The sequence below is a fragment of the Levilactobacillus tongjiangensis genome (assembly GCF_003946345.1).
GTDB classification, from domain to species: Bacteria; Bacillota; Bacilli; order Lactobacillales; family Lactobacillaceae; genus Levilactobacillus; species Levilactobacillus tongjiangensis.
This window is the reverse complement of sequence record NZ_RHNY01000002.1, coordinates 115,344-173,014: the sequence shown is the minus strand read 5'-3', so window position 1 is coordinate 173,014 and position 57,671 is coordinate 115,344. Positions and strand designations below refer to the sequence as shown.

Sequence of the window (57,671 nt, the reverse complement as noted above, 5' to 3'; positions counted from 1 at the left end):
GTTAGGCTTAATCGGGGTCAACGGTTCCGGTAAGTCGACGCTCTCAAACATCATTTCCGGAATTATTCCCCAAACAACTGGGGAGGTCGAAGTTCGAGGCGACACCTCAATCATCGCCATTGGTGCAGGCCTGCGGGGTAACTTAACGGGGCTGGAAAATATTCGCTTGAAGGCCTTGATGCAAGGACTTACCAACCCAGAGATCGATGCCTTGATGGATGATATCGTGTCCTTTGCGGATATTGGTGATTTTCTGTATCAGCCTGTTAAGAGCTACTCTTCAGGGATGAAGTCCCGGCTGGGGTTCTCCATCGCCGTGCACGTTAACCCAGACATTTTAATCATTGATGAAGCGTTGTCCGTTGGGGATGATACCTTCTACCAAAAGTGTGTGGACAAGATTGCTGAATTCAAGGATGAAGGGAAGACCATTGTCTTTGTCAGTCACTCCTTGAAGCAAATTGAAATCTTGTGTGACCGGGTTGCCTGGATCCACTATGGAACATTGAAGGAATTGGGGGCCACGAAGGACGTCGTAAAGCACTACCGCGAGTTTACGAAGTGGTTCAAGGGTCAGACTAAGGCTGAGAAGAAGCACTTCCAGCGTCAAATGAAGGCCAATCAGAAGTCCTTTGACATTGATGCTTATCAGCAACAAGTTACTGAAGAGCGGCAACAGGCAGAGCCTAACGATAGCAACGTTGCTGCCGAGGTGAAGAAGAGCTTCTATGGATCCGTTATCAGCGAAAAGATGAGCTGGGGCAATCGTATTCTGACGTTAGCCGTGGGGGTCCTGTTCGTTCTGACGTGTCTGGTCAACGTTTCGGGTCATTCGCTGGGGGATGTCTTGCAGCACCCAAGTAATATTGTGCATCCAGAGACGGTTCTACATGATGCCAACAAGACGTCAGCCGTTAAGTAGAATTAGAAAATAATAAGAAAACAGATAGATTTTTATCATTTATCGTGTTATCTTTAAGTTACCATTTATTTACCCCTTTATTAGATTTCCCAATGAATCGAATAGAGGTTTATCTCTCATTTGGTGAAGAACTAAATGGTGAGGCCGGGATCGTGTGCCCGGCCTCTTTTTTATGCAATTTTCAGACCACTAGGGAGTGGGTAAGGAAAATAAATTCTTTTCAACCGTCGCAAACGTTGGCATAGCCCACCTTTTAATAAAAAAATCGGTAAAAGCTATAATTATTTTCAGAAAGCAGTTGACAGCGCTTACAAATGTCGGTATATTATACACGTAAGGTATTAATAATTACCTTCTAATCAATTCTCTTTCTCTCTTATGCCGACCACTGCCATTCCCTGGTAGTGGTTTTGTTTTGTTTAAAATCACGGTATAATAGGAAATTGTGCGGAGGTGAGTAGTGATGAAAAGTCACGAAGTATTTACATTAATCGAGGAAATTACCCGACTGGACGGTAGTAAGTATATGGAAGTCAGCAATATGGTTCAAAATGGTCGGGCGGAATTAGCCGTAGAACGAGGATTGATCAAGCAAGTTCGCATTCTTCAGTTGAACATTGCCCATACGCCTCACGTCCAAGCCTATGAAGACTATGTTAATGAGCATTACACCATGCCAGAGGAGGATTTTAAAACTTTTCAGGAGTGGGAAAAACCAGCAGAAGTTCAAGATGAAGTTCAAGCTATTCTGCACGAAAATCATATTGGTTAGAAAAAATCTCATAAAAATTTCATAATTCACTTGTTTTACCCCTGAATGCGTGTTATAACTAATTCATAGCAATTCTTGCTCCGTAGTTCAGCGGTAGAATAATTGACTGTTAATCAAGAGGTCGCTGGTTCGATCCCAGCCGGAGCAGTCGCTAAGTAGGTTCAGGATAAATAATCCTGAACTTTTTTTGTACAATTGATTGGCAAATTCATTTAGCAGACGATAAGTCAAAAGTTATCCCAACCCGTACTTTTTTTAATAAATGGGGCGCAAAAATGTGGTACTCAACTAGTAATCGTGCTACTATGAAAGCGGATTCACATAACTACATATTTTAACTTTTTGGAGGGAGTTATACTTATGAAAAAATCCTTAACTATTTTGAGTGCCTTGTTAATGTTGTCAGGTGCGGGTGCTGGTATTCCTTTGAGTCAGGTAGTTACGCCAACGCCAACTGCGCAAGCTGCTAGTCTGAATGCGGCTAAACTCGCAAACGGAAAGTATAGTGTGGCTTACAGTATTTTCAAGACGGGAACCAGTACGCCTTCTGATGCGGCCGCTTACTTTAATTTGAAGGCAAATGTGGTTGCCAAAAACAAGAAGACGTCAGTGGCCTTGAAGACCACAGCAGCGGCTAACCAAATGATTCAATCAATTACACTGGGTGGCAAACAGGCGAAGGTGACCAAGTCTTCGACCGGGAACGTTTATACGTTCAGTAATGTTAATTTGAAAAAGAGTCAGACCATTGGTTTTTCTTTGAGCATTCCCAACATGCCGCAAATTATGAAGGAATCCGCCACGCTTAAGTTTAAGACGAGTTCGTTAGCGGCAACGACTAAGGTGAAGTTAAGTACGAAGAAGATTAAGGCTAAGGCTAAGAAAGTTACTGGGACCACGACTAAGGGTGCTAAAGTCACCGTTAAGCATGGTACTAAGACTTTAGGTAAAGTGACAAGTAAAAAGAAGGCTTACACGGTCAAACTGAAGAAGGCCGTTAAGAAGAGCTGGAAGTTAAAGGTTACTGCTTCTAAGGCCGGCTACAGGACCGTAACGAAGACCGTTACCGTTAAGTAAGTGAAAAAATCACTGCCAGGTCGGTAGTGATTTTTTGCGTATTCAAATAAAGAAATGGGGGAGCAATAATGCAACGATTTAGACGATTTCTACAAGTCGTAGGATTACTGATGCTGGGTATCGTTGCGGTGAGTTTCAGCCAATCACAAGGCGCCCATGCTGCGACGACCCTAGACGATGGCATCTATCAGGTACCTATGAAAATTATCAAATCCGATTCCAGTGACACTTCATCAGCTAATGCCTTCTTTGGTGGAATGGCTGTAGTTCGCGTGCAGCATGGTCAGTATACTGTGATGATCACGTCGAACGGTGAACAGTATATCAAGTCAATGAAGGTCGCTGGGACAACGTTGACTTTAGCGAAGACGCTCGATAGCCAAGCGATTTATCAATTTAGCTTGGCCAAGCCAGTCAGTCCATTGACAACTTCTTTTAATTTGACAACGCCAATGGGAGCAATGAAGGAGTCAGCTCGGATGACGCTTGACTGGAAACAGGCCAAATCGGTTTCAACGGACGCCACAGCAGCTAATTTGTTAAGCCAAGCGGAGAAGTTGGTGAAAGCTACAGCTAGTTCGCGTAGTCATTCAGCAGTTTGTCAGCCGAAGGCGCCAACGACCAAGAGTACTACAGCAACTTCTGGCGTTTCTCAACCGGCAACCAAGTCAGCAGAATACTGGAAATATCAGGTGATCCAAGGCGATAAAATGAAGAAGTCTGATGCTGATCAGTACTATACAGACGTTGCCAAAGTGGTCCCAACCAAGAATGGCTATCAAGTTACATTAAACGTGAAGTACGCGAAGTCATTAAAATTGGGTTCGCGAGCAGTTGTACCAGAAGCCATTAACGGCCAGTCGCCGCAAAATATCAGCTATGGTCAGAGTGGTAGCAATTATACGATGTCTTATACCTTTACAATTTCAAGTCTACGGGACCTGACCAAGCGCCTGATTCCCGGTAAGATCCACGTGACGGTGCCCGCACTGAACATTAGTCAAACGTTTCCAGTGCGCTTTCGGTTTGCAGCGAGCGGTGCCGCCGACCTGGCGTCAGCAGCTAATGTAAGTGCGTTGCCCAAGAAGACGGTGGCAAAGTCCGCTGCGGCCCCGGCTGTTAACCACACGACTAGTGCAGCTAAGCTGCCAGAGACTGGTCACCAAAACAATTTACTGGCAACCCTAGTGGGGAGTGTTCTGTTGGGAACGCTAATTATCTGGGGAGGTAAGCGCCATGCGTAAATTTCTAAACTTGCTCCTGATTCTCTGGATGGTTGGCATTGGCGTTTACTGGGTTAAGCCAGCGACTGCGCACGCGCAAGCTATCAGCTATTCGGCACTGAAGTACGGTACCAATCAAACGTCAATGGCGAGTGGGTATTTTGTTCGCCCAGCCAAGGTGGCGGTTAAGAACCACGCGTACGTTGTAACCATGGACATCAAAACGGCCAAAAAATTGACCAGTTGGCCGGTCACGGTGACCTCAGTGAATGGACAAGCCCCGCAGAACGTTCAGAAGAAAAAGGACGCTGCTGGAAATTCCCATCTTTACTATTCATTTACGACCACGAGTCTGAAGTCCCGAATCAATGCGAAGCTATCGATCTATGTGCCCAAAGTTTATAAGGCTAAGCACAATATTTCGTTTAAGTTTCAAACAAAGGGGTTGCCGGCACTCAACACGTCGACCGCTAAAACAACGACGACGGCGCCGGCAACTACCAAAGCGGACTCAACATCTGCATCAGAAAAGACGTCAGCTAGTTCGGCCAGCACCACCAAACCGTCCGCAACGAGTTCTAAAGCCGCTACTAGTTCTACCACGAGTGCCAGTCATCGATCCAGGACTTCTTCTAAGGCCAAAAATCAGGAAGCGGACAGCGCCGCTAAAGTTCCCGCTCAAAAGACTCACTGGGGTGGCCTGATTGGTGGGATTGTGGCAATCGTTGTCCTGGTTGGTGGTGGTAGCTGGTGGTACTTCGGACGTCATTAGGAGGTCGGTCTCATATGCAAAATCCACGAAAAATTGGACTGATCACGTTGGCTGTTCTGGTTGTGTTGGGTATCGTTGGCGGTGGAATTGCGTGGCAAAAGCAACGGCAAAAGCAGGCTCAGCCACGCATCGTTGCCACCACCTACGCTATCGTTCAGATTGCAGATAAACTGAAGTTACCACTAGTTGGGGTACCAACGACTCAAAATAAATTACCGAAGCAGTATCAACACGTGACTAGAGTGGGGAATCCCATGAATCCTAGTGTAGAAAAAATCACGTCGTTAAAACCAACGGCGGTGTACTCGGTGACGACACTGGATGATCAGTTTGGGAAAGCCTTTAAAGAACAACATGTTACGCCGCATTTTCTCGATCTCACCAGCGTTGCTAATCTTGAGAAGACGTTAACACGGTTAGGGAAAAAATATGATCGACAATCAGCCGCTGCCAAGCAGGTGCGACTGATCAAGCAGGCCAAGCAACGGGCCCAACGGCGGGCTAAGCACCGGCAAGCGCCACGGGTACTCGTTTTGATGGGGTTACCCGGTGCCAATTATATGGTGGCGACCAATCATTCCTATGTAGGCGATTTAGTGCAATTAGCTGGCGGTCAAAATGTGTTTGCTCAGCCGAAACAGGAATACTTACAACCGAACGAAGAAGCCATTCAAAAGGCCAATCCACAGGTGATCTTGCGGTTGGAACACGCCATGCCAGCAATGGTGACCCAACAGTTTAAGCAGGAGTTCAAGCAAAATGGTATGTGGGCCAAGACCGCGGCGGTTAAACAACATCGCGTCTATGACTTACACGAACCGACGTTTGATGCCACGGCGAATATGAACGTTGTGGCAGCCTTGAATCAAGTCAGTCAGTGGCTGTATCCGAAGGAGGCAACCACATGAAAAAACACGCAGGTAGGTGGTATGGCGGGGTTCTGATTCTGTTGTGCATTACCATCTTGGTAGCTTTAATGGCGGGCACCACTTGGATCAGTTTGGGCCAGTTGGGAAGAACTGTGGGGGCGCCGGCCAGTCGCGATTTTACCACGGTCTTTTCCTTGCGGGTTCCCCGGATCTTAAGCAGTCTGATCTGTGGGGGGAGCCTGGCAGTTGCTGGTGCCCTTTTTCAAGCAGTTTTTCGCAACCCCATTGCTGACCCGAGTATCTTAGGAATCAGCTCAGCAGCGGACTTCTTCAAATTAGGTGGGGCGATGCTGATTCCCTGGTTACCTGGGCGTTCCTGGGTGATGGCCATTCTGGGTGGCTTGGTAGCGTTGATGATTTTAACCAGCGGTAAGGCTCTTAGTAATCCGTATCGCCTGATTATTGTCGGGGTGGCGTTAGATGCCACGTTCGTGGGCTTACAGCAGTTGTTGAGTAGTGGTGCCACCCAGGTCAGTCAGAGTACCTTCAATGCCATGACGTGGGCTGACACGACGATTCTGCTCATTCTAGGGGTCTCAGGACTCTTTGTGGCACTGATACTAGCACCCTGGGCTAATTACCTTAAATTACCCGATGATGCCCTTAGAAACGTTGGTATTCCCGTTAGCGTTCTTCGATGGAGCCTACTGCTGTTAGCCACCTACTTAGCGACCAGTGTGACGGCCATCGTGGGGACCATTCCCTTTGTCGGAATCGTGGTCCCCAACGTCGCACGGCGTCTCGTGGGACATGATTACCAAACGCTTCTGCCATTTTCGATGTTGGCTGGTGCTTGGTTGATGTTAGCTGCGGATACGCTGGGTCGGACGGTGATTGTGCCTAGTGAGATTTCTGCGGCAACGATGATGGCCATCATTGGTGGACCGTTTGTGATTATTCTCTTACAACGGGGGCGAGTTCTACATGGAATGTCAACACATTAGTTACCAATACCCCCAGCAATCAACGGGCTTGGTGGATCTATCTGGCCATTTTCCTGAGGGCCAGGTCACAACGATCATTGGACCTAACGGTGCGGGGAAGTCGACGTTACTCAACGTTTTGGCTCGGCGGTTACAACCCCAGCAAGGCAAGGTGTTGGTAGGCGGTAAGGATAGTTACGACTTATCTGATCGCCAATTTGCCCAGCAAGTGGCGCTAGTGACTCAGCAGCATGAATTATTTGATGAATTAACGGTCCGTGAAGTGGTGGCAACTGGCCGATTACCCTATCACGGTTTATTGTCTCAGGTACCCCCCGCAGAAGTGGACCCGTATCTTGAAGTCAATGGACTCACCAACCTGGCGGACGACTTGATTCAGAACCTCTCGGGGGGGCAACAGCAGCGGGTTTGGTTAGCCGCTGCGTTAGCCCAGGAACCGCGGGTACTCCTCTTGGATGAGCCGACGACTTACTTGGATGTGCACTATCAACAAGCGTTGATGGCTCAGCTCCGAGAATTGGCTTCGCGGGGGATGACAGTCATTCAGGTACTTCACGATATTAACCAGGCCTTCCGGATCAGTGATTGGCTGTGGCTATTGCAGGACGGTCAGTTGATTAAGTGCGGGACGCCAGCTGAATTAAGAACGGCGCCGTTGTTGGCGCAAACGTTTAAGACGGCAGTAGAAATCGTTGAGGTCCCAAAATTGGGTCCCTATATTGTGCAATTACCAGAGTGACCCCAAGCTACTGAGTTTGAAATAGCAGATATTTAGCAAATGATTTTAGATGATAACTCAGAGGGTGGTGAGTATTGGTGCTCATCATCTTTTTTTGCTTGTAATCATAAACTTGTTTCCAACAATCCCATACAGAAGGCGTCAATCGTAAGGGAGAGCAAATAATGCGCACCGTTTGGGCTATCGAAATTGGATAAACGTTAGTTGCCGAATTCAAATCGCGTTCAAGATTAGAATACATAAAAGAGGTCCAATTCAAAAGTGAATTGGACCTCTTAAGTTTCCTTCATCAATGCCAGTTGACAAAACAAAGAGCCATAAAAATCTAGTCCCTGATTGGGGGGTAGTTGAGCTATTCATGTCGGTCACACGAGTAATCGGTAACGGAGTACCACATAGGCTGAAGACCACATGTGGTCTTCAGCCTAATTTAGACGTGTATTAATGGACAACTAATCAATCGCTGATTTAATCTGTTCAATGCGTTCAAATAAAATACCGTCACGCAGACCGGCATTGGAGAAAGTAATCTGTTGTGAGTCTAGCAACCGCATCAGTAGGGCTACGGGAATCAACCCGCCAATAATGATGTCGGCCCGGTCCTTGGAGAGCCCAGGGACCTTCTTCCGTTCGGCTAGGTTGAGACCGAGTAGTTGGGTGAGGGTAGCGTACACGTCATCGGCACCGAGTTTATATCCGTGAACATCTTCAAAATTCAGGAAGTTTTTATTTCGCCGGTTGATCTTGGCTAACGTCCGGTTGGCGCCACCTAATCCAATGACGGGGAGGTTCTTCGCCTCGTTCAACCACCAGACATCGTTGAAGACGTTGTTCACGAAAGTCATCGCTGAAAACAGCGAGTCAGCCTGGACCTTGTCGCTTTCCAGGTAGGCCTGTGACAGGGTCACCGAACCCAGTGGAATTGAGACAACGTGTTTCATCTGTCTGTTTTGAACCAGAATGAGTTCAGAAGAAGCACCACCAGTGTCGACTAGCAAGCCGTTGATGATTGACAGCGTATGCACGACCCCTAGGTAGTCATAGCGGGCCTCGGTGGTCCCAGAGATGACGTCGAACGTGAGATCAAGTTCATCTTTGACCAGTTTCAAAAATTGTTTTTGATTGCTGGCCTGGCGAACGGCTGCCGTGGCAACCGCCTTGATTTGGGGCGCGTCTAATTCAGTGTAGATTTTTTTAAATTCACGTAAAGCTTCAAGTGTTCGGTCGATAGCTTCGGGTTGTAAGACTTGTTCGGCCCCCATGTTTTCTGAGAGGCGGACGTAGCGTTTGACTTGGTTGACGGTATTGGGGGTACCGGCTTCATCAATTTCACTAATGGTCATACGAACCGAGTTGGAGCCTAAGTCAATAACGACTAAATTTTCCATTTATTCAATACTCCGATCAATGGGGGATTTGGGTTGGTTCTTGGGACTGAGCATTGGCTTGAACTGGCGCGGCGCGTTCGTTTCTTTAGGTTGCCGGGTCGTGTTCGCGGCTGTTTTTTGCTCAGCTTGCTGCATGAATTCTTCTTGCGCATCCAGTGGTTCTAGACCCCGCCGGTCCACCCGGGTGAACGTTCGGTCAGGCGTCAGGACACGTGTCTTGACGTTATCATGCCAGAGCGTTGAGAAAATGTCAAAGACCCGTTGCCGCAGGTCATCCTTTAAAATTGGGAAGAGTAGTTCCACCCGCCGATTGAGGTTTCGTGTCATGAGGTCGGCACTGGACAGGTAAACTTGGGGATCGCCAGCGTTAGCAAAGCCATAAATCCGGCTGTGTTCTAGGAAGCGACCGACAATGGAGTGGACTTCAATATGTTCACTCAACTCGGGGATGCCCACGTTCAGACAGCAGATACCTCGGACGATGAGCTTGATTTGGACGCCCGCATTGGAGGCCTCATAGAGCTTGGCAATCATGGCGGAATCAGAGAGAGAGTTCATCTTCATTTCAATCCAGGCCGGTTGCCCACCCTTGACGTTGGCAATTTCCTGATCGATTTTAGATACGATGAAGTCGCGAATTCCATCAGGTGACATGTGAAGTTGATGGAAGTAAGGGGGTTCCGAATAGCCAGATAACATGTTGAAAATGTTGGAGGCGTCGATTCCCATATCAGTGTTGGTGGTCATGAGGCCTAAGTCAGTATAGAAGTGGGCGGTAACGTCGTTATAGTTCCCAGTACCCATGTGCATGTAACGTCGAATTCCATCAGGTTCCCGCCGAACGATCAAGGCCAACTTACAGTGGGTCTTCAACCCGATTAGCCCGTAGATAACGTGACAGCCCATCTTTTCCAGTTGTTGGGCCCAGTGGACGTTATTCTCTTCATCGAAACGTGCCTTGACTTCGACTAGAACGGTGACCTGTTTGCCATTTTGAGCGGCACTCCCGAGGTATTTAATAATTGGTGAGTTAGCCGAAACCCGGTACAGGGTCATTTTAATGGCCAGAACACCGTCGTCACAGGCAGCTTGGCGAATCAGTTCCGTTACGGCCGAGAAGGAGTCAAATGGGTGATGAACCAGGACATCGTGTTGCCGAATAGTCTTGAAAATGTCGTCATCGTGTTGGAGGCCAGGAACCTCAGCCGACTTAAAGGCGGGGTAGCTTTCTTCAGCATGACCACTGATCTGCTTGGTGAGCTTGCTGAGAAAAGTTAAATCGATAGGACCACCAATTTCGTAGACGGCATAGTCGTCGATCTTGATGGCAGCGGTTAGGCGTTTCCGCAGGGACTGGCTGATACCAGATTCGACTTCCAACCGAACAGCACTCCCATGCTCACGCTTCTTGAGTTGATGTTCAACTTCCTTTAACAGGTCGGACGTATCCTCTTCGGCCACGTCCAAGTCCATATCCCGGATTACCCGATAATTGGCAGCTTCCTTGACTTTATAGCCAATGAAGAGGTTTCCGATGAAGGTTTTGATAATGTCTTCTAATAGGATGAAATCATTGTCAGCACCAGGGAGCCGGACGGTACGGGGGAAGATTTCTGGCACTTGAACCGTTGCAAAGCGTCGGTCTTTCTTGTCACCGTTTTTGAAAAGGCGCATGGCGATATTTAAGGTGTTATTGCCAATGAACGGGAAGGGCCGGGAGCTGTCGACCGCCATGGGCGTCAGTGCTGGTGAAATTTCATCGTTGAAGTATTTTTCAATGAAGTGGGATTGCTGAGCGGATAAGTTGTCCGGCGTTAATAAGTGAACGTTCAAATTTGCTAGCGCGGGCAACAGCATCCGATTGAGGGTCGAGTATTGTTTGATCACCTGGTCGTGTGCCTTAGCGTTGACTGCTAGTAATTGATCCTCAGCAGTCATTCCGGAGGCGTCTGGCTTGGGGTAGTTAACGGCGGCCAGCTTAGACAGCGAGGCGACGCGGACCATGAAAAATTCATCAACGTTACTCTGTGTAATCCCTAAGAATCGGACCCGTTCGAGTAAGGGGTTCGCTTTGTCGCGAGCTTCTTCAAGGACCCGATCATTAAAGTCGAGCCAACTGAGTTCTCGATTGGTGTAGTACTTAGGTTTTGTAAAATCCAACGTCATTTGTGTAACCTCCTTTGTTTTAAGACGGGCTGTAAGCCAAAGACGTCCGTAAAGAATTCGGCCTTGAAATTAAAGGCCCACCGGATTAGGGAAAGTTCGTCATCGCTGTAGACGGTGATGATGACCTTATTGGTTCGCAGGGAAACTGAAATTTTTTGAATGGTTTGTTGGTGCGCATCATCTAGCGCATCGGCCAACCGCAACATGGCGGACAGCTTGGCCACGGTCAGTCGTTTTTCTGGACTCAACAAGCGGAAGTGGGCGAGGTCCTCACCCGGTGTGCGGGTACTGTGATAGCGGGATACCGCTGCGATGATTTGAATTTCTTCGGCGGAAAGCCCCAACATTTCCGATTGTTTAAGGACGTAGTCTGAGTGAAAATAATGCTCATGGGTGTCAATGAACCCGCCAATATCGTGGACAATGCTGGCAACCTGGAGCAGCAGTCGATCGCGAGTAGTGAGATGATGCAGTGGTCGCAGTTGATCGAAGAGGTGCAAGGCAAAGCGCCGAACGAGTTCCATATGTTTGGGTTCGACTCGGTAACGTCGGGCGAGATCGTCAGCCGCCGCCAGAATTTGGTTTTCAAAGTGATATTTGTGGTAGCCAGCCGCAATCGCCCGGTCAGTAGTTAACCCCTCCAGCACGTTCAGGTTGACTAGGTGGAGCTCTTTTGCATGAACCACGGTTAGGAGTTTCTTAATCAAGAGAACTACTGGGAGAATGATCTCAACGTTTTCTTCACTAAGGTGGAGCCGTTCCATTAAGAATTGATTGGAGGCCCCGGATACCTCGTGAGCAAACTTGGAAAATTCCTTGAGCGTCAGCGTGTAACTGACCTGTCCCCGGGGGATAAAGTAGGTATTGAGCGGGGCGGCGCCAATCAAAATGACCTCGTTGGGTGTTGTTTGCAGATTGTCTGGCAAGAAGCGATAAAAGTCATCGACCTTGCTATTAATGTAGTCGTCCAGGACATCGACAGGGTTAGGTGCAGTGGCCCGTAAGGTTTGGAGCACTTCTTTGATTCGAACTGGTCCAAGCTTCATGTTGTGTGAAGCAACTAGGGCATCGTCGGCGAAGAAGGACAGTGTGGTGCTACCAGAGTTCATCCCAATAATTGCAGCGTGGTCTTTGACTAAGTCGTGATATTGATCAAAGTGCAGGGCAATCGCTTCATTACGGACGAAGGACTCCTGTCCGAGTGATAGCCATTTGATGTGGAGACCAGTCCGGACGAAGAGTTGATCACGAATGAACTCAGCATTGGGTGCTGAAGAGAGGGCTTGCGAGCCCCACAGTTCATAGTGGGTGACGCCGTAGTCCTTAATGACTTGCATGAAGCCTCGTAAGGCCTCGGCGGCGTCCGCCACGTTTTTAAAGTTGATTTCTTCATGGTTGTAAATATTTTCCCCAATAGCGACAGTCGACTTGACCCGTTCCGTTTGGGTGCCGGTCTTTAAGTTCACGATCGACAGTTCGAGACTAGAAACATTTACAAGCATTGCGCCAAAATAATCGTCAGCCATAAAATCATCTACTTTCTGAGTTAGTTTTTAATCAGTGAATACCTGATTGTCCATGATGACCCGATCCAAGTGTTTTTCGGTTCGTTGGTTTTCAGGTGGAAGTTGCAGGTAATCGCCATACATACGCGTCAAAATGTTAGCATAGTCAGCCGGCACCTGAACCGTCAAATGCTCAAACGGAACGGCGGTTAGGTTGGTGACCTCCGCAACGGTGAGTACCTCTTTGGTATAGCTGTACTGAGAGGCCAAATTCTTAACCTGGGTCAGTTGTGATTGTGCTTGATACTGTGTCATAACGGCTTGCCGTTCGGCCTTGAGCGACTGGGCCTCAGCCAATTGGTCCGCGTTAAGTGGATTCTGTAATTTACGTAAGGGATTGTCGACCAGGTGATAGCGCAGTTGGAACAGTAACCGCGTATTTAAAATTTGAAATTTAGTGAGTTGTTCGCGCTGGTCAGCGAGGTCGTCTGGAATCCGGTCCAAAGGGAAGATGTCAATGAAGATGCCTTTGCGGGCGTTATTGACATTATTTTTCTCTTCGATGTAAGTGTTACGGTCTAGCAACTTAGCATAGCTGAGGGCGTAATTCTCATCACTCGCGGGTGTCTGGAGAAAATAGTGGGTTCCAGCCAAGGCGGCTGGCGCAGCTGCCAAGAGCCGGTCGTAATCGGCGCGCAGCAGGCCAACGTCCACATCGTCATCCCAGGGAATGAACCCCTGGTGGCGAATAGCGCCCAGAAGTGAACCGCCCATTAAAAAGTAAGGCAGATGTAGTTCGTCACAGAGCTGAATAAACTGTTCCAGATTACCCAGTTCAACTTGATGAATTCGATCGATCAATTGCGGCATAGAGGTGTCCTTTCGGGTACGAGATTGGTGATACGGGTTCTTGGCGGTTCGAAGCGGATTGCCTTATAAAATTATTTTTGATTTGGTCATCCTTGATGAAATCTTAAGAGGTTGGTTTTATAGAGTGGTCGTCATGATTCTGAGAGCTGGTATGGGAAGTAGATGGGGTGGTGGTCAGCAGTGTGGTTTTTACGCGGCTCAAAGTCGAGGTGAAAGACCGTACTATGGCTTTCACCGTCCCTCACAACCGACCACCGCCCGCGTCTACCGGAAGTTGTTACCAGCCCACGGAATTGTTAAGTTAGTTTAAAGGATAGGTGCTCTGGTGAACAATCTGGTTGTGGGTATCCTTAAAGATTACCGTAATCGTTTGGTTACCTTTGGGTTCGAACGTAGCCAAGCCGGTGACCGTCTGGCCGGGCTTTACTGGCATGACGGTACGATTGAGTTTGTTGTTATCCTGGGTTTGGCTGGTCGTAAATGCTAGGTTCCCAGTCCCCAATTTTTTGCCATTCTGGGTGGCACTGACCGCGGATTGCCACAGGTCACTAGGCACGACATCGCGCGTTCCGTTGTTGGTTACGGTATAATAGAGAACGAACAGATTCCGGTTAGCGGTGGCACTGGTGGTAATCTTGTCGGCAGTCAGTTTGAAGGCGACGTCTTTAATCGTGAAAGTCTGATTGGCAAAGGTTGCGGTCTTGGCTTGCTTGTGCGAGCTAGCCGAACTACTAGTGTGACTGGTGCTGGTTTTATGCGATTGACCGCTACTTTTAGTGGTGGCCGGTTCCTGTTGACTGGATGGTTTAGTGGCACCGGATTTGTTGACGGTACCGCAACCAGCTAGGAGCAACAGACTGCTAATTACTGTGATAAATTTTACGTGTGACATCATGCATTTTCCCCCTCGGTTTGCTTACCTATATTTTAGCATAGGTTGGTCCAGAGCACCGGTTATGTAGCGCGAAAAAGCTGGTATTTAGTGGGCGTAAATGCTAAGATAAAAATCGTATTTTGAGAAATGTAGGTGGGTAATTATGGTTGAGCAAGAACAACCTTTGTTGGACGCTTTTATCGACGTCTACATGAATTCACTCAAGTATTTGGACGAGTTCGTTTCGGAACCGGCTAAAGAGTTTCACTTGTCGTTTGAGCAATACTTGATTCTGCGGGACGTAACCCGTAATGAACACGTGACGCTGATGGACATTGCCAGTAAGCGGCAAGTGACCCGCAGCGCTATCTCACGGCAGATCAAAGTATTGTTGAAGCAAGGCTATCTACAGCAGCGACCAGATGAAAATGATCGGCGACGGCTGTACTTATTAGCAACGCCCGAGGGAGCCAAGGCTGAACGGGTTATCCGACAGCGAATCAATAAACGGTTTCAGGGATGGGTCGACGTTTACGGTGACGACCGTGCTCGGCAAATCTTGCAGTTTATTCAAGACTTTAGTCAAGTGACACGGATGAAAAAGTAGTGAACGGTTTAAGAGAGTAAACGCCACGGACTAACCGCGGTGGTAAGAAGGAGATTGAAGTCAATGAGCAAAAAGCGCATGAGTGATGAGGAAGCAAAGCGCTGGCGCAAGATTGTCTTCATGGATGATGGCCACGATGACAAGCGGGCGTCACGGCATCCACGGTCTTTTGTGTATGGTGAATCCACCCAACGCTCGTGGTGGGAACGACTAAGAGAACGTTTAAGCCGACGCTAACGAAAAATGGACCACACGACCCTAACTGAGTTAGGGAGTGTGGCCCATTTTTTTCGGACTAATTATTCAGTCACTGTAGGAACCGGTGAGAACTCCTTAACGAGCTCAACGTGAACATTTTCGCTACCACCCAATAGTTTGGCAACGGGACACCGCCGTTCAGCTAGATCAACCATTGCTTCAGCGGTTTCTTGATCAACGCCAGGCAGGCGAATCTGAGCGGTTACGTAAAATTGAAAACCACGCTGGTCCCGAGCCATTTCAACAATCGTGTGAACTTGCGAGGTGTGGGGCAGGTCACGACGTTTTTCAATTGCCTCCAACGTAGCATTGAGGCAGGTGCTGAGTGCCAAACCAATGAATTGTTCTGGATTTGCTCCCGGTTGGTCATTGAGTGGGGTGCTGGTCAGTACATCCAGGCCACCGGGAACGTAGGAGTGACTTTCAAGGCCGTCATCATTGATAGCAACGGTTCGGTACAGTGGTGGAAATTTTTTACGGTCAATGGCCAAAGAGGTCAACTTCTTTCCTTATATTTACCTCTAGATTACGCTGTTTTCAGGTAAAAAACAATGAATTCGCTGTATAAATGTAAGGGTTTTCTATAGAGCTAAACCACTGACTATTGACTGATTAAACTGTTGCACAAAGTTAAGGAATGGCTAGCGGTCAACCGGTTGCACGGCATACCTATACCAATCATATAATAAACCGTCAACGAATTATCCGTAAATGGATTTACAAGCTAATAGTAATAGCGTCATAGCGGGCAATGTAAGTAAACGGGTTTATGTAAATTTTTTGTATTTTTTATCCATTTGGGGTAGACCGGCTAAAATAATTTGTTATAATGTAGGGGACAAGTAAGAGAACACTGGCGATTAGAGTTTGGGGGGAGCCAAATGTTAACGGAAGAGCTGTCAAACGAGCGCAAGAAGTTTCAGATGATCAGTTGGCGAGCGCAACAGCACGGTGCCCAGGTAGTCGAACGTGAAATGATGACCCGGTTTACGGCTACGATTGCTGAACAGGAGGCTATTATTGCTGCTGCTCAACGTCGAGAAGTTTCTTCAGTTAGTTAGTCTAGTACAGGTACTAAGACCCACAGTACAGTCACAGAACGCACCCATGGTAGGCTTAGAACAATGAAGGTCGACGAGGGGGCAATAGGATGAAACATCCAGTGATGTATTATCTGTATTATCTTGGCGGAGGTTTATTTGTTGGGACGATGGCGCTGGTTATTTACCACATGATTCATCTGTGGCTGGCTGCTAGTCAAATGTAGAAAAGTGTTGGTCCCTGATTACTTTGGGATCAAAGCGTTAAATAACTTAAACAATCCCATCACCCGACATGCGGCAGGTGATGGGATTCTTGCTCTAAAAAAGACCATAAAAAAAGCTAGTTACGAATGGACGCAACCAGCAGAATAGAAGTATGTGTACGGCTTCAATGGTGTTAATAATGGCAAAATGTCAATTAACTCCTCCAACGATTGAAGTTCCGTGGCAGGCTCTCACCTGAATATGTACCTACATTATAACGTGGTGAGCAAGACCTGTAAACCGTAAAACACAAGATTCTTTTAAAAGATTAAGATTAGTAAAACGAAAAACGTCAGTAACGCCGGCATTCCTTGCAGCCAAAATATCTCCTTTTTAACGGTGAAGGCACCGAAAAGGGCCACAATTACGACAAAAATCATCAAAAGTGAGTTAATGATCAAACGTGGTTCGGTGGTTAGGACACGTTGACTGGCTAAAATTAAGAAGCCCAGCATCCCGTTGTAAATTCCCATATTACCTAAGGCTGCCTTCGCAGGGGCTTGTTTAACAAAGCTGAGGGGCATACCAAATACCTTAGCCTGTGTTTCAGGTTTCCCCCAGATTTCTAGGCACATGATGAATACGTGCTCGAGACCGATTAAATTAATTAAGATTGTACTGATTAAAATCATAATTATTGCCTTCTTTCTAGTGATTAGTTATAGTATAACTTAACGGTGTGGGTCATTACCCATTGAACGACAAAATGTTTAAAACTTTAAGCTAAATTTTAGTTTGGCGTGTAGAATAATTAAGTGAGGATGTTTTTGTCAGGGGAACTCAGTTCATTCACGGGGAGAACGGCAGAACGACAGACCTATTTGAAATTTTGAATGGAGGAATTACCCATGAGACTCCTAGACTTAACTGGCGAACAATTCGGCAGACTGACGGTTATTCGTCGTGACGGTACCGCTAAGAACGGCAACGCAACCTGGTTGTGTAAATGTTCTTGTGGCAATTTAGTGGCGGTGGACAGCTACCGCTTGCGCCATGGTATCACGGTTAGTTGCGGCTGTTATCGTCGTGACATTAGTAAGGAACGATTGACTAAGGATCCCCGGACCCGTAAGCAAATCGGCAATGCCATGAACCTCCCATTGGTGAATGGCTCCAACGTTGCTGCATTGACTAAGATCAGTTCCCGAAACATTTCCGGTGTTATCGGTGTGAGTTTTGATAAGCGTTCTGGTAAATGGGCCGCTCGCTTGTTCTACCACGGACGTTACATCTTAAACCAGACCTTTACCGACTTCTACGATGCCGTTGCGGCGCGTAAGCAGGCGGAACAACAACTGGCTAAAAGTGATGATGTTCAAATGAAAGCCTCCGTTGAAGGCTAATTCAGCGGATTAACCAGCAAATAATAGAAGCCAAGTGGTCGATCCTGCGGGGTCGGCTTTTTTGGTGGATTGATTGACGTTACCAGGACCACCCGGTATATTGAACGTAATCAGGTTTTAGAGAGGAAGAGGAAAGATGGATTATCGTGAAGAAGCGGATACATTGGGGACGGTTAAGGTCCCGGCTAAGGCTCTGTGGGGCCCCCAGACGGAGCGTAGTCGCCACAACTTTACGACGGGACCGTTAATGCCAATGGTCCTGATTCGCGCGTTATTGCAGCTTAAGCGGGCAGCTGCCATTGCCAACCGGGACTTGGGAGAGATTCAAATGGCCAAGGCCCAATTGATTATTCGGGCCACGGAGGACCTGTTAAATTTGTCTGATAGTCAACTGCAGCAGGACTTTCCGCTGCGGGTCTATCAGACGGGGTCCGGCACGCAGACGAATATGAACGTCAATGAAGTAATTGCCCACCAAACCGTGACGTACGATCCGACAAGCGGGGTTTTACCCAATGATGATGTGAATCGTGGTCAGAGTTCCAACGATACCTTTCCAACGGCGATGGCCGTGACGTCAACCGTGGCCGTTACTAAACTAGTTACACAGTTGGATACGTTGATAACGGAATTACAGACGAAGCAACAGGAATATTGGCAAGTAGTCAAGATTGGGCGGACACATTTGCAGGATGCCACGCCGTTAACCTTTGGTCAGGAAATCAGTGGGTGGGTCAGCACTTTGCAACATGATCGTGATTACCTAACCTCGTTAGCACCAACGCTGGGGGAATTACCAATCGGTGGGACGGCTGTTGGGACGGGATTAAATGCGGCTCCCGGATTTGCCGCCGCAGTAGCCGCCGAGCTGAGCCAAGCCTATCAGCAGACGTTTACTGCGGATACAAATAAATTTTTTGGATTAGCTGCTCATTCCGGCTTAACCGTCGTTCACGGGGCTATTCGAACGCTAGCCGGTGACCTATTGAAAATTGCCAACGACATTCGATTCTTGGCCAGTGGCCCGCGGGCTGGCTACAATGAATTAAACATTCCCGCCAACGAGCCGGGATCTTCAATCATGCCTGGCAAGGTCAATCCCACTCAAGCAGAAGCACTGACCATGGCGGCGACACGGGTGATGGGCAACGATGTGACGATCTCCATGGCAGCTTCCCAGGGGAATTTTGAATTGAACGTTTATAAACCAGTCATCATTGCCACTTTCTTGGAGTCGACGGACCTTTTGAGCGGGACGATTGCCAGTTTTACCACCAAATTGATTCATGGACTCACTGTTAATGCGGATCGGATGACCGAACTGGTTGATCAGTCCTTGATGACGGTGACGGCTCTCTCGCCCCACATTGGGTATCATGCTAGCGCTGAAATTGCCCAGCAGGCTGAGCGAGAGGGGACAACTTTACGAGCTGCTGCTATCCAGTCTGGGAAAGTGACGGCGGCTCAGTTTGATGAATGGGTCGATCCCTTAGCAATGACGAATAACAATCGAACTAGAAACTGATCGTTTAGGCAATCTAGTGGGTTCTTGTGCCTTACCGTTCGCCAAATTTGGACTGGAACGCGGTGGGAAGGACGGGACAAGCCAAAGGACGGTCTTGTCCCTCGCTTGAAGCCGCAAAGCACGTCTTCAAATCGCCATTTTCAAGAAAATCACTTGAAAATCCCACGGCTGAGTCCAAATTTGGTTCACTCCCGGCTACCCAGTGGCGCGCCAATAATATTGCGTAAGTGCTGTCATTCAGGCATTTAAGCTAGCTTAGTTTTCAAGAACCCGTTTAACCGAAGGTGGTCGGAGGTGGAGCCTGCTGTGTCGACGGTGTTAGCCGATTTTCGGCTTACAGCGTGGGACGTGTTTGGAGACTGGTGGTTTTCCAGGCTTCAAACCGAGCCGAAGGACCGCTTCTCAGACCGTAGGCGTTCCCCACAGCGGGCGGAATCTCTGAGTGCAGCAGGTGGCTGGGTGAGGCTAATTTTAAGTAAAAGAGTCAAATTTAATTGAATTTACAACGGATAGTGACCTGATTGGCGGTCACTATTTTTTTGCCGTTATTTTCAGGTATACTGCGATTACGTGTTTTTTTGAAAATAGGTGTTACCTTTTGCCAACTCGTTCGTTATCACTAGTGAAAGGGGGCAGACATGCGGTTACAGGCTTATGAACGGCTGGTCGGTGAACTAGCAGTTGAAATTCGAGGTTACCTGATCAACCGGGGCGCTGATCGAGAGATTGCGGCTGACGTGGTGCAGGATGTATTTGTTAAATTATTGGAAATGCAGTTAATTTTACCACCTGATAAATTACGACCGTATATGTATCGGGTGGCCTGGTCAACGTATCTGGACGGGTATCGTCGGCGCCAGCGTTACGCCGAAATTGTTCAAAACTACTTACGACCAATGCTGGAAACTGTTGGTAATATACCGATTGAGACCGGTTTGGCATTAGCTTTGACACGACTGTCCTCGCGGGAGATTTCCTTATTGTTGCTCCGCTATGAAGAGGCTTTATCCGTAGCGGAAGTGGCTGCGCGGTTGGGTGTGCGACCAGGGACGGTTAAGATGCGGTTACATCGTGTTCATCGCAAACTAGAAAAAGTAATGAGGAGTGATGGGGATTGAACGAAGGAAAGAAGTTTCGGCGGTTGGCACTACGGGTAAAAATCTTTCGTTGGATTGGTACGGTTATGATTGTCCTAGTTGTGTTGCTGTTGGTGGCCATCGGTAGTTATAAATTAACGCAAATGAAGGCAGCCAATGAATCTAATGCACAGATGAACTATCTAGAAATGGTTTCGCAAATTATGGCGCCTAATATCCAAACTAGTGAGTTGCGATTGAAGGATACCTCCCTGCTTGGGGGACAGGTTTTTAACCGACGATTCAAGGATGTCGAAGGGGTTCACGTTCCCTGGTCATCGCTCACGGCAACGTATTCCTGGTTGGACGGTTCTCATATATCGGGGAATATGAACGCTGTTGAATCCAATGGGACTAGTGGTGCTGTCTATGATCGGGAGACCCAGCAAAAAGTACCCGTGTTTTACAATCCACGTTTGAAAAAGGCGGCGGAGAAACCAGCTCACGATTTGCAAAGAATTGCGGATCAACGAAATGCTGTGGTTGAGATGGGGGTTACCTTCAAGGAACCACTGAGTTACGCTACCATTCAACAACGGCTGCCAAAAGGGGTCCATCCAGCCTGGTATTGGATTGGGGTGGAGAAGAAGGCCGACCCAACCTTTATGGATAATAATTTGTTTGGCTTGAATGTTCAAAACGCAGCCGGGACACTGAATGAGGATGATTATCGGGGTTTTCATCAAGGCTTAGTTTATGCCCATCAGCATGACCTGGGTTTGAGCTATGATGACGTTAATATTTTCAAGTTTGCTGATCAGTACGCTAAGCAATATCCTAAATTACGGACGGCCAAGTTTGCTGGCCTCATCGTTACGGGAAATAGCGAAGCGTTTAAGCCGTTGCTAAAAGCGACTTGGATCGCCAACAGTTCAGTTGGCATCTATCAGACCCGCACACCAGTAAAATGAGTATTCAATGAGAATTCCTTGACTTTTTACTCATCAAAGATTAATGTAAATGACAAGTTAGTTTTCAAGAATAGGTTTATGTCAGGATATTTCCTGGATAAACGGTGGGTAACCGCAATGGCGCCTTCAGTCGGGAAATTTGACTGAGGGTGCTTTTGACGTAAAAAGGAGTGTGGCGTATGTCAGAAAGTACGGACAAATTGAAAACGGCCGTGACAGCGGCTTTAGAAGAGGATCATCAACGTTTAGCGGATTATCTAAAGATTGAAACGGTATCCGCACAAAATAAAGGTATTGAGGAGACCGTTACCTTTCTAGAGTCAGCGTTTCAGGAGTTGGGTGCCGAAGTCTCGGTGTGGCGGGATGTACCTGGCAGTAATCCGTTTGTTTTTGCCACGCTACCAGCAGGGCCACGGGGGAACGCTGACAAGACGTTACTCTTCTATAACCATTATGACGTTCAGCCGCCAGAACCGTTGGATGAGTGGCAAACCGAACCTTTCAAATTAACCGAAGTGGCTGGAAAGTACATTGCCCGCGGCGTTTCGGATGATAAAGGTGAACTCATGCTACGCTTGTCTGCCGTGAAAGCTTTGCAACGTAGCGGTGGGTTACCATGCAACCTCAAGTTTGTCGTTGAGGGGGAAGAAGAGATCGGTAGTCGTCATATTCCTCAGATGACCGTCAAACACGCTGCTGACTTGGCTGCTGATGGCCTCGTCTGGGAAACTGGTGGTAAGGATGCCGACGAGAATTTTGCCATCACCTGTGGCGTGAAGGGTATCATGAGTTTTGAACTTACCGTTCAGACGGCAGCGGTGGATTTACATTCTTCACTGGCAGCCTACGCTGACAACGCTGCTTGGCGGTTGACCCGAGCGTTAGCTTCCTTACGTGGTCCGAAGAATGAAGTCTTAGTAGATGGTTTCTACGATGATGTTCGGTCACTGACACCGGTTGAGCAGACTGCTGTGGATGAGATGAACTTTAACGAAGAGCAAACTCGGAAGACATTCGGGCTGACAGCACCATTAGTGATCGATGAACCAACCACAGCACTGATCAACGCAACGACCATGACCATTAATGGGTTGACCAGCGGCTACGAGGGCGATGGGGTTAAGACCGTTTTGCCTAAGTTTGCGAAGGCTAAGCTAGACTGTCGACTAGTACCAAATCAGGATCCACATAAGCTAGCAGAATTGATTCAACAGCAGTTGACGGTCAACGGTTTTTCCGATGTCAAGGTTAACTACTTACTGGGTGAGAAACCATTTCGCTCTGACTTAACGGATGAACTGGTCCAGACAGCGGTGGCAACTGCTCATGAAGTTTATGGTAATTCTGTGAAATTAGTTCCAAACTCTGCCGGAACTGGGCCGCAAGCACCATTTGATGAGGCAATTCAGACACCAATCGTGGCGTTCGGATCCACCTGGTCAGGTTCTGGGGCCCACGCGCCAAATGAAAACATCCGAGTGGCTGATTACTTACAGGCGGGGGAATACACCGCTAGATTCATTCGGGCATTTGGTGAAGGCTAGGAAGTTGTGAATGATCATGAAGGAGAGGTCTGATGAATGATAACGTTCCATCGTTCAGTGAATCACATATTTAATGGAAGAAAAGATTTTAAGTTTAGATGTTAATTAGCTATTTTTGGGTGAACAAACCGTGCTAAATCAGGGATTTTTCAGTCACAGAGCACAAAAAAGCCACGCTCCCGAGGGAACGTGGTTTTTCTCGTCATAGGTTAAGTCATTTCTGGCGTTTAGATGGAGCCGGCGGGGATCGAACCCGCGTCCTAGCATATTGCCACCTTAACGTCTACACGCATAGGCAGACTACTTATAGTTTCACTGAATAACTTGCCGCCTGTCAGGGCCCACATACTCAGCTAACCTGATTCATCTCTTCTAACGTACTTCAGGTGGGAGCCGTTAGCGTAAGCCCGTTAAATTTAGGACCCAGATCTAGACCGCGGGCAAGCCTAGGAGGATCTACGTTAAGCGCCTATTAAGCAGCTAAAGCGTAAGAATTGTTATTATTTTTTGCAGTTATAATAAACTGGACCTTTTAACGTAGATGCCGCTACGACGCGCAGTCAAGGTTCAACCTATACCAGTCGAATCCAGAACGGCCCCATGACGATACTAATTAAGTTTACCATACCTGCCACGCCCTGCAAAGAATTTCGCTTATTCGGGCTTAAATTAAGGCATTAATGCCTTGAGCAGTATAGTATAATAGGTAGTTGAGAAAGCCTCATAGCCATTAAACCAAGTAACCGGTCAAAAGTTACAGAAACTTCATGGTTCCATCATGACTATTTCCGATGAGCCTGTTAGTTTCAGAGTACCCATGTTCACGAACTTTTGCCGGCTCCGATGACATGACACGAGAATCTTTGGAGGATGCAATGAAGTTATTAATGATTGAAGACAACCACTCAGTATCACAAATGATGTCAATGTTTTTTAAGAAGGAGCAGTGGGACGCCCAATTTGCCTATGATGGCAATGAAGCGGTTGAAATGTTTGCGGCCGCTCCCAACGACTGGGATATGGTCACTTTGGATCTGAACTTGCCCGGTATGGATGGGATGCAAGTCAGTGCGGAGATTCGTAAGTTATCGCCGACAGTGCCGATCATCATGCTCACTGCTCGAGATTCCGAGAGCGACCAAGTGTTGGGGTTGGAGATGGGGGCTGATGATTATGTCACGAAGCCCTTTAGTCCAATTACACTGATTGCTAGAATTAAGGCCCTTCATCGCCGGGCTGGATTAGGAGCTGTGGCAAAAACGGCGGAAAGTGCACCGCTGAACGATACGGAGGCCTTTGACGTCGTTACTGAGAATTTTAAGCTCAATACGAAGACCCGCGAGGCTTACCTGAATGGTCATCAGATTCAGGAATTGACCCCTAAGGAGTTTGATTTACTCAAAACTCTGGCGCAAAAACCGCGTCAGGTCTTTTCCAGAGAGCAATTGCTCCAGCTGGTTTGGGACTATGAGTACTACGGCGACGAGCGGACAGTTGATGCGCACATTAAGAAATTACGACAAAAGATTGAAAAGGTTGGCCCCCAAGTTATTCAAACCGTTTGGGGTGTCGGTTACAAATTTGATGATAGTGGAGCAGATCAACAATGAAGTTAATGTACCAACAAATGTTAGGATTCTTTGCAGCCATCACCATTATCTTGGTCCTGATGGGGGTTTCATATTCCCAAATGACGCGGCACATGGTGTACAGTAACACGTGGAATTCACTGGAAAAGTATTCAAACAGTTTGATTGAACAGTCGTTGCGGATCAGCTCGCAGGATCCTCGTACCGTTAATTTTGATACGACGGCGTTGGAGAATAGTGAGCAGCTCCTGCAAAACCAGGCCGTCAGCACGACCATCTATAGTGCTACGAACAAGATTGTTTTTCCGGCGAACGTTTATCAACAACCCATCAATAAGTCTGATTGGAAGAAACTTAAAAATAATCAGATTATTCACAAAGTGGTCGATCGGCAGGTGCGTAATAAGAATGGACGGGTCAGTCCAGCCATGACTGAGGTCATGAAACCTTATTTTTACAATCACAAATTGGTGGCCGTAGTTGTCATGGGGGCGTTCGTCTCCGACATCAATACCAACGTGAACCAGATCAATCGAAACTTGATTCGTTCCTTGCTAGTTTCCTGTTTGGTGGCCATCGTGGCCAGTTACATCTTGGCGCGGTACTACACCTCCCGAATCAATCGGTTGCGGAAAGCAACCAATCAGGTTGCCAAGGGGAACTATGATGTGCAAATGGCCAGTCGCAATCGGGATGAAATTGATGACTTGATCAATGACTTTAACGGGATGGCTCATTCGTTGAAAGACTCGCAAGAGGAAATTCAACGACAAGAGGAGCGTCGGCGAGAGTTCATGGCCAACGCTTCTCATGAAATGCGGACCCCGCTGACCACCATCAATGGCTTGCTTGAGGGAATGGCGTATGACGCGATTCCGGAAGACAGCAAAGAAGAAAGTATTGCGTTGATGCGAAGTGAAACCAGTCGTCTGATTCGGCTCGTTAATGAGAATCTGGATTACGAGAAGATTCGTTCCAACCAGATTGCTTTAAACTTGCATGAATTCAATGCGGTGGATGCCTTGCATAACATCGTGGAACAGCTAAAGCAAAAGGCGGAAGACAGTGGGGATTACCTGGAGTTGCAGGCTCCCAAGGAAATTGAAGTTTACGCTGATTATGACCGGTTCGTACAGATTATGTTTAACATTACCCAAAATGCCATTCAATTCACCCAGCACGGACACGTCACCATTTCTGCGCAACGGGGCTACGAAGAGACCATTGTGAAAGTGGCTGATGATGGGATGGGGATGTCTGAGGAACAACTACAAAATATCTGGGAACGGTACTATAAGGCAGACCCGTCACGGAAAAATACCAAGTACGGTGAATCCGGTTTGGGCTTGTCCATCGTCCACCAGTTGGTCCAACTGCATCACGGCAAGATCAGTGTGACGAGTAAAGAAAATGTTGGCACCACGTTTACGGTGATCTTTCCAGATCAACATCAGACAAACTCAGAACGTGCACGAACTGATGAAAGCTAAAACTAGGCAGATGGTTACCGCTACTTGTCGCTGAAAACTAACGGCTGTGTTTCACGACCAGCCATGTTACAATGAGGAGACCATTAAGGAGGAAACTTTTGAAACGAGTACAAATTACTGGGAAGTCCGTCCGCAAGTTTGAGGACGGCTATCCCATCGTATCTATCACTGATTTAGAAAATCGTCGCGACTTTGAAGATGGCGCGTGGGTCCAATTGGAAAACCACGAACATTTCGTTGCGATGGCTTACTTCGCTAAACAACACCGAGGTATTGGGTACGTCCTGAGCTTACGGGAAAATGAACCGATCGACGAACGTTTCTTTGCTAGTAAGTTTAGGGCGGCCGCTGCCAAGCGGGCGGCATTTGCGAACACCGCAGCGTACCGCTTCTTCAATGGGACCGGTGATAACTTGGGTGGCTTGGTCATCGATGTTTTCAACGGGCAATATGTCTTCCGTTGGCAAAACAACGCTTTGAAGCAGCAATCACGACTGATCTACGCCGGATTTGAACGTGCAATGGGGAAGGAGCATGTGGTTTTAGCCGCTGCTCCTGGCCAAGATAAGACGCAAATTATCAGTGGCAAGCCCGTTGATCAACCCATGAATGTGATGGAGAATGACATGTCCTTCCCCGTTGATCTGAAGTCAACGCGGCAACAGTTGGCCTTGGAATTCCGTGACGTTCGTGATTGGCTCAAGCAAACCAGTCAACAGAAGCGAATCTTGAACCTGTTCAGTGCTGAAACGGGGGCTGTCTCAGCTGCGATGCTAGGTGGAGCCGTTGAAGCCGTTACCGTTGATCCAACGAACCGGGCAACGACGACTGTTCAGGCGCAGTTGGCAGCGAACAACTTGGACCAAGCAGCGGTTGAGATGCGGACGATGGACGTTGAAAATTATCTTGACTATGCGATTAAGCATGAGTTGACCTTTGATACCATTGTGATTAATCCGCCGGCCTTTATTCGGGGCAAGAAGCGGGCGTTCACCTTGGAACAAGATCTTCAGTCATTGGTAGAACAGGCGTTGCAGCTTGCGCAGAGTGGGACGAACGTCCTAGTGACGACGACCGCACCAACGTATTCTATGAAGCGACTGAAGTTAACGATTAACGATGCGATTCAAAATTATACCGGTCATGTAAGTGTTTCCAAAGAATTTATTTCACCGGATGATTTTTTGACCAACGTTGCGGACCGTCATAGTGAATCGATTAAGGGTTTATTGTTATTAGTTGATTAATGAAAATTCATGAAAATTCATGAAAACTATCAATATGAAGACCGAATGGTAAGATAGACCACTTGCCGTTCGGCCTTTTTTTGAATAAAATTTGTTTACTTTTAAATCGGAAACTATTACACTGACTATTGCAAATCAAAAAGCGCTTACAGAAAATAGTCTACAGAATGAAACGAGAGAGTTGAGGCTTGCAAGATGGGTATATTATTAGCTTTAATCCCCACAGTTTGTTGGGGGAGCATTGGTTTAATTAGTGGACGTTTGGGTGGAACTTCCTACCAACAAACGTTGGGAATGACCGCTGGAGCCGTATTATTCGGACTGTTTGCATTGGTTTATTTTCATAAACCAATTACAGGAATGTCCATGCTGGTTGGGGTTGCATCAGGACTCTGCTGGTCAGTTGGTCAGTTTGAACAATTTCAATCGATGAAGTTTATCGGTATCTCACGAACCGTGCCAATTTCAACTGGTCTTCAGTTAGTTGGGACCGCGTTGGCTGGGGTGCTGTTGTTCCATGAATGGAAGACTACTAAGATGGTCACCATGGGAACTATTGCCGTGATTGTCTTGATTGTTGGGGCAGCGATGACGTCGTTGCGTGATAAGCGGGCAACGGCCGGCGCCAGTCAACCAGTTGAAGCTGGTAAAGGAAGCCTCGCCATTGCGATTTCAACAATTGGTTATGTGCTCTACACGGTTATCGTAACTGCTTCAGGTCTGGATTCTAAGACGGTCCTATTCCCACAGTCCTTAGGGATGATTCTGGGAGCCTTGATTTTCGTGATGTTCTCCCGGCAGAAGGTTTGGCATAAGGCTACTGCTAAGAACGTCATGACTGGGTTGGTCTGGGGCATTGGGAACTTCTTCATGTTCATGTCCATTCCAACAGTCGGCTTGGCAATTAGCTACTCCTTAGCACAATGTGGGATCGTTATCTCTACGTTTGGGAGTATCTGGTTACTGGGTGAAAAGAAGACTAGTCGTGAAATGGTTTATATCACCATCGGCTCACTATTAGTGGTTGTTGGTGGGGTGACCCTGGGCTTGATGAAACACTAATTTGATTCTTAATAAAGGTGGGTCTGGACGATGGTCCGGGCCTTTTTTTATAAGTAAAGGTTGAAGGTACTGAAACACCTTCTATGTTTGATATAACAAGGATTGGATATTAGGGTTTAGTCAGATTTAGTGGAAAATTGCCGCCTTACCGTTCGCCAAATTTGGACCGGAACGCGGTGGGGAGGACGGGACAAGCCAAAAAGCGGTCTTGCCCCTCGCTTGAAGCCGCAAAACCCGTCTTCAAGTCGCCATTTTCAAGAAAATCACTTGAAAATCCCACGGCTGAGTCCAAATTTGGCTCACTCTCGGCTGCCTAGTGGAACACCAATAATATTGCGTAAGTGCTGTTACTCAGGCATTTAAACTAGCTTAGTTTCCAAGAACCCGTTTAACTGGAGGTGGTCAGAGATGGAGCCAGCTGTGACGACGGTGTTAGCCGATTTTCGGCTTACAGCGTGGGACGTGTTTGAAGACTGGTGGTTTTCCAGGCTTCAAACCGAGCCGAAGGACCGCCTTTCAGGCCGTAGGTGTTCCCCACAGCAGGCGGAATCTCTGACAGCCGCAGGTGGCCGGCTGAGACTAAGTTTAAGTCTGTAACGCCTTGCTATTCTTGACTTGGTAACAGTTTTTGAACTTTCAACCTTTAGTAAGTAAGATTTTAGTAAAGACTAAATGTGTCGGCTCCTGGCTTGCTGATGACAGCAGCACAATCCCACTTTAAGTGATTTGAAAGCGCCTAAAAAACTTTCAGTTAATTTTGGACTAGACCATTTACGACTGGCTAAGTTTGCGGTATAATAAGGCAGTCAAATCAATAAAAGTGAGGTTATCTGAATATGGCACATATCGCCTTTGATCGTTCCAAACTTGATCCGTTTATTCATGACAATGAACTAGGGGAAATGCAGGCGCTGGTCAACGCCGCTGACGCTGAGTTACGTCAGGGAACCGGTGCGGGGAGTGATTTCCGTGATTGGTTGGCATTGCCAAAAGAATACGATAAAGAAGAATTTGCCCGCATTAAAGCTGCTGCAAAGAAAATTCAATCTGATTCTGAAGTCTTAGTGGTTATTGGTATTGGGGGCTCCTACTTAGGTGCCAAGATGGCTGTCGATTTCTTACACGACACATTCTTTAACTACTTACCTGCTGAGAAGCGTCAAGGTCCACAAGTGTTCTTCGCTGGTAACTCCATCAGCCCTGACTACGTGCACGACCTGATCAACTTGATTGGTGATCGTGACTTCTCCGTTAACGTAATCTCAAAGTCCGGGACAACGACTGAACCTTCAATTGCATTCCGGATCTTCAAGGATAAATTAATTAAAAAATATGGTGAAGATGGGGCCAAGTCCCGTATCTACGCCACAACTGACAAAAAACGCGGCGCTTTGAAGACTGAAGCAGACGCTGCCGGTTATGAAACCTTTGTTATTCCTGACGGCGTTGGTGGTCGTTACTCCGTTCTGACCGCCGTTGGCTTGTTGCCAATCGCTGCATCTGGTACCAACATTGATGACTTGATGAAGGGGGCCGCTGATGCACAAGATGCATACACCAACCCTGATTTGACTAAGAATGAAGCTTACCAATACGCAGCCTTACGGAATATCTTATACCGGAAGGGGTACACCACTGAATTGCTTGAAAACTACGAACCACGTCTGCAATACTTCGCAGAATGGTGGAAGCAATTGATGGGTGAATCCGAAGGGAAAGACCAAAAGGGTATCTACCCATCATCCGCAAACTTCAGTACCGACTTACACTCCTTGGGTCAATACATCCAAGAGGGTCGCCGGAACTTGATGGAAACGGTGATTACCGTAGACCAACCACAAAACGACGTCGATGTACCAAGTGCCGACGATGATTTGGATGGTTTGAAGTACTTGCAAGGGAAGCCAATGAGCTTTGTGAACAAGAAGGCCTATGAAGGGGTTGTTCTGGCACATACTGATGGTGGCGTACCAAACATGGGTGTTCATATTCCAGACCAAACGCCATACACACTGGGTTACCTGATCTACTTCTTCGAAGTGGCTGTTGGTATCTCTGGCTACTTGAATGGTATCAACCCATTCAATCAACCAGGAGTGGAAGCTTACAAGACGAACATGTTCGCTTTGCTGGGCAAGCCAGGCTTTGAAAAGTTGGGTAAGGAATTAAACGCACGACTTTAAATTGACTTTATTTGGAAGGGTTCGGGACGCAGTTGTCTCGACCCTTTTTTGATGGAAAATTTACAAGACAACCGGTTGAAAAAGTTTCAGCTGTTACGGGTTAATTATGTTAGAATAAATTTCTAATGTTATTTTTAGGTAACAGGGGCGTGACAAGGATTAAAGTTTTGGTGTTAATTGGTCAGAACCCTTGTGACGTATGACTAGACAGACTATAGTTAGGTAGATTGGGCTCCGGGGTAGGGGCTAACAAATTGGGCTTTAGATTTGAAGTAAGGGGAGATTTTAACGTGAAGGCGTCAAAGCGGAGCTATTTGGACTACACCGTTATTTTTGTGGTGTTGGCGATTTTCCTGTACGGCATTTTTCTGCTGACAGGAAAGTCCTTTATTTGGGAAGGTGATGGGCTTGCCCAACACTATCCAATTTTAGAAAAGTTTTATACGTGGCTCCATCAAGGCAGTCTGACTGGTTGGTCTTGGGATTTAGGGTTAGGGGCCGACAAGTTGACCACTTTTTCGTACTATGTGTTAGGTGACCCATTTAGTTATTTAATCGGTTTATTTCCCAAACACAGTATTGAATTGGGCTACAACTTATTGATTTTATTGCGGTTGTACGTGAGTGGGCTGGCATTTATGTTGTTTGCTCGCCAACGGTCATTCAAGCCTAGTAGTCGGTTGTTGGGAACGTTAACGTATACGTTTACGGGGTATTCTTTGTACGTTAGTATTCGGCACCCATTCTTCCTGCTACCAATGATTCTGTTCCCACTTTTGGCTTACGGTATTGATCACGTCTATCGTCAGAAATCGTGGTTACCGCTGGCCTTTTTCACGGGACTTGCGTTAATCAGTAACTTTTATTTTGCCTACATATTGGCCATCGGTAGTTTTGTGTACGCAGTGCTACGTTACTTTAAGCTACGTGAAACGACTCATTTTAAAGTTTGGCCATTAATTGGTCGTTTGGTTGGTGCTGGGGCAACGGGGTTCCTACTATCTGGGACACTGTTATTGCCATCGCTCCTAGGGGTGACTAGCTCGACGCGGGCAACGTCTTCTTTTGCCAACGGTTATTTTCTATACCCATTTAACTATTACTTACGCTTACCCAATATGTTAGTGACGACGGGGAATCCCATGCGTTTCTGGGTGAACTTGGGGTTAGCCGGCCTGACCTTCTTAAGTTTGGTCTTTGTGCTGCGCCACTTTAAACGTTATCTGTGGCTCAACATTAGTCTTTTATTGCTAGTGGTTGGCTCACTGGTGCCAGCAATTGCCGCCGTTATGAACGGAATGACGACACCCTCACAGCGTTGGTTATTGCTGGGGTGCTTGGCATTTAGTCTTGCAGTCATGACTTTTATGGATGAATTGGGAAATCTGACCCGAAACGATTTCACGGTGATGATCGTCAGTACTCTGGGATTGTTGGCCGTTGTTTGGGCCGCTAACGGGTTTATCTACAGTAACCATCCACATGATTTCGTGATGTACGGTTTATTGTTGCTCACGCTGGGCGCCATTTTGAGTAGTCATTTCTTCCAGTGGTCTCAGTCACGAACAATTTGGACCTTGTTAGGCCTCTTGAGTTTAAACATCATTACGAACGGCTACGGTTATTTCAGTCCTAACTCTGGTGGTGCCAGTGCTCAGCTGGTGCCACAAGGCATTGCAACGAAGTACCAAAAGAACTATTACGATGGTGCTCAAAAATACACGAACAAGCAGAAGGGCTTTCACCGTTCTGCCACGAGTAAGTTCTATTACTATGCCAATGAAGCTAAGACGAACATGGGGATTAACTTAGGTACGCACGATATTATGACCTACTTTTCAATTGAAAACGGCTCCGTGGGGGACTTTAGTCAGTCCATGGATAACGCCCAATTCAAGATGAACAAACCCATTAATCAGGCAGATAGTCGGACGACGATGAACAACCTCTTGGGCGTTAAATATGTCTTTGCGCGGACGAATCAGTTGGGGATGCAGGCCTTTCCGTACGGGTACACGCCAGCCAAACGTAAAAACGGGCAGGACGTGACCTACCGGGATCAATCTGTCCATGACTTGGGGAATAATTATCCGACAACTGTGCTTAAATCAAAGAACGCTTTGCCATTGGTTTATCTGCAAAAGCAGCAACTCAGTCAGCGTCAGTTTAACCAGCTCAGCGGTCCAGACCGTGAACAGGCTTTGACGACGGGGGCCTTGGTTGAAGGCGGTGCAAAACGTGTTCAGACCAAGACGTATCACAGTCAAACTCGGAAAATCGGTTACCAAGCTTTGGCTGATGATCGGTCAGTCTTGGATAGTCTGAGCAAGGTGGTCGACTACCGGAAGTACGGGAACAAGACCGAGGCTGAGCTGGAAATGAAATCATTCCAGCCATCACTGCGGAAAAATAACCGTGATCGTTCGGTGAACATTGATAATGATGTGCAACGGGTGACGAAGCTGACCGAGCAAAACGCCCGGACGTTTAAGCGGAACCAACAGGTTAACGCACATGGGTTGAAGGAAATGACTTCTGATAATCAGAATGAGCCCATTACCTACAATTTGAAGGTCAATGATCCCAAGCAGACGCGGAATACCGAGTTGTACCTGGAGATTGACGGTATTAAGGCGGAGAACTTTAGTGTCGCCGACAAATACAATGGTGACCGGAGCAATAGTATCTTTAAGAACAACGCTTATACCGGTATTTCGCGGATCAATAAGCTACGGAGTGCCATCTGACAACAGAGTGACGGTGCCTATACGGCGACTGCGACAACGCCAGAAAATATCAACACGTTCAGCCAACTCGGTCGGAGTAATTTATCCGACTATCAGAACAAGCAACGGGTCGTGCTGAACTTGGGTTATTCACACAAGGACTGCCGGAATATTCAGCTGGCTTTCAAGGGTGTGAAGAGCTTGAAGTTTAAGTCCGTTAAATTGGTCGCTGTGCCATTTGGTAAGCAGTATGACCAACGGATGCAGAACTTAAAGAAACATGGCTTACAAGGACTCTCCGTTAAGCAAAATAGTGTCACGGGGACATCTCAGTCAGCCCAGCCAAGTGTCTTGACTACGTCCATTCCTTATTCTAAGGGGTGGCATCTGACGGTCGATGGCAAGCAGCAAGCAACTAAGAAGGTCAATGTCGGCTTTGTTGGTGCACAGCTGTCAGCTGGTAACCACCGCATTCGGTTGACGTATCAAACACCGGGCCTGAAAGCTGGCGAATTGGCCACCCTGTTGGGTGTGTTAGTGGTCGTCGCTACGGGTGTCGTGAGTGTTTGGCGCCAGAGAAGATAAGTTAAATATATTTTAGAGGAAACTGCTGATTTGGTGGTTTCCTTTTTTGCGTCGGAGATGGGCAATCGTCACGTTGTATAAATTTACATTTTCTGATAATTCATACAATCTGACCGAAAAATTCTTAAAATTTATTGACACCAAACGCTGAACAGGTTACTATTAAATAGTTGTTTCGACATTGGAAACAGGCTTATTGGGTATTAGCCAAATTGGTAAGGCGGCGGACTCTGAATCCGTAATTTACTGGTTCGAGTCCAGTATACCCAATCATAAGGTTCATATTAGTCGTCAGATTGGCCTCACAGAGGTCGGCTTGGCGGCTTTTTTCGTGCAGAGAATTTTAGCTCGTTGTTGGTGATTGTCGGCTGCGGTCGGCATACCAAGTCGATGTCCTTGAAATTGCTGGTTATAGTTGAAAAAATTTATATTTTTATTCGACAAACCAGGCCAAACGACATAATGTGACATACCCATCATGTATGATTACTAGTGTCTAGTGAGTTAACACTACGACAGGGATAAAGGCAATCAAGGCGACCGGTTGCTACTTGAAGGAGGAACTACATATGGGATTGATGAAAAGCGGACTCACTAGTTTGCTGGTTGTGCTGAGCGTAGGCGGTGGTTTGATTACGGCGTCTACCACGGCACAAGCCAAGTCTTTGAAAGTTACGATTACAGATGACAGTGGTAAGCAGACCGTGACGTATAACGGTAAAGAATATACTGCAGAACAGGCAGTTAAACTGGGACTTATCGTCGATAAAACGGTTAACGCCAAGGAAAATCGCTGGGCCTACCAGGTCACAAACGTGAAGGCCAAGCGCACTAAGTCTGGTAAATCGGTGAAGGTCAGTGGGAAGCTAAAGGTCACCAACATTAGGACCAGTGTTTTCACACCTGCAAAGAACGTTCAGATTAGTATGGGTAACACCACCAAATTGGCTAAATTAACGAAGAAGTTAACTTTTAGTCAGGTGGTGAAGACCAAGGCCAAGAAGCTTAAGTTACGGGCAGGCTATACTGAAAAAATTAAGGGTCACAAGTCTTTTACTGTGTTATCCGCTAATAAGCAATTTAAGGTCAAGGCTTACAAGTAACACAAAATTAAAGTGAGAACGAATTGTTCTAGAAAGTGTGTGTGGCATGAACAAGTTGATGAAGACGGGATTGTTAGCAGTCCTGAGTGTGGTGTTAGTTGTACCGAGTTTGACGACACCGGCGAGCGCCAAGAGTAAGGTCAAGGTGCTTTCAAGCAAAAATGTTGCTAGCAAGACCTACCATGGAAGTACTGGCAATATTTATAGTAGTGCCAAGTTAACTCATCGCAAGTACAAGATGAGTAAGTACCGTTACACGACCTGGACGGCCACCAAGAAGGCTGTGATCAAGAATCATGGTAAGAAGGGGACCCTGGCCTACATTAAGGCTGGAAAGAAGTCTGGTTGGATCTACAAGAAGTATTTGCGTTCTGGTAAGGCACCGTTCAATAAGCAGAAGCGGTTAAAGGAAACATATACGGCTTACCTAAATGCTTTGATGCCAGTCAACAGTGGTGATAAATCTATCCCTACTGAACGCAGTTATGGTGACATGGCTACATCAATTATGTATACCTGGGCCGAATACAGTGGCGATTTTGGCAATGTTAACGTTGTCAAAAAGGATAAAGACGCTTTACTGGATATTTATGGTGTCTTTAAAAACCGATTTTCTGGTGCCCAACGGTCGAGCTTGGATGCAATGGCTAAGAAATTAGACCAGCAGGAACCATACACTGATAACGTTGATGCTGTTAGCTCAAGTATGAAAACCTTTTCTCAGGCTTTAAGCACAGCGGTAGAGGATTTGAGTTAAAACTTGATAGTTTTTGAGTTTAAGAATATCGATAGTTAAGAGGAGAAAAATTATGAAATTATTGAAAATTGTGAGTGCAGTGATGGTTGCTACAACCATGGGAGCTGCAGTTATTGTAGCTACGCCAGGGGTTACGGCAGATGCTAAGGCTAAGAAGTCTTTGAAGACTCTTCCCAAGTCCTTACGGCGTACCTGGTATCACTACGAAAAAAATGATAAAGGTAAGTTCAGATATAGTAAGCTAACCATTTCAGCAACTAAATTGAAGGACACTTGGAATGGCTGGGGAAACACTAAAGCCAGCACTTATAAATATGTCTTGCATCAATATGATCCAGCTAAGAAACTCCAGACGGGAAAGGACAGCTGGATATTTGCCAACAAGGTTGGTAAGTCAACCGAGGTAGGCTACTGGAGAGACTCTAAGTCGGCTATGACGCATAGGTTCATGCAAACTAGCTACAAGGTTGTCACTGCTAAAGTGAATGGTAAAAAGGTTAAAGTACTGCATGCTAAGAATCTGCGGTCACTGCCCGTGGACACGCCTTACTATTACACCAGCAAGCACTTGGCTAAAATAACCAACCCTAAGGGGTACAACTATGAGACCCTTTACGGTCCCAAAAAATAAGATATTCACTAACTATTGCCTCTTCTGCCGTCAGGGAGAGGCAATACTAAGGATGAACCGATGAATTAATGGCTAACGGGGATGTGATTGGAATTGATTAAAACCAATCGATGTTCTCAATAGCTGTTGATTTAGCAAGCATGGTTTTGTCCAAAGAAAACACGTCTGAAGCTTCGTCCATTTGGGGCGAGTCTTCAGACGTGTTTTTAGTTGAACAATTAATGTTAGGAGGCCACCGAAGCCGAACTGGCCACTACAGTAAAGTGGGTCACGATAAATTGTTTGCGCTGGTTCGTGTGACCATAAAGTGCGACGTGCGCCCCGACAGTCGCTTGGTAGAGAAAGTTTAGCCCATGTTGATGAATTAGACAGTTGTGTATGCCACCAGTCTCATCGGCAATTTTAGCGAAGATGAGCAGGGGGCTAAGTTTGAGTACTTTGGGGTCTGCTAGTAATTTTCCATTGAATGCGCGTTGGTCCATGATCATCACCTCAAATAGCATTATACGAACAAATGTTCGATAACGCAAGTGTGACGACTTGGCGTAAAGAGAACCGTTCGACGTTGGACTTTTGGGACTGCTGGACCAGTAATGCAGTTGGGTATACTGGGAACGAACCAGTAGCATCTGGACTGAGTGGGTGTTACCGACTAAACTGGTAATGTAATAGCTGAGTCAGGCCTAAAATCTAAACGACTGCATGAAGTCTCACTTTAATGTAATTTCATGCAGAGAAGGATTGACTTTTTTTAGCGAATAGCGTAAATTAGATATTGCTAGTAAATGACATTGCCCGCTGGTCAAACTGGTTTAAGACGTCGCCCTCTCAAGGCGGAGTTACGGGTTCGAGCCCCGTGCGGGTGATAAGTGGTCCACAAACGTTGATAAAACAACGTTTGTGGACTTTTTTTGTTGTGCAAAAATTCGAACAGCGAAAAAGTTGGAAAATCAGCTGGACTAGACCATTTGCTTGTCCGGACCACAATAAAGACTGCCCCAAGATTAGCTTGAGGCAGTCTTATAATCTAATCAGTGACCAACTAAGATCATATTAGTCGTGAGGATTTTTTATTCATGCCGCTTCTGATGAATCCAGAGGCCACTAGTCGTAATTAACAGAGCAAATCCAGCAAGTGTTAGCAGGAAGCTACTGGTCTTGTGTTCGCCTGTTTGTGGCAGGGTGGATCCGACGTAATTGCCACTGTCAGTTGATGAGCCACTACCGGCGGTTGAGGTGCCACTACCGCTACCAGCTCCGTAACCAGTGGATTCAGAACCAGTCCCACCGGAAATGTTGCTACCGGCCCCACCGGTTGTCACGTTGCCACTCGCTTGACCACTGCCTGGGTAGGTGATTGGCTTATTTGGCTTCGCAGGTTTGTTTGGCTTGACAGGCTTCACCGGTTTAACTGGCTTAGTAGGCTTGACCGGTTTCGTTGGCTTTGGTGGCTTGACGGAAGGCGTCGTCGTGCCGGGATTCTCTGGATTGGTTGGCGTCGTCGTAGGAGGTGTTGTGGTACCAGGTTTTTCTGGGTTAGTTGGCGTCGTTGGTGGCGTTGTCGTCCCGGGATTCTCTGGATTAGTTGGTGGCGTCGTTGTGCCAGGATTTTCGGGTCCGGTGGTATCAGGCGTCTTCGTATCTTCAGCAGTTACACTGACTTCAGCGGATGAACCAGCTTCAATTTCAAATGGAATTGGCGTTTTATCCAACTCATAGCCTTCGGGTGCCTTGGTTTCAACGAATTGATACTTGCCTGCGGCTAATCCGCCGTAGGTAATCGTTCCGTCAGCATTAGTGGTCAAATCGGCCTTGATAACTTTGCCAGTTGCATCTTGGAGTTCGTAGACGGCACCGGCTAACGCTTTGCCAGTGGCTTTATCGGTCTTCGTCAGTTTGACTAAGCCAGAATCTTCCTCTTCGGTACCACCGCCATTGTCGCCGTTACCCGTGCCACCGCCGCCCCAAACGATTTGAGAGTTAACGGTTTGGCCATTAAGTGAGACGCTGTTTTTCCAAGCGCCACCAGTTCCGGAGACGTCCGGCTTCGTGTGATAGGTCATGTTCACCGCTGTGGTGACATTCTCAAAAGTGAAAATGACGGTACTATTGCCAGCTTCAACGTTAGGCGTTATGGAACCACCGTCACTAACAAAGCTACCAGTGTCATCGAATTTTCCAGTTTGGGCGTGGACACTACCGGGGACGTAACTTTGCCCGGGTCCGAGGTTATCAGTGATAACGGCTTGACCTAAGTTCGTGCTGTTGGGGTTGAACGCAATGTTCCAGGTGAGTAATGCAGGGGAGCCATCTGAGTTACGTTCAGCTACCCAGCCAATCTTGTTGATACCCCAGTCAAGGCCGATGTTGGCATTCTCTTCGGTTCCCTTGACGTAGAAATGTAAGTCGCCGCTACGGTTAGTTGACGTACTGGATAGGGTGTCGTTAAAGGTGATAGTCCCCGTGTTTTCACCTTCCTTAATCGAAAATGTCCCAATTTCCCGGCCACTGTCATCATACAGTGGGAACGAAACGTCTCGCCGACCGACAGCTGAGTGAGGAAAAGTAACAGTTGCCGTGTCGCCGGCCTGAATGGCTACGCCGTCGGGAATACCCCATTTGTAGTCAACCTGATAGGTGTCCCACTTACTGAGATCACTACCGTTAGGAATGACTTTACCATTGGTATCCGTGATAACCGCATCATTTTCACCTAAACCGGCGACTTGGATATTCTTGGCTTGAGCAGTGACTGAAGTCATACCGATACCGCCGATCAAGAAAACAAAAACAGCTAGTAAAATGCCAATAATAATCTTGGTTTTCTTTTTCCGCATCGTAATCCTCCTCCAATCTACCAGTGCTCGCAGCCTACAGATTGACCAAACATCAATCGGAACAACTGCTTGTGTCAGAAATACTTTGTCTAAGATGTTTCATTCACTGCTCTGTATTTACTATAATGACAATTGGCTGGAGTAGGGCATCTGTGAGAAAAAAATATGGCGGTTAAAAAAGAGGACGACGTAGCCAGTAACTAATGGTGCAATTCTATTGAACTTATAGAGGAATTCTTGCCACTAGCGTTGGTATGAAGCCATTTGGTGGCTGGCTTGATTAATGGATTAACGGTTGTTAAGGGCGACTTAAAAACCGCCTACCAGCGTGGTAGACGGTTATGTTTGACCGATTAGTTCATTTAAAAGTGGCGCCACTAGCCCAAACAACATCATTGAAGAATATTATAAGGCAACTAAGTGAGGCTTGCCGTAATACCAGCCTTGGCGAAGTGGAATCTCCAATTGATCAGCTAGTTGGCTTTCCTCGGCATTTTCCACACCTTCTAGGATCAGCCGGAGGCGATACTGTTGAGAGATCTTCTTCCAGAACTTGAGGGCTTCTGGAATTTCGTCTTCACGACCGGCTTCCCGAAAGTTCTGCATGGCAAATTTAATTTCGCTAGCGTATGACAGAATCGGTTCAATGTGTTCGTATGTATTGATACCGGTACCGATGTCGTCGAGGCTGAGTTGAATGCCCTGCTCGTCGAAGTAGTGGACCTGATCGATGACTTGTTCATCGGTAATGGTGGCATCAGTAAGTTCCTCTGTGACCTCTAGGACTAAGGTAACCGGGTAGATGGCGCGTTGGGCAGCGACGATAGTTTTAGCGATAGTGGGGTTCACGAACTGAGTTTGATTGACGTTATAAGAGACGGAAGCAACTTTAAGCCGTAATTTTTCGGCTGTTTGCCGAATTAAGTCAGCTTGGACGTCGATTGGAATGGTATCAAACTCGCGGGGGAGAACCCAGCGGTCAGCAACCCGTTGCCGAATGAGCATCTCATAGCCAATTAGTGAATTGTTGAGAACGTTTAGTTGTGGCTGGAGAAAGTAACGGTACATGGTGTTGGCGCGCCTCCTTTTGAAATGTCTGTTACCATCATACTGTATTTTTCCCATTTTAAATAGGGGAATAACACAGAAAGCAGATAACTGAGGGAAAGATTTTTGGAGTTCTCGACTTGATATAAGAATATATATATTTTTAAATGGCGTCATTATATGAAAAGGTTTATAGTGGATGTATTCGTGTGATTAACGCGGTATAATTATTGGTGGGTAATGGGATTTACCGTTATCATTGCCAAAATCGTTAGTTAAAATATTTAATTTACAAGGAGAATGGTTCTATGTCATGGACGATGTGGCTCGTTCCCCCAATTATTACCAGTATTTTCTTTGTACTAGGCGTTATCACGCTTTACTGGTCCATTTTTAATTGGGTAACGGCAAAGGTCGAATCGCAAAATAAGCCGATCGACATTAAAAAGGTTCAAATTGCCATTGGGCTGACCTGCGCGGTGGTTTCCGTTTTCGCCCTGCAGTTTTTAGTTCGCGACAGTCACCTTTCGTGGACATTCACCAATTTTCAGTTACTACTGCTGATATTTGTGGCTTACTTTTTACAGCTTAAGATCCCGCACTGGTTGATTTTTATTTCCGGAGTGGGCTTCATGTTGATCAATGGTAACGTGACAGCGCCACTGTCATGGGTCTACACCACTATTTTCGTGTTGTTCTACGTGATTTCTTACCAGCAGAGCATCCATTTGTGGCGCTGGCCGTTTACACGCTACATCACGATTGCGGTAGCGTTTGCCCTGGTTCTGTGGGGCCTGGTCGCTGTGCGTTTTCACCTGGGAATGGCGACTTATTGGATTGAAATTGCCGATTATACCGTCTTGGCAAGCCTCATGTACGGTTACTTCAAGATTCAGGATAAGGATCGGCGCATCAAGGACCGATTGTTCCAATCGGCTAACTGGGATGCACTGACGCACGTCCAAAACTTTGCAGCTTACGACCGGGCTATTAACTATCGCTTTCAGAATAGTTCCGTGCACAATGAAGATCTGTCGATGGTGATGTTTGATATTGATCACTTCAAACAGGTGAACGATACCTATGGCCATTTGGCGGGTGATGAAGTTTTAAAAGCAGTAGCGCGGTCTGTGACGGATGCGCTAAAGACCATTGACGGCGGTATGGTGTTGTATCGAACGGGTGGGGAAGAATTTAACATTATCCTTCCGCGTTGCGATTTGGAGCAGGCACGGACCGTTGCCCAAGCAGTTTTCAATGCAGTTGATAGCTTAGAGATTCCGTACAACGAAACGATCTTACGCGTTTCCATCTCAGTAGGGGTTTCCGGATTGAGTGCAGCAGATCATAACCCGTTAGACTTTTACAAGCGGGTCGATGCTAATCTGTATCACTCGAAGGAACATGGTCGTCGCCAGATTACCGTCAGTTAGTTTCTTTATAAAATTCTAAATATAAGATAGGTGTTTGCCCGACTTGATTGGTGTAGAATAATGGCTAGTCAGGGATTCCCGGACAGAATGGAGCGATCATCGTGATATTGAGCCTGTTACTATTACTTTTACTATTTCCAATTTTGCGGTTGGTCTTTGGTATGGCCGGCTGGTTGCTGGGACTGGTGGGGACGCTGATCATTGGTGTTGTCGTACTAGTTGCCTTTGCGGCGTTGTTCCGCTTCTTCTTGGTGGCCGTGGTGGTCATCGGGGGTGGCGTCTGGGCTTCACGAGCATTATTTAGTTAAAAGCTAACAGCCCGGCTTGGTGGGTGGTTCACCTGTTCGTTGCGCTACAGTTACATGACCTTCAAATACAAAAAAGACTATGACGTTGGTCACAGTCTTTTTTTGTGTGTAGATTACTATTCAAATGAAATTTCCACCAAGTAAGTGTGTTCGGCTTGAATGTACCCGGTTGTGATCCAGACCTCTGAGTAGTCCAACTTTGAACTATTGGTTCGGTCGAAAAAATCATTCAGCAGGTCACCATTTTTAGCCAGAAAATCTTCATCCATCCGATTGACTAGCAGTCGGTCAGTTGGGAAGTAGATGTCTGGATTGGCCACCTTGACAGTGTCAGGGACGCCAATCGAAACGACGTTGCTGTTACGCTGTTGGATGAAGGACACATCTTGTTGGTGGCGGTGGATGTACGTTAGAACGTTATAGATTGAATCTGAGTTACTCGCCACAGTTTTCTTGCTCCCTTCGGTGTCTACATTGTAACAAATATTTGGGGGTTTACCAGTGCTTCATTTCTCTGGTACATCGTTATTGCAAACAGCTTTCATGCGTGTATAATTATCGCATATGCTGTTTTAGACATTTATAGAGTATACCAAAAAGAAAGAAGGCCAAATTGCAATGATGCGACTTGCCCGAAAACACTTGGACTGGTGGGCAGTAGTCCTTGCTGTGGGATTCATGATTATTCAAGTTGCCTGTGACCTGTCGCTGCCAACGCTAACCTCGAACATTATTGATAAGGGGATTGCGAACAATGACATTGGTTATATCTGGCGTACTGGTGGCCAAATGCTCCTCTTGAGTTTCATTGGAGTACTGGGGGCCGCTGGTAACGTTTATTTTGCGTCAACGCAGTCGCAAAAGATGGGCCAACGTATTCGAACAGGTATCTTTAAAAAGGTAACCTTTGCTTCAACGGAAGAGTTTGAAACGGTCGGTAACGCTTCATTAATTACGCGGACGACCAACGATGTGGTTCAAATTCAAAACGTGATGGTTCAGATGTTACGGATGATGCTGATGGCACCAATTATGTTGGTGGGTGCGGGTGTTCTGGCCTACATTAAGAGTCCCCGGTTGACGGTGGTCTTTTTTAGTAGCCTTGCCAGTCTTAGCCCTGTTTACCTTTGCTATCATGTTCTTTGCAGTGCCACTTTTCAAGAGTCTGCAAAAGAAGATTGACCGAATCAACCTGGTCTTTCGTGAAGGTTTAACTGGGGTGCGGGTTATCCGAGCCTTTAACCAGGATCAGTTTGAACAAGACCGGTTTGAAGGGGCTAACCAAGACTACACGAACACGGGAATTAAAGTATTCATGATTGTGTCATTGATGTTCCCAATCATCACGTTAATTGTGAGTGGCACAAACATCGGTATCGTGTGGTATGGGGGCCAATTGATTGGTTCACAAGCCATGGAAGTTGGGAACCTAGTGGCGTTTATGACATATGCCACGCAACTGTTGATCAGTTTCATGATGGTATCGATGGTCTTTGTTTTCGTGCCACGGGCGCAAGCCTCTGCTGCACGGATCAATGAAGTGATGGACCTCAAGTCGAAGATCAACGATGCTGATCAACCCGTTGATTTACCAGCTGGTCCAGCAAGCTTAACCTTTGATCACGTAAACTTCCGTTATACGGGTGCTGAGAAGCTGGCATTGGCTGATGTAAACTTTTCAGCTACGGCCGGTCAGACTGTCGCTATTATTGGGGGGACTGGTTCTGGAAAATCCACGCTAGTTAACTTGATTCCTCGGTTGTTTGATCCCGAAAGTGGTCAAATTAAACTGAATGGGACGGCGCTGACGGCTGCCAGTCAAGCAGCTTTGCATGATGCCATTTCCATTACGCAACAAAAAGCCGTGCTGTTTTCTGGGACCGTTAGAAGTAACATGGTTTACGGAATGAAGGATGCCAGTGATGCACAAATCTGGCACGCTTTAGACGTTGCTCAGGCTAGCGACTTTATTAAAGAAGAAGGCGGGCTGGACGGTGTCGTTGAACAAGATGGTGCAAACTTCTCTGGTGGTCAACGACAACGGTTAGTGATTGCTCGAACGATTTTGAAGCGAGCGAGCGTCTATATTTTTGATGATTCGTTCTCTGCCTTGGACTTCAAGACAGATTCCCTTCTACGGCAAGACCTGCGGAAGGACGAACAAGTCCAATCCGCCGTCACCGTTATTGTGGCTCAACGGGTTTCAACCGTCGCCGACGCTGATTTGATTTTGGTCATTGACGGTGGCCAGATCGTTGGTCAGGGGACGCATGATGAACTGAAAGCAACGAACAAAACTTATCAAGAAATTCTAGAATCACAACTCCGAAAGGGGGATGAGGTCGATGCGTAATGGACGTGGGTCCGCAACGAAACAGCGGCCACAAAATTTCTGGGGGACGACGGTTCGACTCTTTAAATACATGAAGGCCTGGATTCCGAGTCTGCTGGTAGTCTTAGTCTTTGCCGTTGCCTCAGTAGTCCTTCAAATTAAGACGCCAAAAATCTCAGGGGAAGCCACCACGGAACTCTTTAAGGGTGTGATGAAGGGCCAAGCTGAACTGAAAGCCGGCATTGGCATTCACAGTTTGCCCGTGGACTTCGGTAAGATTGGTCATATCCTGTTAGTTGTTGGGATTATGTACGCTGGTGCGGCCATTTTTGGGGTCGTTCAACAGCTGATTATGAGCTGGATTTCTCAAAAGGTCGTTTACCGGTTACGGCGAGACCTTAAGGAAAAGATGCAACGGTTGCCAATTAGTTACTACGATACTCATAGTAATGGGGACCTGATGTCCCGGATGGCCAATGATATGGATAACATCGGTGGGACGTTGCAACAGACGCTGTCACAGATGGTAACCAGTGTATTGACTTTCTTCGGGGTGCTTTACATGATGCTTACCATCAGTGGATGGTTGACGTTGGTTGCGTTGATCTCCGTGCCACTGAGTCTATTAGTCGTGATGGTGGTTGCCCCTAAGTCACAACGGTTCTTTGCGAGTCAACAAAAGAACTTGGGGTTGCTGAACAACACGGTTGAAGAAACTTATGCTGGCCATACTGTGGTCAAAACGTTTAATCGGGAACAGGCAGCTCAAGAAGAATTTGAAGAGCACAACCAAAAGTACTATAAGTCAGCTTGGAAAGCACAATTTGTGTCCAGTCTGATTTTCCCACTGATGAACTTTGTGAAGAATCTGGATTACTTGGCCGTTGCGGTCATTGGGGGAATTCAAGTAGCTAACGGAACTGTTACTTTGGGTAATGTGCAGGCCTTTCTGCAATACACCAACCAATTTTCGCAACCAATCACGCAGATGGCCAATCTGACGAACACGATTCAGGCGACGATTGCCTCTGCTGAACGGATCTTTAGCGTTTTAGATGAAGATGACATGACTGATACAGCTACGGCTAAGTTGCCAGAACATACTGCGCCGGCCGATAACGTCATCGAATTTGATGACGTGGCCTTCCAGTACGTGGAAAGTAATCCGTTGATTGCTGACTTCAATTTGAAGGTCAAACCGGGTGAAATGGTTGCGATTGTCGGGCCAACTGGGGCCGGTAAGACGACCATCATCAACCTGTTGGAACGGTTTTATGACGTTGGTTCAGGTCAGATTAAATATCGGGGTCAAAATACCTTGGATGTTGATCGGAAGGATTTACGTCGCCATTTTGCCATGGTGCTCCAGGATACTTGGCTCTTCACCGGGTCCATCTTTGATAACATCAAGTATGGTCGCGAGGATGCCACGGATGATGACGTGTACGCTGCTGCCAAGGCTGCTCACGCGGATACTTTTATTCGCCAGCTACCTGACGGCTACGACACGGTGCTGAATGAAGCAGCCACAAACATTTCTCAAGGGCAACGGCAATTGTTGACGATTGCTCGGGCCTTCGTGGCCGACCCAGACGTTCTAATCTTGGATGAAGCAACGAGTTCTGTGGATACGCGGACGGAAATGTTGATTCAACACGCAATGAAGCGTCTGTTGGCCGGACGAACGAGCTTTGTGGTGGCACACCGGTTGTCAACGATTCAAAGCGCTGAGAACATTGTGGTCATGAACCACGGGCACATCATTGAAACGGGGAACCATGACAGCTTGCTGGCTGCCGATGGGTTCTACGCTGACTTGTACAACAGTCAGTTTGCCGGTAATAATTTAGCTTAATGTTGCGGCTTCAAGCGAGGGGCAAGACCGCTCTTTGGCTTGCCCTGCCCACCGCGTTCCAGTCCAAATTTAGCGAATAGTAAGGCAGTAACTTCCCACTATCTCGGACTAAACACCAATACCCAATTCTTGTTGTATCAGGAATAGAAGGCGTCTCAGTGCTTGCAACCTTGAGTAACTGAAACGATAACCTAAAAAACGAGGTTCAGCAGTTGCTGAGTCTCGTTTTTGATTTGAGTAAATTATGAAAACTTTGGTTGCACGGGTGAATGGGCAGTGGGTACAATGGGGCAAGAGAAAGAGGTGCGGGTATGACTTATCCACAAACAAAGGCGGCGTTGCAGCGATTGCTCACGGACCACGTGGTGCCGGGGGTCAGTTACGCCTTCATTGACCACGACGATATTGAAACTGGTGAGATGGGGCAGGCAGCAGTAGTTCCCCGCTCAGAACCGTTGCGAGCAGGGATGGTTTTCGACGTGGCATCGTTAACGAAGGTCGTAGGGACGCTGACGGTGGTTCTTCAGCTATTAGCGCAAGGACGGTTACAGCTTACCGATCGATTGTCAGATTGGTTACCAGAATGGCAGGACCAGCGGGTGACGGTGCGACATTTGCTGACCCACACGTCCGGCATCGTAGGCTACATCCCCAATCGTAACCAGTTGGGGGCCGCCGATCTGACGGCGGGGTTGCTACAGCTTCACGTGGGTCCCAATTTTAACCAAAAAATGGTTTACGCCGATGTCAATTATATTTTCCTAGGCTGGATCGTTGAGAAAATATTGGGTGAGCCGATTCAGGTGGCTGCCCAGAAACGCGTACTGACACCATTGGGAATGACGCACAGTACGTTCACTCCGTCAAACCCGTTGGCTTGTGTGCCGACTGAACTGACGGCTGACCGCGGCCTAGTTCGGGGTGTTGTACACGATCCCAAGGGTTACGTCTTACAGCGACGATGTGGGTCGGCGGGGCTGTTCAGCACGGCTGGGGATCTGGCAACCTTTTGTCACGCCTATCTGAATCCTGAACAGGTTGCTAGTGTATTACCGCCAGACTGGGTTCACCAATTGACTACCGACTGGACGCCTACTGGGACCGCGGGTCGGTCCCTTGGTTGGGCATTAGCTGGGACACAGTGGCCACAGCCACATCGAATTATCTGGCATTCGGGTTTCACTGGGACCTATTTGGTGCTGGACCCTCAGCAGCAACAAGCCATGGTATTTCTGTCAAATCGCATCCATCCAGATGCACCCAATGAAGTTTACCTCGATCAGCGAAATGCCGTCATTGGGACCTATTTAGCTGAAAAATAATTACCTTCTAGTACAGGTTTCGACTAGATACATATCTGGTCGGAGCGTAAAAGGGCCTGGAATTTTTGTTCCAGGCCCTGATTGTTTGTTTAAACTAGCAATTTTTCGACTGTCAATATTAAGAACCACGTACTTTTTTTGAATGGAAATCGCTTACAGACGAAATGATTAAGGAATGTGAATAAAACTGTAGCTAAACGATGTCCAGGTATTTTATACTTAGAAGGTAGTTCAAAAATAAAATGTATAAAAGGGGAAGATACTAGATGGATAATCAAACCTTGCTGCGGTTCTGTTCACAGTGTGGTCGAGAAAACGTCGAACACGGAAAGTTTTGTCCGCAATGTGGGCATAGCTTAGTTCGTGAGAACCAACCAACGCCGCAATCTCAACCAAAAGCAGAGCAACCCCAGCAATCACAGCCACAAGCAACCGTGGCACAGAATACCGCTGGACAAGCTACGGTGGCCCAATCACAAGCTAACGAACAGGTGGAGCAACCACAAGCTACTCGGGAGTCAATGTCACAGGCTACGGCTAATCCGCAAGCAACGAGTGGTCAGGTGACCCATACAGGGAATCAGGAACTGATGCTGAATTTGACCAACTTGGGCCATATTGGTGTGTGGATTCATAACAACCTGGTGACTGCCGGGTTAGGCGTCTTGGTATTATTTCTATTATTTACATTCACAGCGGCCCACATTGTGTGGTGGCTAATTCTCTTGTTGCTGGTTATTTTGTACCTTGTCGCTGGCATTTATGGCACTGGAGCTACCAGATTTGAACAAAAAGTAAACCGCTATTATCAAGATCCAGAGTATCGGACACAGTTCAATCAGAACATCCAGGCAAAGACAGCGTCGACCTTTAAGCAATCAACAGCTACGGGAACGCAACCAAGTAACGGACAGGCCGGTATGGCAGCGCCAACGAACCAGGGCAGTCTGACCATGGGATTGACCGAAATTATGGTCGTTTTAGGTTCCTTAGCTGTTTTGGGGTCCATTTACGTGGGACCTTATTTCCAAGCCTCTGAAAGTTTCTTCGGCAATTCAACCAGTGTGAGCTTGGCCAAGGCGTTACAATTCGGAAATTACTTTAGTCAAAATGCCATGACGCTGTTGGTTATTTTGACGGTATTGCCAATTGTGACGTTAGTCCTGGGTATTTTGCCAAGTCGGATAGCTCGGATTATTAACATTGTGATAGCCATCATCAATGATATCGTGTATATTTTGCTGTTTAGTGAACTTTACAATGAAATAGGTGGAGGTGTTTCCAACTCGTTCTTTAGTGCTGGATATGGTATTAGCGCTTGGATCACGATTATTGGTTGCATCGTTGTCACAGTATTTGCGTTTATTTCAGTCTTTAAAAAGCGTCAGTAAACGGGTTGTAACTTAGACATTATCATCGTAATTAAAAAAACCACTTCGGCAGACTATTACAATCTGCTGGAGTGGTTTTTGTTAAAACGTTGCTGGAATTGGTAAAGCTGCTTGTTGAGAAAGGTCGGCATCCGGATATTTACGCTTGAGGGCGGCCACCAAGAGGTGCTTGGCAATGTCACCGTTCCGGGTCAGGATTGGACCGTGGAAGTAGGAGCAGTAGACGTTCTTGTAAATGGCGCCTTCTGTGCCATCCTCACCGTTATTTCCTTTACCAGATACCACGTTGCCTAGAGGTCGTTCACCTTTACCTAGGAAGGTAATTCCCTGATGGTTTTCAAAACCGTGATAGGTTTCGCCGGTTTCTTGATTCTTAATGACAATATCCCCAATAAATCGGTGGTTGTCTTGCTTGTCGGTATAGTGGTCAAGCGCCCCAATACCAGGCAGCTTTTCACCGTCAGCACCGATATAGTAGTGGCCCAATAACTGGAAGCCCCCACAGATGGCCAACAGGGGACCGTCTGACTCGATGAACTCAGTCAGCTCAGCTTTTTTCGTCTGAATGTCTTGGGAGACGATGGTTTGTTCAAAGTCTTGGCCACCGCCAAAGAAGGCGAGGTCGTAATCGGCGGCTTTAAAATCTTCTTCCAAGCTGACAATTTTAACGTTCAGCTTAACGTCCATTTGTTTGGCATAGTAGTTAAGTGCCAAAATATTACCGACATCCCCGTAAGTGTTCATGAGGTCGCCATAGAGATGAGCGACGTTTAATTCGTAGGTCATACGCCGAGTCCCTCCTTGATGTAGCCCTTTGAGGCCAAAATCTTTCGTAACTGAAGCATTGCCGTGTAGGTGGCCAGTACGTAAACGTGATCGGTGGAGACCTGTTTAATTTGGTCGACCACCTTTTCTAAGTCGGGTTCCACGATGTGGTTCTCGTCTGGAATCCCCGCCACTTTCAACCGGAAGGTAATGTCTTTATAGCGTTCACCACCAGTAATAACGGTTGGAATTTCACGGTTGGTCAGCTGTTCAAAGTCACCGTCCCAGATCCAGCTGGTGTCGATGCCGTCCGCATAGTTGGCGTTGAGCAGGCCAACCAATGAGAAGGGGTGGGTGTCCGTGCCAATCATGTGCAGGACTTGGTCTAAGCCAACGGGATTTTTAACTAAGATGATGGTCACATGTTTGCCATCAACGTCGATGACTTCTTGTCGACCAAAGACCTGTTCGTTCGTATCAAATGCCTTGGCAATCAAATCGGGCTCAACGCCCATGAAGCGACCCACTGAGTAGGCTGCGAGTGCGTTGTAGATGTTATAAGTTCCTCCAACCTGAATCTTGAAGGGATGGTTGTCGACGTCAAATTCCGAAGACGTGGGCGTTTGTTCGCCTAATTTGGTCAATCGGTAGGTCAACTCTGGCCGAGAGAAACCACAGTTAGGGCAGAAGTACTTCCCTTGATTACTATAGGTCAATGAATGATAGTGCAAAATGTGTTCACAGTTGGGGCATAACACACCGTCTGTGTTGGGTTTAGCCTTGAAGTCACCATCCGGCTCGTTATCGAACCCATAATACTGAATGGGATTAGGCAACTCTTTAGAGTGAAAAATAGGTGAATCACCATTAGCAATGATCGTTGCGTTGGGGGCCAGGGCGACGCCGTCCAAAATTTTCTGGAAAGTGGTGTAGATTTCACCATAACGGTCCATCTGGTCTCGGAAGATATTGGTGAAGACGAAGGCCTTAGGTTCAATGTATTGGGTAACCTTGATAACGTTAGCTTCATCGACCTCTAATACGGCCAATGGACGCCCAGTCTTGGGGTTCTTAGCATTCAGGAAGGTGGTTACGATTCCTTGTTCCATGTTAGAACCGGTCGGGTTTGTCAGAATAGTGGGGTATTTTTCGTGGAGGACGGAGACCGTCAGTGCGGTGGTCAGCGTTTTTCCGTTAGTTCCCGTAATAACAATAACATCATACTTGGCACCCAGACTTTTCAGAATGTTGGGGTCAAGCTTTAACGTAATTTTTCCGGGGAGGGAACTCCCTCCGTGTAGAAATGTGTGGAGAAACCAGTAAGAGGATTTCCCGGCGAAGGTGGCAAAGCCGCTTCTGAATGACATGAACATTTCGCTCCTTAATCACGACAAGATTTTTTTAATATCGTACTATTGAATATCCAAGCCTTAATTCTAGCATTTTTTCAACGTTTAGGGGAGAAACCTGCTTTAATTTTGCGAAAACGCAAGGAAAGTTTGGGGGAACGACGGTCGAATTTTAAGGACTAATCAGCTATAATAGATAGAAACTGTCAAAAAGGTGGGAGTAACGTGGCGCAGCTGTTTTTTCGGTACGGTGCAATGAATAGTGGGAAGAGCATTGAAATTTTGAAGGTCGCTCATAACTATGAGGAACAACACAAGCGAGTCATTATTATGACCAGTGGGTTAGATACGCGCACTGGAGTGGGTTACATCACCAGTCGGATTGGGCTAAAGCGGGCAGCTCTCCCAATCTTTAAGGAGACGAATCTGTACGAGGAAATTGAACGCATTGACGCAAAAGCCAACTGTGTTTTGATTGATGAAGCACAGTTTTTAACCAAGGCCCACGTGTTACAGCTGGCTAAGGTGGTTGATGAGTTGCACATCCCCGTGATGACGTTTGGTTTGAAGAATGATTTCCGTAATGAGTTGTTCGAAGGGTCTAAGTACCTGATGCTGTATGCAGATAAACTCGAAGAAATGAAGACGATTTGCTGGTTCTGTACGAAGAAGGCCATCATGAATTTACGGTTTCATGACAACACGCCCGTCTACGAAGGCGAACAGGTTCAAATTGGCGGTAATGAGACGTATTACCCCGTCTGCCGTCGTCACTACTTCAACCCACCAATGGATCAGATTGGCAAGTAATGTGACGCCACGGTAAGTACGCTAGTAGCTGCAATTGTCACATTGTTGGGCCAGCATGGCCAGAAAATAGAGGTCAGTTAGAAATTTAGAGTCGCTATTTAATGTAGAAATCGTCATTGTAGACACTATTTTAATGATGTTTAAAGATATGAAAGAGGTTAAATCGAATGGATGAAATGTTTGACAAGCTCCAAGCCGTAGCCGACCGCTATGACGAGCTGAATGAATTAATCAGTGATCCTGAAGTGATTGCTGATACGCAAAAATTTATGAAACTCTCCAAAGAAGAAGGGGAGTTGCGGGAAACGGTGGACAAATATCACCAATACCAAAGCGTTACCCAGCAAATTGCTGATGACGATGAAATGCTCCGCGAAAAGCTGGACGATGACATGGATGCCATGGTCAAAGAAGAGCTGAAAGATTTAAACGAACAAAAAACGAAGTTAGAAGATGACATTAAAGTCTTACTCTTACCCAAAGATCCTAACGATGATAAGAACATCATCATGGAAATCCATGGGGCTGCCGGTGGGGATGAAGCTAGCTTATTTGCCGCTGATCTCTTTAGCATGTACTCCAAGTACGCCGAACGCCAAGGTTGGTCGATTGAAGTGGTTGATGAGAACGCCACTGAAGTTGGTGGGTTCAAGGAAATCGTTTTGATGATTACGGGTGACAAGGTTTATTCTAAGCTGAAGTATGAGAACGGTGCCCACCGGGTACAACGGGTGCCTGCTACTGAGTCAGCTGGTCGGGTCCACACCAGTACTGCCACTGTCGGCGTTATGCCTGAAGAAGAAGACGTTGATATCGATATTGACCCCAAGGATATTCGGACCGACGTTTATCGTTCATCCGGTGCCGGTGGTCAACATATCAACAAGACCTCTTCAGCTGTGCGAATGACCCACTTGCCAACTGGTATCGTGGTGGCCATGCAAGACGAACGGTCACAACAACAAAACCGGGCCAAGGCCATGACTATTTTGCGGGCTCGGGTCTATGATTACTACAAGCAACAAGAAGAAGACGCCTACAACGCCGAACGGAAGTCAGCTGTAGGGACTGGGGACCGTTCTGAACGGATTCGGACCTACAATTATCCACAAAACCGGGTGACCGATCACCGCATCGGGTTGACGTTGAACAAGCTTGATCGAGTCATGAACGGTGAAATGGACGACATCATTGATGCACTGATTTTGTCTGATCAAGCCGCCAAGCTTGAAGACCTGAAGAATAATGGCTAAAGTGACTTATTTTCAGTTGCTAAAGAGGGCGCAGGAACAATTGCGGTCTGCTAACCGCGATGAGAGTGTGGCCCAGTATCTGCTTCTTGAGGGACAGAACTGGCGGTATACCGAGCTGATACAGCATTACCGGGAGCCAGTTCCGGTTGCTGTCCAGGAGCGATATCGGGAGACGTTAGAACGGGTCTGTGCGGGCGAACCAGCGCAGTACGTTCTGGGACACGCCCCATTTTACGGTCGTGAATTTCACGTAACACCCGCAACTTTGATTCCGCGGCAAGAGACTGAAGAGTTGGTGGCTTGGGTCCTAACCGTCCCAACACCGACGCTCAGTCTTTTGGACGTGGGGACTGGAAGTGGGGCAATTGCCGTGACCTTAAAGGCTGAACGTCCCCGGTGGCAAGTCACTGCCAGTGACATTTCAGAAGCCGCCGTGCAGGTTGCCCAAACGAATGCCCGGGCGCTGGAAGCACCCGTGACCTTTGTCACCGGCGATTTATTTGCGCCAGTGGCTGGTGAACGGTTTGATATTGTTGTATCAAATCCACCGTATATTGATCGAGAAGAACTAGCCGTTATGGATGAATCTGTGAAGAAGTACGAACCCCAACAGGCACTCTTTGCGGATGACCACGGCTTAGATTTTTACCGGCGGTTTGCCGCTGAACTACCGACCGTTTTGACCAAGCACGGTCGGTTCTTTGCTGAAATCGGTTATCGTCAGGGTAGTGCCGTTCAAGAAATTTTCGAACGAGCCTTCCCACAAGCAACGGTCACGATTCGTCAAGATATTAATGGCCACGACCGGATGGTGTGTGTGCAACTTTAGATTTGTTAGATGGGAGTGTATGGATGCAGATGGAAACGAAAATTTTTAAACCAAATCAGATCAATCAAGCAGCGGCTGCAATTAAAGCTGGCGAGTTGGTCGCTTTTCCTACGGAGACCGTTTACGGTTTAGGTGCCGATGCCACCAACGAGGCCGCCGTTAAGCAAGTGTATCAAGCCAAAGGTCGGCCAAGTGATAACCCGTTGATCGTTCACGTGACGGGGGTGGATCAGGTGAGAAAGTATGCCCAACCACTCCCAGCGGCTGCTGAGAAGCTGATCAAGGCTTTTTGGCCCGGCCCCTTGACACTCATTTTTGAACTCCAGCCAGGGGCACTTTCTAAGTCCGTGACCGGTGGCTTGACCACCGCTGCTTTCCGGAATCCGGATAACCAGCCTACGCTGGATTTGATTCGTGAATCTGGCGTGCCACTGGTTGGTCCTTCAGCGAACACGTCGGGAAAGCCTAGCCCAACACTGGCAGAACATGTTTATCATGACTTAAATGGTAAGATTGCCGGTATTTTGGATGATGGTCCCACTAGAGTTGGGGTGGAATCAACTGTTTTGGACATGTCTACGGACGTGCCCACCATTCTGCGTCCAGGTGGGGTGACCGAGGAACAGCTTGAAAAAGTTATTGGGACGGTTCGGTCTAGTCATCATCACGTTGGTGCAGGCGAGGTTCCTAAGGCACCTGGCATGAAGTACAAACATTACGCGCCTAACGCGCAGGTCTACATCGTTGATCACGAGGAAGACTGGCCAGCTGCCTTAGCTTGGGCAGGTCAACAGGATGGTCAAGTGGGGGTCATGGCGTTAGCTGCCACGATTGCTAACGACCGACTGCCGGCTAACGCAGAGTTTTTCACGCTGGGTGCTGATATGCAGACGGCAAGTCATCAGCTATTTGCTGGGCTTCGTCATTTTGACTTGGAATCACCAGTTAAAAGTATTCTGGCACAAGGGTTTGATGATCAAGGCCTAGGGGCAGCCTATATGAATCGCTTAAATAAATCGGCTGGGCAGACTCACTTTACTAATAAATAAATTTGTAAGCCAAGTCGTGCAGCTGAAATGAATCTTTCTGGTAGAATTAATCTAATCACTGCTTAGGAGGGGTTAACATGAATTTTAAAGACCAAGATCCAGAACTATGGAACGCCATTGCGAAGGAAGAAGATCGTCAGGAGAATACAATTGAACTGATTGCTTCCGAAAACATTGTGAGTCACGCAGTCCGTGAAGCACAGGGGTCCGTTTTGACCAACAAGTACGCCGAAGGGTATCCGGGCAAACGATATTATGGGGGCGCTCAGTACATTGATGTGGTTGAACAACTGGCCATTGACCGTGCTAAGAAGCTCTTTGGTGCCGAATACGCTAACGTGCAACCACACTCCGGTTCTCAGGCGAACCAAGCGGCATACGCGGCTTTTCTGAAGCCTGGAGACATTATTCTCGGGATGAGCTTAGATGCTGGGGGGCATTTAACGCACGGGGCTAGTGTTAACTTCTCTGGAAAGATTTATAAAGACTACGGTTACGGGTTAAATCCCGAGACAGAGTTGTTGGATTACGATATGATTCGGGACATTGCGAAAAAGGTTAAGCCGCAGATGATTGTAGCCGGAGCTTCAGCTTACTCACGAATCATTGATTGGCAAGCATTCCGCGACATTGCCGATGAAGTGGGAGCCTACCTAATGGTGGACATGGCCCATATCGCCGGTTTAGTGGCTTCAGGGCTACACCCAAGTCCAGTGGGCATCGCCGATGTAGTTACGACGACGACACACAAAACCTTACGGGGACCACGGGGGGGCTTGATCCTTTCACAAGCTGAGAATGCTAAGCGCATTAATTCAGCTGTCTTCCCTGGGACACAAGGTGGGCCACTGGAACATGTGATTGCTGCCAAGGCGGTTGCTTTACACGAAGACCTGCAGCCAGAGTTCACCCAATATTCACAGCGGATTATTGACAACGCACAGGCGATGGCTGACGAGTTCAACAAGATGGACGATGTCCGGGTCATTTCTGGTGGAACGGACAATCATTTGATGACGATCGACTTAACGAAGACGCCACTGAATGGGAAGCAAGCCCAAGAATTACTGGACAGCGTGATGATTACGACCAATAAGGAATCGATTCCGAACGAACCCCTGAGTCCATTTAAGACGTCAGGTATTCGCTTAGGGACGCCGGCAATCACGACGCGTGGGTTTAACGCCGACGAATGCCGTGAGGTCGCCCGGTTGATCATGCAAACCATTGAAAATTCTGAAGATGAAGCCGTCTTAAATCAGGTCCGCGAACGGGTTCAAGCCTTGACCAGCGCTCACCCACTAACAGCGTTACCATAATTTTTTAGAAAAAACGGTTTCATTTCAAATTCTATGTTCGGTCATTGACGATACATGGTACAATTGAAAGAAATCATAAAGGAGCGTTTATTCATGGGTAAGTTTCAAGTACTCGACCACCCGTTGATTCAACACAAGCTGACAATCATTCGTAGTAAGAACTGTGGGACCCGCAGTTTCCGCGAGGTTGTCAACGAAATCTCGACTTTGATGGCATATGAAGTCTCACGTGATATGCCGTTGCAAGATAAGGTAATCGAGACGCCGGTGTCTAAGATGACTGCTAAGGAGCTCTCCGGTAAGAAGGTCGCCATTGTCCCAATCCTGCGTGCTGGGATCGGGATGGTCGACGGTATCTTGGAGTTGATTCCTGCCGCTAAGGTCGGTCATATTGGGATGTATCGTGACGAAGAAACACTCCAACCCCATGAATACTTCGTAAAAATGCCATCTGACATTGATCAGCGGCAGATTTTCATTGTGGACCCAATGCTGGCTACTGGTGGTTCTGCCATCATGGCAATTGACGCCTTGAAGAAGCGTGGCGCTAGTGAAAATAACATGAAGTTCGTTTGCTTAGTTTCCGCACCAGAAGGGGTCAAAGCATTGCGGGCTGCTCATCCGGACGTGGATATCTTCACGGCCGCTTTGGACGACCACTTGAACGAAGATGGTTACATTGTACCTGGTCTCGGTGATGCCGGTGACCGTCTGTTTGGAACGAAATAAACTTTAAAGAGATTCGGCAAATTTGCCGAATCTCTTATTTATTTGATGAATTTGGTTTTGAAAAAGTTCGTCAAATAAATCTGTTTGCAAGTGCGCGCGCAAATATTTGTTTTAACCGCTTGGCAGCCGTTACGAACACTGACTTTATACAAGCTTTCGAAATTGCTTATAGGGTGAAAAATTATTTTGTCTTTTTGTAGGATTGGTGGTATGATTTCCAGTGTATTTGAATGGAGCGCTCGCTTCGTTCACTATTCCGCATCTCTTGAGGAAATGCCTAGAGTTATCGGGAACTACTTGGGAATTGCGTTCATATAGTGTGGAAAAGAGGTGATATTCGGTGAATGGTGAACCAGTTTCAACCTTCCAATTTTTGGGACTGACATTTAGTACTGCTAACATTGTTGCCGGTTCGGTCGTTTTTCTACTGGTTGTAGCAGTCATTTTTTTCACTTCTAGAAAATTGGCAATGAAGCCAACCAAGGGGCAAAACTTCTTGGAATGGTTGATCGATTTTACCAACGGCATCCTGAAGGGATCAATCCCCGCTGGCGATGTTGGTAAGTTTGGTTTGTGGGGCTTTACTTTGTTCCTCTTTCTCTTCCTATCTAACGAAATTGGGTTATTTATTCAGGTGGCGACCCGAAGTGGGGCAACGATTATGCGTAGTCCTACTTCTGATCCCATCGTAACGTTAACATTCTCGTTAATGACGATGATGTTAGCTCAATTCGCTGGTGTGATGAAATTGGGGTACAAGGCTCACTTTACCAACTACTTGAAGCCTTTCGTGTTCTGGCTTCCGATTAGTATCTTTGAGGAATTCACGAACTTCTTGACGTTGGGTCTTCGTATCTT

The 57,671-nt window shown here is 47.1% G+C and carries 51 protein-coding genes, 3 tRNA genes, 1 other RNA gene and 2 pseudogenes (2 of these 57 cut by a window edge); 43 read left to right on the top strand and 14 right to left on the bottom strand.

Going from position 1 to position 57,671, the window contains the following annotated elements:
• The 10 genes and pseudogenes from EKM75_RS01830 to EKM75_RS12845 form a co-directional block, all read left to right on the top strand.
• Positions 1-922: the 3' portion of an ABC transporter ATP-binding protein gene (locus EKM75_RS01830; RefSeq protein WP_125691557.1), read on the top strand. 164 nt of this gene lie to the left of the window's left edge; only the last 922 of its 1,086 coding nucleotides appear in the window; its start codon lies beyond the left edge, outside the window; the stop codon is at positions 920-922.
• A 463-nt stretch (positions 923-1,385) separates the two neighbouring features.
• A complete protein-coding gene (locus tag EKM75_RS01825) occupies positions 1,386-1,694 on the top strand; it encodes a hypothetical protein (RefSeq protein ID WP_125691614.1) in 309 nt (102 codons plus the stop codon).
• 76 nt (positions 1,695-1,770) lie between these two features.
• Positions 1,771-1,842: transfer RNA gene (locus EKM75_RS01820), tRNA-Asn, on the top strand.
• A 212-nt stretch (positions 1,843-2,054) separates the two neighbouring features.
• On the top strand, positions 2,055-2,771 hold the full coding sequence (locus EKM75_RS01815) for an NEAT domain-containing protein (RefSeq protein WP_125691555.1): 717 nt from the start codon (positions 2,055-2,057) through the stop codon (positions 2,769-2,771).
• 68 nt (positions 2,772-2,839) lie between these two features.
• Positions 2,840-4,015 (top strand): NEAT domain-containing protein, encoded by a 1,176-nt coding sequence (locus EKM75_RS01810; RefSeq protein WP_225426624.1) that lies wholly within the window; start codon positions 2,840-2,842, stop codon positions 4,013-4,015.
• Positions 4,008-4,766 (top strand): NEAT domain-containing protein, encoded by a 759-nt coding sequence (locus tag EKM75_RS01805; protein ID WP_125691553.1) that lies wholly within the window; start codon positions 4,008-4,010, stop codon positions 4,764-4,766. The genes EKM75_RS01810 and EKM75_RS01805 overlap by 8 nt, the downstream gene beginning before the upstream one ends.
• Before the next feature lie 14 nt (positions 4,767-4,780).
• Positions 4,781-5,674 (top strand): heme ABC transporter substrate-binding protein IsdE, encoded by an 894-nt coding sequence (gene isdE / locus EKM75_RS01800; RefSeq protein WP_125691551.1) that lies wholly within the window; start codon positions 4,781-4,783, stop codon positions 5,672-5,674.
• Positions 5,671-6,639: an iron ABC transporter permease gene (locus tag EKM75_RS01795; RefSeq protein WP_125691549.1), complete on the top strand. Its 969-nt coding sequence runs from the start codon at positions 5,671-5,673 to the stop codon at positions 6,637-6,639. Before isdE ends, EKM75_RS01795 begins: the two co-directional genes overlap by 4 nt.
• Entirely contained in the window at positions 6,620-7,378 is a 759-nt protein-coding gene (locus EKM75_RS01790) for an ABC transporter ATP-binding protein (protein WP_125691547.1), read from the top strand. Before EKM75_RS01795 ends, EKM75_RS01790 begins: the two co-directional genes overlap by 20 nt.
• A 134-nt stretch (positions 7,379-7,512) precedes the next feature.
• Positions 7,513-7,643 (top strand): annotated as a pseudogene (locus EKM75_RS12845) (ISL3-like element ISP1 family transposase); the annotation flags it as partial.
• Between the two features lie 187 nt (positions 7,644-7,830).
• On the opposite strand, the gene ppx reads toward EKM75_RS12845, so the two are convergent.
• From ppx to EKM75_RS01765, 5 genes are all read right to left on the bottom strand, one after another.
• Positions 7,831-8,766 carry an exopolyphosphatase gene (gene ppx, locus EKM75_RS01785; RefSeq protein ID WP_125691545.1) on the bottom strand — a complete coding sequence of 312 codons (936 nt, stop codon included), beginning with the start codon at positions 8,764-8,766 and terminating at the stop codon, positions 7,831-7,833.
• Positions 8,767-10,926, bottom strand: a complete 2,160-nt coding sequence (locus tag EKM75_RS01780; protein WP_263853482.1) for an RNA degradosome polyphosphate kinase — start codon at positions 10,924-10,926, stop codon at positions 8,767-8,769.
• 2 nt (positions 10,927-10,928) lie between these two features.
• Positions 10,929-12,458 carry a Ppx/GppA phosphatase family protein gene (locus tag EKM75_RS01775; RefSeq protein ID WP_125691541.1) on the bottom strand — a complete coding sequence of 510 codons (1,530 nt, stop codon included), beginning with the start codon at positions 12,456-12,458 and terminating at the stop codon, positions 10,929-10,931.
• A 27-nt stretch (positions 12,459-12,485) separates the two neighbouring features.
• Positions 12,486-13,307, bottom strand: a complete 822-nt coding sequence (locus tag EKM75_RS01770) for a LicD family protein (protein ID WP_125691539.1) — start codon at positions 13,305-13,307, stop codon at positions 12,486-12,488.
• Positions 13,308-13,608: 301 nt separating this feature from the next.
• Positions 13,609-14,202: a DUF5067 domain-containing protein gene (locus EKM75_RS01765; protein WP_125691537.1), complete on the bottom strand. Its 594-nt coding sequence runs from the start codon at positions 14,200-14,202 to the stop codon at positions 13,609-13,611.
• Between the two features lie 142 nt (positions 14,203-14,344).
• Between EKM75_RS01765 and EKM75_RS01760 the strand changes: the two genes are divergently transcribed.
• Complete coding sequence (locus EKM75_RS01760) at positions 14,345-14,788, top strand: MarR family winged helix-turn-helix transcriptional regulator (RefSeq protein ID WP_125691535.1); 444 nt, start codon at positions 14,345-14,347, stop codon at positions 14,786-14,788.
• Between the two features lie 63 nt (positions 14,789-14,851).
• The gene (locus EKM75_RS12685) at positions 14,852-15,025 is read left to right on the top strand and encodes a hypothetical protein (RefSeq protein WP_164508698.1); all 174 of its coding nucleotides are present in this window, start codon (positions 14,852-14,854) and stop codon (positions 15,023-15,025) included.
• Positions 15,026-15,087: 62 nt separating this feature from the next.
• Here EKM75_RS12685 and EKM75_RS01755 read toward each other — a convergent pair whose 3' ends face one another.
• On the bottom strand, positions 15,088-15,537 hold the full coding sequence (locus EKM75_RS01755; protein WP_125691533.1) for an OsmC family protein: 450 nt from the start codon (positions 15,535-15,537) through the stop codon (positions 15,088-15,090).
• A gap of 390 nt (positions 15,538-15,927) precedes the next feature.
• Here EKM75_RS01755 and EKM75_RS01750 point away from each other — a divergent pair, with 390 nt between their 5' ends.
• Positions 15,928-16,107, top strand: a complete 180-nt coding sequence (locus EKM75_RS01750) for a hypothetical protein (RefSeq protein ID WP_125691531.1) — start codon at positions 15,928-15,930, stop codon at positions 16,105-16,107.
• A 506-nt stretch (positions 16,108-16,613) separates the two neighbouring features.
• Here EKM75_RS01750 and EKM75_RS01745 read toward each other — a convergent pair.
• Complete coding sequence (locus EKM75_RS01745) at positions 16,614-16,985, bottom strand: DUF1304 domain-containing protein (RefSeq protein ID WP_125691529.1); 372 nt, start codon at positions 16,983-16,985, stop codon at positions 16,614-16,616.
• 216 nt (positions 16,986-17,201) lie between these two features.
• Between EKM75_RS01745 and EKM75_RS01740 the strand changes: the two genes are divergently transcribed.
• From EKM75_RS01740 to EKM75_RS01720, 5 genes are all read left to right on the top strand, one after another.
• Complete coding sequence (locus EKM75_RS01740; protein WP_125691527.1) at positions 17,202-17,696, top strand: alcohol dehydrogenase; 495 nt, start codon at positions 17,202-17,204, stop codon at positions 17,694-17,696.
• A 136-nt stretch (positions 17,697-17,832) separates the two neighbouring features.
• Positions 17,833-19,221, top strand: coding sequence for a class II fumarate hydratase (locus EKM75_RS01735; protein WP_125691525.1), 1,389 nt, complete (start codon positions 17,833-17,835; stop codon positions 19,219-19,221).
• A 638-nt stretch (positions 19,222-19,859) separates the two neighbouring features.
• Positions 19,860-20,339, top strand: a complete 480-nt coding sequence (locus EKM75_RS01730) for an RNA polymerase sigma factor (protein WP_125691523.1) — start codon at positions 19,860-19,862, stop codon at positions 20,337-20,339.
• A complete protein-coding gene (locus tag EKM75_RS01725; RefSeq protein WP_125691520.1) occupies positions 20,336-21,268 on the top strand; it encodes a sigma factor regulator N-terminal domain-containing protein in 933 nt (310 codons plus the stop codon). The genes EKM75_RS01730 and EKM75_RS01725 overlap by 4 nt, the downstream gene beginning before the upstream one ends.
• Positions 21,269-21,447: 179 nt before the next feature.
• Positions 21,448-22,812: a M20/M25/M40 family metallo-hydrolase gene (locus EKM75_RS01720; RefSeq protein ID WP_125691518.1), complete on the top strand. Its 1,365-nt coding sequence runs from the start codon at positions 21,448-21,450 to the stop codon at positions 22,810-22,812.
• 229 nt (positions 22,813-23,041) lie between these two features.
• Here the strand turns inward: EKM75_RS01720 and ssrA are convergent.
• Positions 23,042-23,412: a transfer-messenger RNA gene (gene ssrA, locus EKM75_RS01715) on the bottom strand.
• A 275-nt stretch (positions 23,413-23,687) separates the two neighbouring features.
• Between ssrA and EKM75_RS01710 the strand changes: the two genes are divergently transcribed.
• The 11 genes from EKM75_RS01710 to EKM75_RS01665 all read left to right on the top strand — a co-directional run bounded on the left by EKM75_RS01710 (position 23,688) and on the right by EKM75_RS01665 (position 36,185).
• Entirely contained in the window at positions 23,688-24,422 is a 735-nt protein-coding gene (locus EKM75_RS01710) for a response regulator transcription factor (RefSeq protein ID WP_125691516.1), read from the top strand.
• The gene (locus tag EKM75_RS01705; protein ID WP_125691514.1) at positions 24,419-25,891 is read left to right on the top strand and encodes a sensor histidine kinase; all 1,473 of its coding nucleotides are present in this window, start codon (positions 24,419-24,421) and stop codon (positions 25,889-25,891) included. Before EKM75_RS01710 ends, EKM75_RS01705 begins: the two co-directional genes overlap by 4 nt.
• A 98-nt stretch (positions 25,892-25,989) precedes the next feature.
• Positions 25,990-27,138 (top strand): class I SAM-dependent methyltransferase, encoded by a 1,149-nt coding sequence (locus EKM75_RS01700; protein ID WP_125691512.1) that lies wholly within the window; start codon positions 25,990-25,992, stop codon positions 27,136-27,138.
• Positions 27,139-27,333: 195 nt separating this feature from the next.
• Positions 27,334-28,200 carry a GRP family sugar transporter gene (locus tag EKM75_RS01695; protein ID WP_125691510.1) on the top strand — a complete coding sequence of 289 codons (867 nt, stop codon included), beginning with the start codon at positions 27,334-27,336 and terminating at the stop codon, positions 28,198-28,200.
• A gap of 836 nt (positions 28,201-29,036) precedes the next feature.
• Positions 29,037-30,383: a glucose-6-phosphate isomerase gene (locus EKM75_RS01690; protein WP_125691508.1), complete on the top strand. Its 1,347-nt coding sequence runs from the start codon at positions 29,037-29,039 to the stop codon at positions 30,381-30,383.
• A 290-nt stretch (positions 30,384-30,673) separates the two neighbouring features.
• Positions 30,674-33,130 (top strand): YfhO family protein, encoded by a 2,457-nt coding sequence (locus EKM75_RS01685; protein ID WP_225426623.1) that lies wholly within the window; start codon positions 30,674-30,676, stop codon positions 33,128-33,130.
• Between the two features lie 48 nt (positions 33,131-33,178).
• Positions 33,179-33,694: a YfhO family protein gene (locus tag EKM75_RS12840; RefSeq protein WP_225426626.1), complete on the top strand. Its 516-nt coding sequence runs from the start codon at positions 33,179-33,181 to the stop codon at positions 33,692-33,694.
• Positions 33,695-33,891: 197 nt separating this feature from the next.
• Positions 33,892-33,964: transfer RNA gene (locus EKM75_RS01680), tRNA-Gln, on the top strand.
• 299 nt (positions 33,965-34,263) lie between these two features.
• Positions 34,264-34,797 (top strand): hypothetical protein, encoded by a 534-nt coding sequence (locus EKM75_RS01675; RefSeq protein WP_125691506.1) that lies wholly within the window; start codon positions 34,264-34,266, stop codon positions 34,795-34,797.
• Positions 34,798-34,843: 46 nt separating this feature from the next.
• Positions 34,844-35,554: a hypothetical protein gene (locus tag EKM75_RS01670; RefSeq protein WP_125691504.1), complete on the top strand. Its 711-nt coding sequence runs from the start codon at positions 34,844-34,846 to the stop codon at positions 35,552-35,554.
• Positions 35,555-35,606: 52 nt separating this feature from the next.
• Positions 35,607-36,185, top strand: coding sequence for a hypothetical protein (locus EKM75_RS01665; RefSeq protein ID WP_125691502.1), 579 nt, complete (start codon positions 35,607-35,609; stop codon positions 36,183-36,185).
• A 224-nt stretch (positions 36,186-36,409) separates the two neighbouring features.
• Here EKM75_RS01665 and EKM75_RS01660 read toward each other — a convergent pair whose 3' ends face one another.
• Complete coding sequence (locus tag EKM75_RS01660; RefSeq protein ID WP_125691499.1) at positions 36,410-36,667, bottom strand: hypothetical protein; 258 nt, start codon at positions 36,665-36,667, stop codon at positions 36,410-36,412.
• Positions 36,668-36,977: 310 nt separating this feature from the next.
• On the opposite strand from EKM75_RS01660, the gene EKM75_RS01655 reads away from it, so the two are divergent.
• Positions 36,978-37,051, top strand: a tRNA-Glu gene (locus EKM75_RS01655).
• Between the two features lie 204 nt (positions 37,052-37,255).
• Here the strand turns inward: EKM75_RS01655 and EKM75_RS01650 are convergent.
• Together EKM75_RS01650 and EKM75_RS01645 are read right to left on the bottom strand one after the other, a co-directional pair.
• A complete protein-coding gene (locus EKM75_RS01650; protein ID WP_125691497.1) occupies positions 37,256-39,022 on the bottom strand; it encodes a SpaA isopeptide-forming pilin-related protein in 1,767 nt (588 codons plus the stop codon).
• 405 nt (positions 39,023-39,427) lie between these two features.
• Entirely contained in the window at positions 39,428-40,090 is a 663-nt protein-coding gene (locus EKM75_RS01645) for an EAL domain-containing protein (protein ID WP_125691495.1), read from the bottom strand.
• A gap of 287 nt (positions 40,091-40,377) precedes the next feature.
• Between EKM75_RS01645 and EKM75_RS01640 the strand changes: the two genes are divergently transcribed.
• Positions 40,378-41,502: a GGDEF domain-containing protein gene (locus tag EKM75_RS01640; protein WP_125691493.1), complete on the top strand. Its 1,125-nt coding sequence runs from the start codon at positions 40,378-40,380 to the stop codon at positions 41,500-41,502.
• Positions 41,503-41,603: 101 nt separating this feature from the next.
• Complete coding sequence (locus EKM75_RS01635) at positions 41,604-41,810, top strand: hypothetical protein (RefSeq protein WP_125691491.1); 207 nt, start codon at positions 41,604-41,606, stop codon at positions 41,808-41,810.
• A gap of 116 nt (positions 41,811-41,926) precedes the next feature.
• Here EKM75_RS01635 and EKM75_RS01630 read toward each other — a convergent pair whose 3' ends face one another.
• On the bottom strand, positions 41,927-42,256 hold the full coding sequence (locus EKM75_RS01630) for a hypothetical protein (protein WP_125681937.1): 330 nt from the start codon (positions 42,254-42,256) through the stop codon (positions 41,927-41,929).
• A gap of 172 nt (positions 42,257-42,428) precedes the next feature.
• On the opposite strand from EKM75_RS01630, the pseudogene EKM75_RS01625 reads away from it, so the two are divergent.
• The 4 genes and pseudogenes from EKM75_RS01625 to EKM75_RS01610 all read left to right on the top strand — a co-directional run bounded on the left by EKM75_RS01625 (position 42,429) and on the right by EKM75_RS01610 (position 48,710).
• A pseudogene (locus EKM75_RS01625) lies at positions 42,429-44,163 on the top strand (ABC transporter ATP-binding protein).
• Positions 44,156-45,997 carry an ABC transporter ATP-binding protein gene (locus EKM75_RS01620; RefSeq protein WP_125691489.1) on the top strand — a complete coding sequence of 614 codons (1,842 nt, stop codon included), beginning with the start codon at positions 44,156-44,158 and terminating at the stop codon, positions 45,995-45,997. Before EKM75_RS01625 ends, EKM75_RS01620 begins: the two are co-directional and overlap by 8 nt.
• A gap of 311 nt (positions 45,998-46,308) precedes the next feature.
• On the top strand, positions 46,309-47,319 hold the full coding sequence (locus EKM75_RS01615) for a serine hydrolase domain-containing protein (RefSeq protein ID WP_125691487.1): 1,011 nt from the start codon (positions 46,309-46,311) through the stop codon (positions 47,317-47,319).
• A 266-nt stretch (positions 47,320-47,585) separates the two neighbouring features.
• Positions 47,586-48,710, top strand: coding sequence for a zinc-ribbon domain-containing protein (locus tag EKM75_RS01610; protein ID WP_125691485.1), 1,125 nt, complete (start codon positions 47,586-47,588; stop codon positions 48,708-48,710).
• A gap of 81 nt (positions 48,711-48,791) precedes the next feature.
• Here EKM75_RS01610 and EKM75_RS01605 read toward each other — a convergent pair whose 3' ends face one another.
• Together EKM75_RS01605 and EKM75_RS01600 are read right to left on the bottom strand one after the other, a co-directional pair.
• Positions 48,792-49,496, bottom strand: a complete 705-nt coding sequence (locus tag EKM75_RS01605; protein WP_125691483.1) for a type 1 glutamine amidotransferase — start codon at positions 49,494-49,496, stop codon at positions 48,792-48,794.
• Positions 49,493-50,842, bottom strand: a complete 1,350-nt coding sequence (locus tag EKM75_RS01600; RefSeq protein ID WP_125691481.1) for a Mur ligase family protein — start codon at positions 50,840-50,842, stop codon at positions 49,493-49,495. The genes EKM75_RS01605 and EKM75_RS01600 overlap by 4 nt, the downstream gene beginning before the upstream one ends.
• A gap of 207 nt (positions 50,843-51,049) precedes the next feature.
• Between EKM75_RS01600 and EKM75_RS01595 the strand changes: the two genes are divergently transcribed.
• From EKM75_RS01595 to atpB, 7 genes are all read left to right on the top strand, one after another.
• Complete coding sequence (locus tag EKM75_RS01595) at positions 51,050-51,634, top strand: thymidine kinase (RefSeq protein ID WP_125691479.1); 585 nt, start codon at positions 51,050-51,052, stop codon at positions 51,632-51,634.
• Between the two features lie 167 nt (positions 51,635-51,801).
• Positions 51,802-52,887 (top strand): peptide chain release factor 1, encoded by a 1,086-nt coding sequence (gene prfA / locus EKM75_RS01590; protein WP_125691476.1) that lies wholly within the window; start codon positions 51,802-51,804, stop codon positions 52,885-52,887.
• On the top strand, positions 52,880-53,716 hold the full coding sequence (prmC, locus tag EKM75_RS01585) for a peptide chain release factor N(5)-glutamine methyltransferase (protein WP_125691474.1): 837 nt from the start codon (positions 52,880-52,882) through the stop codon (positions 53,714-53,716). Before prfA ends, prmC begins: the two co-directional genes overlap by 8 nt.
• A gap of 29 nt (positions 53,717-53,745) precedes the next feature.
• Positions 53,746-54,765, top strand: coding sequence for an L-threonylcarbamoyladenylate synthase (locus EKM75_RS01580; RefSeq protein WP_125691472.1), 1,020 nt, complete (start codon positions 53,746-53,748; stop codon positions 54,763-54,765).
• A 77-nt stretch (positions 54,766-54,842) separates the two neighbouring features.
• Complete coding sequence (glyA, locus tag EKM75_RS01575) at positions 54,843-56,084, top strand: serine hydroxymethyltransferase (RefSeq protein ID WP_125691470.1); 1,242 nt, start codon at positions 54,843-54,845, stop codon at positions 56,082-56,084.
• A gap of 93 nt (positions 56,085-56,177) precedes the next feature.
• On the top strand, positions 56,178-56,813 hold the full coding sequence (upp, locus tag EKM75_RS01570; protein WP_125691467.1) for a uracil phosphoribosyltransferase: 636 nt from the start codon (positions 56,178-56,180) through the stop codon (positions 56,811-56,813).
• 340 nt (positions 56,814-57,153) lie between these two features.
• On the top strand, positions 57,154-57,671 hold the 5' portion of the coding sequence (gene atpB, locus EKM75_RS01565) for a F0F1 ATP synthase subunit A (RefSeq protein WP_125681912.1). The gene runs 202 nt beyond the window's last position; the window shows 518 of its 720 coding nt (coding positions 1-518); its start codon is at positions 57,154-57,156; its stop codon lies beyond the right edge, outside the window.

Coding starts and splice junctions, on each gene's coding strand:
- EKM75_RS01825 (WP_125691614.1), top strand. CDS start 1,386: ATGAAAAGTCACGAAGTATTTACATTAATCGAGGAAATTACCCGACTG.
- EKM75_RS01815 (WP_125691555.1), top strand. CDS start 2,055: ATGAAAAAATCCTTAACTATTTTGAGTGCCTTGTTAATGTTGTCAGGT.
- EKM75_RS01810 (WP_225426624.1), top strand. CDS start 2,840: ATGCAACGATTTAGACGATTTCTACAAGTCGTAGGATTACTGATGCTG.
- EKM75_RS01805 (WP_125691553.1), top strand. CDS start 4,008: ATGCGTAAATTTCTAAACTTGCTCCTGATTCTCTGGATGGTTGGCATT.
- isdE (WP_125691551.1), top strand. CDS start 4,781: ATGCAAAATCCACGAAAAATTGGACTGATCACGTTGGCTGTTCTGGTT.
- EKM75_RS01795 (WP_125691549.1), top strand. CDS start 5,671: ATGAAAAAACACGCAGGTAGGTGGTATGGCGGGGTTCTGATTCTGTTG.
- EKM75_RS01790 (WP_125691547.1), top strand. CDS start 6,620: ATGGAATGTCAACACATTAGTTACCAATACCCCCAGCAATCAACGGGC.
- ppx (WP_125691545.1), bottom strand. CDS start 8,766: ATGGAAAATTTAGTCGTTATTGACTTAGGCTCCAACTCGGTTCGTATG.
- EKM75_RS01775 (WP_125691541.1), bottom strand. CDS start 12,458: ATGGCTGACGATTATTTTGGCGCAATGCTTGTAAATGTTTCTAGTCTC.
- EKM75_RS01770 (WP_125691539.1), bottom strand. CDS start 13,307: ATGCCGCAATTGATCGATCGAATTCATCAAGTTGAACTGGGTAATCTG.
- EKM75_RS01765 (WP_125691537.1), bottom strand. CDS start 14,202: ATGATGTCACACGTAAAATTTATCACAGTAATTAGCAGTCTGTTGCTC.
- EKM75_RS01760 (WP_125691535.1), top strand. CDS start 14,345: ATGGTTGAGCAAGAACAACCTTTGTTGGACGCTTTTATCGACGTCTAC.
- EKM75_RS12685 (WP_164508698.1), top strand. CDS start 14,852: ATGAGCAAAAAGCGCATGAGTGATGAGGAAGCAAAGCGCTGGCGCAAG.
- EKM75_RS01750 (WP_125691531.1), top strand. CDS start 15,928: ATGTTAACGGAAGAGCTGTCAAACGAGCGCAAGAAGTTTCAGATGATC.
- EKM75_RS01745 (WP_125691529.1), bottom strand. CDS start 16,985: ATGATTTTAATCAGTACAATCTTAATTAATTTAATCGGTCTCGAGCAC.
- EKM75_RS01740 (WP_125691527.1), top strand. CDS start 17,202: ATGAGACTCCTAGACTTAACTGGCGAACAATTCGGCAGACTGACGGTT.
- EKM75_RS01735 (WP_125691525.1), top strand. CDS start 17,833: ATGGATTATCGTGAAGAAGCGGATACATTGGGGACGGTTAAGGTCCCG.
- EKM75_RS01730 (WP_125691523.1), top strand. CDS start 19,860: ATGCGGTTACAGGCTTATGAACGGCTGGTCGGTGAACTAGCAGTTGAA.
- EKM75_RS01720 (WP_125691518.1), top strand. CDS start 21,448: ATGTCAGAAAGTACGGACAAATTGAAAACGGCCGTGACAGCGGCTTTA.
- EKM75_RS01710 (WP_125691516.1), top strand. CDS start 23,688: ATGAAGTTATTAATGATTGAAGACAACCACTCAGTATCACAAATGATG.
- EKM75_RS01705 (WP_125691514.1), top strand. CDS start 24,419: ATGAAGTTAATGTACCAACAAATGTTAGGATTCTTTGCAGCCATCACC.
- EKM75_RS01695 (WP_125691510.1), top strand. CDS start 27,334: ATGGGTATATTATTAGCTTTAATCCCCACAGTTTGTTGGGGGAGCATT.
- EKM75_RS01690 (WP_125691508.1), top strand. CDS start 29,037: ATGGCACATATCGCCTTTGATCGTTCCAAACTTGATCCGTTTATTCAT.
- EKM75_RS01675 (WP_125691506.1), top strand. CDS start 34,264: ATGGGATTGATGAAAAGCGGACTCACTAGTTTGCTGGTTGTGCTGAGC.
- EKM75_RS01670 (WP_125691504.1), top strand. CDS start 34,844: ATGAACAAGTTGATGAAGACGGGATTGTTAGCAGTCCTGAGTGTGGTG.
- EKM75_RS01665 (WP_125691502.1), top strand. CDS start 35,607: ATGAAATTATTGAAAATTGTGAGTGCAGTGATGGTTGCTACAACCATG.
- EKM75_RS01660 (WP_125691499.1), bottom strand. CDS start 36,667: ATGGACCAACGCGCATTCAATGGAAAATTACTAGCAGACCCCAAAGTA.
- EKM75_RS01650 (WP_125691497.1), bottom strand. CDS start 39,022: ATGCGGAAAAAGAAAACCAAGATTATTATTGGCATTTTACTAGCTGTT.
- EKM75_RS01645 (WP_125691495.1), bottom strand. CDS start 40,090: ATGTACCGTTACTTTCTCCAGCCACAACTAAACGTTCTCAACAATTCA.
- EKM75_RS01640 (WP_125691493.1), top strand. CDS start 40,378: ATGTCATGGACGATGTGGCTCGTTCCCCCAATTATTACCAGTATTTTC.
- EKM75_RS01620 (WP_125691489.1), top strand. CDS start 44,156: ATGCGTAATGGACGTGGGTCCGCAACGAAACAGCGGCCACAAAATTTC.
- EKM75_RS01615 (WP_125691487.1), top strand. CDS start 46,309: ATGACTTATCCACAAACAAAGGCGGCGTTGCAGCGATTGCTCACGGAC.
- EKM75_RS01610 (WP_125691485.1), top strand. CDS start 47,586: ATGGATAATCAAACCTTGCTGCGGTTCTGTTCACAGTGTGGTCGAGAA.
- EKM75_RS01605 (WP_125691483.1), bottom strand. CDS start 49,496: ATGACCTACGAATTAAACGTCGCTCATCTCTATGGCGACCTCATGAAC.
- EKM75_RS01600 (WP_125691481.1), bottom strand. CDS start 50,842: ATGTCATTCAGAAGCGGCTTTGCCACCTTCGCCGGGAAATCCTCTTAC.
- prfA (WP_125691476.1), top strand. CDS start 51,802: ATGGATGAAATGTTTGACAAGCTCCAAGCCGTAGCCGACCGCTATGAC.
- prmC (WP_125691474.1), top strand. CDS start 52,880: ATGGCTAAAGTGACTTATTTTCAGTTGCTAAAGAGGGCGCAGGAACAA.
- EKM75_RS01580 (WP_125691472.1), top strand. CDS start 53,746: ATGGAAACGAAAATTTTTAAACCAAATCAGATCAATCAAGCAGCGGCT.
- glyA (WP_125691470.1), top strand. CDS start 54,843: ATGAATTTTAAAGACCAAGATCCAGAACTATGGAACGCCATTGCGAAG.
- upp (WP_125691467.1), top strand. CDS start 56,178: ATGGGTAAGTTTCAAGTACTCGACCACCCGTTGATTCAACACAAGCTG.